The organism is Micromonospora sp. BQ32, from assembly GCF_059358895.1.
In genome coordinates this window covers 57546-113772 of the sequence record NZ_JCADBI010000016.1, presented here as the reverse complement: position 1 = coordinate 113772, position 56227 = coordinate 57546, and the positions used below count along the sequence as shown (strand labels likewise).

Sequence of the window (56227 nt, the reverse complement as noted above, 5' to 3'; positions counted from 1 at the left end):
TGACCTACGCCGGTCAGGTCGTCCGCTGCCCCTGATGACCCCCTCGGGCGCGTACGCGTCGAGGAACGGCGGTCGGCGACGCCGACCGCCGGAGAACCCCGATGAAAGGAACCAACCGCAATGACCCGTGACGAGATCACCACCGGCCTCGCCGAGATCCTCGAAGAGGTTGCCGGGGTGAACCCGGACGACGTGGCCGAGGGGAAGTCCTTCACCGACGACCTCGATGTCGACTCGCTCTCCATGGTGGAGGTCGTGGTCGCGGCCGAGGAGAAGTTCGGCGTCAAGATCCCGGACAACGAGGTGCAGAACCTCAAGACCGTCGGCGACGCTGTCAGCTACATCGCGGCGCAGTCCTGATCATGAGTCGTCCAGACGTCGTCGTCACCGGGCTCGGCGCGACGACCCCGCTTGGCGGGGACGTCGCGTCGACCTGGGACGCAATGCTCGCCGGCCGCTCCGGGGTGAGTGCCCTCACCCAGGAGTGGGCCGAGCAACTGCCGGTCCGGATCGCCGCCCAGTTGGCCGTGGAGCCGTCCGAGGTGCTGGACCGGGTCCGCCTGCGCCGCCTGGACCGTTCCGAGGCGATCGCGATCATCGCGGCGCAGCAGGCCTGGGCGGACGCCGGCCTCGCCGGCTCCGACCTCGACGGGGAGCGGTTGGCGGTGAGCGTCGGCTCCGGTATCGGCGGCGCCACCACCCTGCTCGCCCAGGACGACATCCTGGAAGCCTCCGGGCCACGTCGGGTCTCCCCGCACACCATCCCGATGCTGATGCCGAACGGTCCGGCCGCCTGGGTCGGGCTGGAGCTGGGCGCGAAGGCCGGCGTGCACTCGGTGGCCAGCGCCTGCGCCACCGGCGCCGAGGCGATCGCCCTCGGTCTGGACATCATCCGCTCCGGCCGGGCCGACGTGGTGGTGGCCGGCGGCACCGAGGCGGTCATCCACCCGCTGCCGATCGCCGGCTTCAGCTCGATGCGGGCCATGTCGACCCGCAACGACGACCCGGAGCGGGCCTCCCGCCCGTGGGACCGGGGCCGGGACGGCTTCGTCCTCGGCGAGGGTGCCGGCATCGTGGTGCTGGAGCGGGCCGAGCACGCCGCGGCCCGGGGCGCCCGGGTGTACGCGCGTCTCGCCGGCGCCGGCATCACCTCCGACGCGTACGACATCGTGCAGCCGCACGCCGAGGGCGAGGGCGCCATCCGGGCCATCGCCAAGGCGATCGCGGACGCGGACGTGGCGAAGCGGGACATCGTGCACGTCAACGCGCACGCCACCTCGACCCCGGTCGGGGACATGCTGGAGATCGGCGGGCTGCACAAGGCGCTCGGCGACCACCCGGTGCTGTCCGCGACGAAGTCGATGACCGGTCACCTGCTCGGTGCGGCCGGCGCGCTGGAGTCGATCGCCACCATCCTGGCGATCCGCGACAGTGTCGTCCCTCCGACGATCAACCTCGACGACCCGGAGCCAGGTCTCACCCTGGATGTCGCCACGCACAAGGCCCGCCACATGGAGATCCCGGCCGCGTTGAACAACGCGTTCGGCTTCGGCGGCCACAACGTGGCGCTCGTCTTCGCCCGTCCCTGAGATCCTCCGAAAGGGCCCCTCCTCTCAACGAGGAGGGGCCCTTTCGTCGTTCAGCCCCGGTTGCGGGGGTGCTGTTTCGCGGTGCGCTCGTTGCCGTGGCGGTAGTTGCCGGTCCAGCGGGCCGTCGTGCGTGAACGATCCCGATTGACGTCGGTAGACCGCCCCGCTTAGATGGGCCGACTGAAGATCGACTGACGGGGATCACCACCATGGACACTCGTACCCGCGCCGCCCTGTCGGCGGCGCTCACCCTCGGTCTGCTGGCGGGCTGCGGCGACGACGCCGGCGCTCCCGCCGGGCCCGCGGCCGGTGGCCCGGCCCCGCAGGCCACGGGCGAGCCCTGGCACGACGAACTGGCTCCGGCGTCGCCTGGCGGCACCACCGGCGGCACCGGTTCCCCCTGCCCGCTTCCGGTGACGTTTCCGCTGGCCGACGGGTGGACGGCGAAGGCGATCGAGCCGCCCAAGGGCGAGTTGGCCGAGCTGGTCGGCGAGGCGCTCACCAAGCGCGGCGGCAGCACCGTGCGTTGCGAGGTGGACGGCCGGCCGGCCGGCGGCGGATTCCTGCGGATCTGGGCGGCGGACTCGCCGACGGTCACGCCGCGCGCCGCGCTGGAGAGCTTCGCCACCGGGGCCGACGAGACGGTCGCCGGTCAACAGTTCCGCGACCTGCGCGCCGGCGGTTTCGACGCCACCGAGATGACCTGGCTCGCCACCAGTCCGCTGACCGAGGAGGAGTCGCGCAACTGGGCGCTGGCCGTCCAGTCGGCGGGGCAGACGCTGGTCTTCGAGGTCAGCGAGGGGCTGATCACCGAACGGACCGACGTGCTTCCGGCGTACCGGCTCGCGGTGCGAGGGCTCGCCAAGGGCGAGTGAGGTGGGCGCTGATCCGTCCGGGCCGGCCGGTCAGGTGCGACAGGTCGTGGCGGGCAGTCCGGGGACGGTCACCGGGGACCGGCCGCCCGGCCGGGCCTTGCCGGCGAGCACCGCGGCCAGGGCGGTCATCGACGCCCGGCTGGAGGAGTACGTCGCCAGCAGCGTCGGTGACTTCGCGTCGGCCAGCACGTACGGGGTGTCCATGGCGACCGTGATCGCCGCGTCGGGGCTCAGGTCCTTGGCGCCGTCGCCGTAGCCCACCAGGTGCACGATCGTGCCGCCGCTGGGCTTGACCTGCACCCCGGCGGCGGTCAACGCGGCGGTGAGCGTGGCCCGGGTGCCGTCCCGACCGCCGGACGAGGTGACGGTGACCGGCCCGCGTACCGCTTTGCCGCAGGCGCCGCGCAGCACGGTGACGGCGGCGGCGGCCAGCGCGTCGGCCGCCGCCCGGTGCGCCGGGGAGTTGAGCGTGGACATCTGCGCCGCCGGCAACTCCGCGAGCTGGAACTTCATGGTCAGCACCCGGGTGACCGCCTCGACCAGCCGGGTCCGGGGCAGCGATCCGCCGCGCAGCGCGGCGAGCAGCCCGTCGTACGCCTGACCGACGTTCGGGGTCATCAGGATGAGGTCGTTACCGGCGTTGAGCGCACGGACCGCCGCCTCGCCGGGAGCCCAGCGCATCGCGGGCGGCATGTTCATCCCGTCGGTGATCACCACCCCCTTGAAGCCGAGTTGGCCGCGCAGCACGTCGGTGAGCAGCTTGTGCGAGAACGTCGCCGGGGTCCCCGGGTCGATCGCGCGCGCGTCCAGGTGACCGGACATCACCGCCATCGCGCCCGCATCCATCCCGGCGGTGAACGGCGGCCACGCGCCGCTCTGCAACGCCGCGGCGGACTGGGTGAGCACCGGCAGGTCCTGGTGCGAGTCGTCGGCGCTGTGGCCGTGCCCGGGGAAGTGCTTCAGGGTGGCCGCGACCCCGGCCGCCTGGAGGCCACGGACCGCGCCGCCCACCTGCGTGGCGGCCCGCTTCGGGTCGGTGCCGTACGACCGGGAGCCGATCACGGTGCTGCGGGTGGCCAGCACGTCGGCCACCGGGGCGAAGTCGATGTTGATGCCCAACGCGGCCAACTCGGTGCCGGCGGCCCGCCAGGCGGCCTCGGTGAGCTTCGGGTCACCGGCCGCGCCGGCCGCGAGGGCGCTGGGCAGCACGGTGACCCCGTCGGTCACGCGGGTGACGACGCCGTACTCCTGGTCGGTGCCGATGAGCAGCGGCGCGGGACCGGCGGCGAGCCGACCGGCGGCGGTACGCAGCCCGGTGGTGAGCTCGTGCACCTGCTTGGGGTTGTCGACGTTCGTGGTCTCCTGGTTGCCCTTGGTCGGGTCGTCGGCGCTGAAGCCGACCAGGATCAGGCCACCCAGCCGGTACTTGGCGATCATCTCGGCGGGGGTGTCCACCCCGGCGAGGGCCTGGTTACCGGCCGCCGAGCCGGCGGAGACCTTCGTCGCCGAGTCGCCGTAGGCGTACGGCATCAGCACCTGGCCGACCAGGTCCTCGTCGGACAGCGTCGCGACCAGCGCGGCAGCGCGGCTGGCGGGGTCGCTGGCCGGCGGCGCGGCCGGGACGCTCGGGCCGGCGGACGTGCCGACCGGGCTGGGCGTCGGCGTGGGGCTCTCCGGGTCACCTGAGCAGCCGGAGACGAGCAGGGCGGTCAGGGCGGCGACAGCGACACTGGCGCGCCACGGGCGATTCGACACGCCGTCCATCCCACCAGCTTCTCCCTTATCGGGGCAACTTGGCCTTACCGGTCGTCACCGGCTCGACCGTGTACGGCCAGCGGCCCGTCGGCCGGGTCAGCCGACCCGAGTGAGCAAGGTCACCGGGGCGCCGTCGCCGGCGTAGCGGTAGGGCTCCAGGTCAGCGTCCCAGGCCGTGCCGAGCGCCTTGTCGAGGGCGTGCGCCAGCGCCTCCGGGGCCCGGGAGGCCGCCATCAGCGCCCGTAGTCGGTCCTCGCCGAGCTGGATGTCGCCGGCCACGCCGACCGTCGCCCGGAACAGGCCACGGGCCGGCACGTACATGAAGCGCTCACCATCGGCACCGGCGCTCGGCTCCTCGGTGACCTCGAAACGGATCATGGGCCACTGCCGTAGGGCAGCAGCCAGCTCGGCGCCCGTCCCCGGACGACCGGTCCACCCGCACTCGGCCCGGCGTGCGCCGGGGTCGACGGGCTGAGCCGTCCACTGCAGGTTGACCGGCGCGGCTAGGACGCGCGCGATCGCCCACTCGACGTGCGAGCACACGGCGAGCGGGGTCGAGTGGACGTATACGACGCCACGCGTTGGCACGGTGACCTCCCGGAGAGCGAGGTGCGTCTTCCCCTACGACCTCGTCCACCCAGGTGGCTGCTGCAACACATGATGACTCGTGTGACGCGTGGTGCGCCAGGGAATCGGAAAAAACGCCGGGTGGAATAGCCGGACGGGTGGTCGCCGTTGCCTCTCAGGACACCGCGACGACCAGCATGATGTCGTGGTCCTGTACAGTTCCACCGGCGGCTTATGCCGCGTTACACCTTCGCGGGCCGAGTCACGTACGACCCGCACACAGCCCCCGGACGTCCAGTCCTCCCGTACGTCTTGCAAGGAGTACCTCCGTGGCGAGCAACACCTCTAAGACCGCGCGCGCGTCCGTCCGGGCCGGCCAGGCTGGCCAGGGTGGCGCCCTCAGCGTGCTGGGCGAGTTCAAGTACCTCATCCCGCTCAACGGCGGCAAGCACGCCTACGTGCGGAACCTGACCAACGGCAAGACCGCGCACCTGCGCACGGACTCCGACGCCTTCGTCGAGGAGATCCGCGTGCTGGCCGCCGCCGGCCACGCCGCCAAGATCCGGGCGGAGATCAACAACCTGGCTGCCACCCACCCGGGTGACGGCTGGGAGGCCACCGAGAAGCGCCTGGTCGCGGCCGGCGTCTTCGAGGGCTGAGCCCTCCCCCACCGCACCAACCGAAACCGCCCGCCGGGATTTCCCGGCGGGCGGTTTCGTGCGTCCACCGCCGGGTCAGCCGGGATCGATCAGGGCGACCTCGCCGGTGGCCAGGTCGTAGAGGCCGCCGACCACGGCCACCCGGCCGGCGGCCACCGGCTCGGCCAGCAGGTCGTCCTGGCGCAGGGTGCGCACCGTCCGTCGGACGTGCCGGCGGATCGCCAGCGGCTGCACCGCCGGGTCGTCGATCCCCGCCTCGGTCACCGCCGGGGCGATCTCGTCCACCAGGTGCGCCAGGGACCCCCCGGGACGCTGCCCGGTGCGCAGCGCCGCCACCGTGGCCTCCACCGCGCCGCACCGCTCGTGGCCGAGGACCATCACCAGCGGTACGCCGAGCTGGCCGACCACGTACTCGATCGAGCCGCAGACCGCGCGATCGAGCACGTGCCCCCCGGTACGGATCACGCAGATCGCGCCGAAGGTCTGATCGAAGATCGCCTCCAGCGGCACCCGGGAGTCGATGCAGCCCAGCACCACGGCGTACGGCTGCTGGTCGCCGGAGGCCGCGGCCGCGGCGGCGGTGACGTCGTGTCCGTGCACCGGCTGGCCGCTGACGAACCGCCGATTACCGGCGAGCAGGTCGGCCAGCGCGGCGCGGGGCGTGCCGCCGGCCTGCCGCCCCTGCCCCGACGTCGCGCCCATGGGCGCTCCCGACGACCCCATGCCGTTCAGCTTGGTCCGCCGCTGGCCGGCACGGGCGAGGTCGGGAATGTTCGCCACGGCGCGATTGGCGTGGTGTCATGGCGGGTAGCCGGTGTTACCGCCGGGTATCCCGGTGCTGGTGGTACTGGGCGGCCCTGGGGAGGTGGCGATGCCGGAGCGGTTCGAGGTCGGCCTGTCGGACGGTGTACGGCTCAACGTCGAGGCGACGGGCCCGACGGACGCCCAGGTCACCGCCATCCTGCTGCACGGCTGGACGCTGGACGGGCGCGCCTGGCACCGGCAGGTCGACGCGCTCACCGCGGCGCCGTTCGGCGGTGCGGTGCGGGTGGTCGCCTACGACGCGCGGGGGCACGGCCGGTCGAGCTGCATGGCGCTGCCGACGGCCACCCTGGCCCAGTTGGGTGACGACATGGCCGCGGTGATCGACGCCGTGGCGCCGACCGGCCCGGTGGTGCTGGTCGGGCACTCGATGGGCGGCATGACGATCATGGAGTACGCCCACCGTCACCCCGCCCACTTCGCCGCCCGTACCGCCGGCCTGGTCTTCGTCTCGACCACCGCCGAGGGGCACACACACACCGTCTACGGGCTCTCGCCGCGGATCGCCCGGCTGATCCGGCTGGCCGAGACGACCGGCGCAGGCGTGCTGGCCCGGTGTGGCTCGTGGCGGGCGCCCCGGGCACTGCTGAACGCGCTGCAACCGAGCATCCGGTGGATGCTCTTCGGTGACCGCTGCGAGCCGGCCGACATCCGCCTGGTCACCTCGGCGGTGGCTCGCGCCTCGCTACGCTCGATCGGCGGGTTCCGCGCCTCCATCGGCACCCAGCACCGACTGGACACCCTCGCCACGTTGGCCCACCTGCCGGCCGCCGCCCTGGTCGGCGACCGGGACCGGCTGACCCCACCGCCGTGCGCCGAGTCGATCGCGGCGGCTCTGCCGGCCACCGAGCTGACCGTGTGCCCGGGTGCCGGGCACATGCTGATGATGGAACGCCCGGACGAGGTCAACGCCGCGCTCACCGGCGTGCTGCGCCGGGTGCTCGCCGAATCGCCGCCGGCTCACCGTGGCACGGCCCCCGCCGAGGCGGGTGCCTGAGCACGTTCGCGCACCTCGGGCGCGGCGGGTCGGGCCCAGGGCCGTACTCTTCTCGGTTGGCCCGCGCGGTTCCCGCCGCCTGCCGGCGACCCCTGAAGGAGCGTGCGTTGACCGACCAGACCGGCCTGGAGCAGGAGATCGCCGTCGAGCAACGACACCTCGACCGGGTGTACGCCCGACTGGCGGAGCTGCGGCAGTCAGCCGTCCGTGCCGAGCGTGACGGCTACCGGATGGCGCGGGTGGGCACGCACGGCGCCCTGGTCGAGCGTGACGCGATGGTCTTCCACGCGGCGCAGCGGCGGCACACCCTGGACGCCGAGCACGAGGGGCTGGTCTTCGGCCGGCTGGACCTGCGCGACCGTCAGGTGCTGCACGTCGGGCGGCTCGGGATCCGCGACGAGAACGCCGTCACGCTGGTCGTCGACTGGCGCGCGCCGGCCGCCGCCGCCTTCTACCAGGCCACTCCGGCGCAGCCGCTGGACGTGGTGCGACGCCGCACGATCCAGTCCCGCGCCGAGCGGGTCACCCGGATCGAGGACGACCTGCTGGACCCGACCGCCGCCCCGGAGGGGATGACGGTCGTCGGTGACGGCGCTTTGCTGGCCACCCTGTCCAAGGCCACCGGCCGGGGCATGCGCGACATCGTGGCCACCATCCAGCGGGAGCAGGACGAGGCGATCCGATCGCCCGGCTCCGGGGTGACGATCGTCGCGGGCGGCCCCGGCACCGGCAAGACCGCTGTCGCCCTGCACCGGGCCGCGTTCCTGCTGTATTCCGACCGCAGCCGCTACGCCGGCGGCGGCATCCTGGTGGTCGGCCCGTCGTCGGTCTTCGTCGAGTACATCGGCTCCGTGCTGCCGTCGCTCGGTGAGGACACCGCGACCCTGCACTCGCTGGGCACCCTCTTCCCGGGGATGACCGCCACCCGTCCCGACCCGCCCGAGGTGGCGGCGGTGAAGGGCTCGCTGCGGATGCGCCGGGTGTTGGAGCGGGCGGCCCGCGACGCGGTGCCGGGTGGCCCGGGTGAGCTGCGGCTGCTCTACCGGGGCACGCTGCTGCGGTTGGACCGGGCCGCGCTGGACCGGATCCGGGACCGCGCGCTGCAACGCGGCGCGCGGCGCAACGAGGTGCGCCGGGCCGGTTTCGACGGGGTGTTCGCCGCGCTCTGGGCGCAGGCCCGTGAGCTGAGCAGCGGTCGGCTGCCGGAGCAGCCGGCTTTCGAGGCGGAGATCGCCGAGCGGTCGGAGTTCCGCGAGTTCCTCAAGGCGTGGTGGCCTCGGCTGCACCCCCGGCACGTGCTCGGCTGGCTGGCGCAGCCGGACCGGCTGCGCCGCTACGCCGGGGGAATCCTCTCCTCGGCGGAGATCCGGCTGCTCAACGCCGCGTACCGGAACCTGGACTCGGCCGGGCTGACCATCGCCGACGTGGCGTTGCTGGACGAGTTGGACGCGCTGCTCGGTAAGCCCGCGCAGCCGGCCCGGGCGCGACGCGACCCGTTCCAGCTCGCCGGTGGTGTCCGTGAGTTGAGCACCCTCGGCGAGCGGCAGCGTGCCGCCCGCGCGGCGGCCCGGGAGCGTCCGGAGGACTACCGGGAGTACGCGCACGTGGTGGTGGACGAGGCGCAGGACGTCTCGCCGATGCAGTGGCGGATGATCGGTCGACGCGGCCGACTGGCCTCCTGGACCGTGGTGGGCGACCCCGCGCAGACCGCGTGGACGGGTGACCCGGAGGAGCTGACCCGAGCCCGCGACCAGGCGTTGGGTCGGCGCAAGCGACACGATTTCACGCTCACCACGAACTACCGCAACTCGGCGGAGATCTTCGCGGTGGCGGCGGCGGAGATCCGTCGGCTCTACCCCGACCTGCCGCTGCCGACCGCCGTCCGCTCCACCGGGGTCGAGCCGGTCGAGCTGGTGGTGCCCCCGACGGGGCTGGAGACCGCGACCGTGGAGGCCGCCACCGGCCTGCTGGCCGAGGTGGAGGGCACGGTCGGGGTGATCACGCCGGTTCCCCGCCGGGACGAGGTCGCCGGTTGGCTCGGCGCGCTGGGCGGCGCGAGGTTGCAGGTGGTGACCAGCCTGGAGGCCAAGGGCATGGAGTACGACGGGGTGGTGCTGGTCGCCCCGAGCGAGATCCGGGCGGACCCGGGTGCCGGGGTACGCACCCTGTACGTGGCGCTCTCCCGGGCCACCCAGCGGCTCACCACCATCGACCCGACCGGCTGACCTGCGTGGGACTGCCGCCGGCGACAGGCACTGCCCGTACACTTGCACACATAGCGATGTGAGCATACATTTGACCGGGTCCCGACCAGCGGCGGAAGGTGATTCTCGTGGGCGCAGGTCATGACCACCACCATGGGTCCGTCGCCAATGCCGCACACCAGCACCGGGGTCGACTCTGGGCGGCATTCGGGCTGCTCGCCACCCTGATGGTGGTCGAGGCGGTGGCCGCCCTGCACACCGGCTCGCTCGCCCTGCTCTCCGACGCCGGGCACATGTTCACCGACGTACTCGGCATCGGCATGGCGCTCGCCGCGATCACCGCGACCCGGCGGGCCACCGGCGACCCACAGCGCACCTTCGGGCTCTACCGACTCGAGGTACTCGCCGCACTGGCCAACGCCGTCCTGCTCTCCGGCGTCGCGATCTACGTGGTGATCGAGGCGATCCGCCGTTTCGGCGACCCGCACCAGGTCATCGCCGGCCCGATGCTCGCGGTGGCCGTGCTCGGTCTGCTCGCGAACATCGTCGCCTTCGCCCTGCTGCGCGCCGGGGCCCGGGAGAGCATCAACCTCCAGGGCGCCTACCTGGAGGTGCTCGGCGACCTGCTCGGCTCGCTCGGCGTCATCGGGGCGGCGCTGCTCATCACCGTCACCGACTGGTGGTGGGCCGACCCCCTGGTCGCGGTCGCCATCGGCGTGTTCATCCTGCCGCGCACCTGGCGGCTGGCCCGCGCCGCCATCCGCATCCTGGTGCAGGCCGCCCCGGAGCACCTCCAGGTGACCGCCGTGCACGACCGACTGGCCGCGGTCCCCGGTGTCGTCGAGGTGCACGACCTGCACGTCTGGACGCTCACCTCGGGCATGGAGGTGGCCTCCGCACACCTGACCATGGCACCCGGTGCGGAGGTCGGCGCGGTGCTCACCGCGGCGCGTACGGCCCTGCATGACGATTTCCGCATCGAGCACGCGACGTTGCAGATCGAGCCCGGCGCCACCTCCGGAGCGTGTGGCTCCATCGAGTGGTGACGGGGCCTTTCGGGGCCTTCCTCCACTTTCGCCGCAAATTTCCGTGGTGACGCACGCACCGTCCGTCACATTGGCTGCAGCCGCCCCACCGGCACCGGTAGGCTCGGTCCCGGCCTCCACCAGGCGGCGCCCTCCCGGCGCCGGTGGCGGTCGCCGCCTAATCGCCCACCTGGGCGAACCGGGGAACCATGTTCCTGGGGTGCATCCGCGTCAGCGGTAGGGATCTTCCGTCCCGAACCCGTCAGCTAACCCGGTCGGCGGCTGACGGAAGGACATGCGCAGTGGCACCAGCACGACCACCCGCCGCCCGACTGGCGGCCCTGATCGTCGCGATGTTCGCCCTCGGCGTCGCGCTCCCGGCCGGCACCGCCTCGGCCGCTCCCCCGACCGGCCAGCGAGCCGCCGCACCCAACTCCGACGAGGAGGGCGGCACCCCGGCGTTGCGCGCCCAACTCGAGGCGGCCAGCAAGGGCTACCTGGACGCGAAGCGCGCCCTGGACAGCTCCGTACGACGGCAGCAGCAGCTCGCCGGCCAGCTGAAGACCATCGAGGTCGAGATCGACCAGCGCAGCGGCAAGGTCGGCGAGATCGCCGAGGTGGCGTACCGCACCGGCCGGCTCGGTGCGATGTCGGCGCTGCTCAACAGCAACACTCCCGAAGGCTTCATGGACCGGGCGGCCGCGCTGGACGCGGTGGCCGCCAACGAGGACCGGGTGCTGCGTGACCTGTTGGCCAGCAAGGACCAGGCCAACCGCACCCGGGTTGCCCTGGACGGCGAGATCAACGAGCAGCGCAAGCAGGTCGCGGTAATGGCCAAGCGCAAGGAACAGGCCGAACGGGCCCTGACCGTGGCCACCACCCCCAAGCCGCAGACCACCGCCGACGCCGGTTCCAACCGGGGCACCTCCACCGCCAACGCGAAGGCCGCGCCGCGTAACTCCGACGGCTCCTGGCCCTCCGAGTCGTGCAGCGTCAACGACCCCACGCCGGCCAACGGCTGCATCACCCCCCGCACCCTGCACGCGCTCAACCAGGCCAAGGCCGCGGGCTTCACCCGGTACGTCTCGTGCCACCGCCCCAGCGGCTCCGGTGAGCACCCGAAGGGCCGGGCCTGCGACTTCGCGGCGCAGAAGAACGGCTTCGGCGGCAACGCCACCGGTGGCGACAAGACCTACGGCAACAACCTGGCCGCGTACTTCATCCGCAACGCGGACCGGCTCGCCGTGCTCTACGTGATCTGGTACAGGCAGATCTGGCTGCCCAGCAGCGGGTGGAAGTCGTACAGCGGGGCGAACGGCACCCCGTCCACCGACCACACCAACCACGTACACCTGTCGGTCTACTGACCCACGCGTTGTGATGCCTGTGAGTCATCGTGATGACTCACAGGCATCACGTGCGTCCGGGGCCGGGCTACGTCGCCGGGCGTACCCCTGATGTCGTCGCTCGTCGGACGACCCGGCCGGGGTCGGCGGGCAGCATCGCGGTATGCCTCGGATCCGACCCACCACCCGCAAGGCGCTACTCACCCTGCACCTCGTCACCTCGCTTGGCTGGCTGGGCACCGACCTGGTGCTGCTCACTCTCGGCATCGCCGTGCAGCGGGGCGCCGACCCGGCGGTGGTCTATCCGGTGACCGCCCTGGTCGGCACGGTGCTGTTCGCGCCGCTGAGCGTCCTGGTCTGGCTGATCGGAGTCGCCAGCTCGCTGCTCACCCCGTGGGGCCTGCTGCGCCACCGCTGGGTGCTGGTCAAGCTCGTGCTCACCACGGTGATGGTCGGGCTGGTGCTGTTCCTGCTCACCCCGAACCTGCGCCACGCCGGAGCGGTGGGCCCTGCCCTGCCCGCAGGTGATCGCGCCGACCTGGTCATCGCGCCGGCGGTGTCCACCAGCCTAATGATCATCGCGACGGTGCTGTCCACCTACAAACCATGGGGCCGGCGGCCCGCCGCCGGAACCACCCGCACGAACCGGGATCGCGCTGCCACCACGGTCTAGCTGCCTGCGCCGCCTGTGCGCATGGGCTCCGCACCCAGGACGGGCCGTTGCGTCAGGTGCAGCGGCCTGTCCTGCCCCCGCGATCTTGCACTTGCTGTCCCGACGAATGTGGGCATCCCACTGATATCGGCAACCGGAATCGCAAGATCGGCGCAGCGGACGGGCGGGAGTATCGCTGGTAGGCGTTATACCAAGGAGTCATATTCATACCTCTGAGGTATATCGCTTGCCGGAGTGGCACCGCCCCGACAGGCGTTGCCACGGCGACCTCTGCCTGCGGCAGCGGGGCGGGGCGGGGCGGGGCGGGTCAGGTGAGCGGGGGGTTGCCGGTGCGGTCGAGGACCGCGCCCAGCCGGGTGGCGAGGGCGAGGTGAGCGGCTCGGGCCTGGCGGAACGCGTAGCGGAACAGCGGCGTCGGCGCGGTCAGGGTGATCTCGACCTCGATGCGGACCAGGCCGTCCGGCTCGGCGCGCAGCCGGGTGTGGTTGCGCACCGTGGTGGCCGGCCACTGGCGGGCCACCATGACGATCTCGTCGGCCTCGCTGACCAGCACGTCCGCGTGGTAGGTGGTCCGAAAGCGCAGCGGGCCGGCCGCCAACCGGTCATTGATCGTGTAGCTGGCCTGGGCGCCGGGCCGGGGCGGCACCCGGCGGACCCGGACGATCAGCGGATGCAGCTCACCCTGCCGGGTCAGGTCGCTGAGCAGCGCGGCCGCCTCCGCGGGTGAGCACCGGGCCTGGACGGTGTAGCTGAAGGTATCGCTGCTGAGCACACCGTCTCCCGCCGTCGTTGGTCGCCCGATCGTCCCGTACCGATGTCGGGCTGGCAACGCCCGACGGCCCTCAGCGCCGCGCCGGACCGAGCGGATGGCAGGGCTTGACACCGCCTGCCCCATTAGGGTCGCTTAGTACGAATTACGAGGATGCCGGAGGGCGGCCAGCATGAACGGCGACGACCGATGAGTGGGCACGTGATGGTCTTCGCGCCCACTCCACAGCTGACGGTGACCGTGGACCAGCCCAACGACCACCCCGAGCTGCACCTGCACCCCGGCGGGCAGGGCGTCTGGCAGGCCCGGATGGTGATCTCCCTCGGGGTCGACGTGGTGCTCTGCGCCGCCCTCGGTGGTGAGATCGGTCAGGTGCTGGAGCCGCTGCTGGTCAGCGAGGGCGTGGACCTCAAGGTGGTGGTCCGGGACTCCGGCAGCGGCGGGTACGTGCACGATCGCCGGGAGGGCTCCCGGCAGGAGATCGCCGACGTGCCCGGGCAGCCGCTGAGCCGGCATGAGATCGACGAGCTGTACAACCTCGCCCTCGGCGAGGGCCTGCGGGCCTCGGTGAGCATCCTCAGTGGGCCCAACGAGCCGTGGCTCGTGCCCGCCGACCTGTACCGGCGCTTCGCCGCCGACCTCGGGGCCAACGGCGGCCGGGTGGTGGTCGACCTTTCCGGTGACCATCTCGGTTCGGTGTTGGAGAGCGGGGTGTTCTTCCTCAAGGTGAGTCACGAGGAGTTGATCCGCGACGGCCGCGCCCGCAGCGACGACACCGAGGAGCTGACCCGGGCCATGTACGAGCTGCACGCGGGCGGCGCCGAGACGGTGGTGGTGAGCCGCGCCGACCAGCCGGCGTTGGCGCTCATCGACGGGGAGTTGTTCCAGGTCGAAATGCCCCGACTGGAGGCCGCCGACCCCCGCGGCGCGGGCGACTCGATGACCGCCGGAGTGGCGGCCGTCGTGGCCAGGGGCGGGGACATCCGGACCGCCATCCGCACCGGGGCCGCCGCCGGCGCGCTGAACGTGACCCGGCACGGCCTGGGCACCGGCCGGCTGGATTCGATCACCGGCCTGGTGGACCGGGTCCGGCTGGTGCCGGCGGACAGCCGGCAGCAGGAGCGGACCACCCCGGACGAGTTGGCCGGCCGGGTGGTCGAGCGATGACCCTGCGGGTGTTGATCACCAACGACGACGGGATCGCGGCGCCGGGTATCCAGGCGCTGGCCTGGGCGGCCAGGCAGCGGGGCCTGGACGTGGTGGTCGCCGCGCCGATGGAGGAGGCGAGCGGCACCAGCGCCGCGATGAGCGCCATGGAATGCGACGGGCGGGTCGTCGTGAACGACCACCCACTGCCGGACCTGGAAGGTGTGCCGGCGTACGGGGTCGGCGGGTCCCCCGGCTTCATCACGCTGATCGCCCTGCACGGGGCGTTCGGCCCACCGCCGTCGGTGGTGCTCTCCGGCGTCAACCGGGGCGCCAACGCCGGCCGGGCGGTGCTGCACTCCGGGACCGTGGGCGCCGCGTTCACCGCCGCCACGAACGGCTGCCGGGCGATGGCGGTCTCCCTCGACGTGCTCTCGGCCGGCGAGGCGACGGCCGCCAGCGGCGGTGCCGCGGTGGACGCCGCCGCCCGGGTGCGCGACGCCGAGCGGCACTGGGGCACCGCCGCGCGGGTCGCCCTGGACCTGCTCCCCCGGCTGACCTCCGCGCCGATGGAGAGTGTGCTCAACGTGAACGCCCCGGACCTGCCGCACGGCCAGTTGCGCGGGGTGCGACGAGGCACGCTGGCCAGCTTCGGTCAGGTGCAGATGACGGTGGCCGAATCCGGCCATGGGTTCGTCCGTACCTCGCTGGAGGAGCCGGGGCAGGCCGCACAGCCCGGCACGGACGTGGCGCTGCTGGCCGCCGGGTACGCGTCGGTGACGGCCATCCGGGCGGTCACCGAGGCGACCGACATCGACCTGACCGGCCTGGACGAGCAGCCCTGACGGGTACGCCTGGCGCGCTCAGGCGCCGGGCAGCACCTCGGGGGTGGCCGCGCCGGCGAAGTAGGGCTCCGGAGCGCCGAAGAGGCCGAGCAGGCCGGTCACCCAGAGCTGCCGGTGCACAAACCGACTCGGCTCGGTGACCACCAGCTTCACGTCGCTGACCTCGGCCGTCTGGAAGCCGGCGACCATGGCGCTGATGCCGACCGAGTCGATGAAGGTGACCAGCCTCATGTTGAGTTCGATGCGCAGCGGGCGGCCCTTGGCCAGCACCTCCGCGATCGCTTCGCGCACCTCGTACGCTGTGTCAACGTCGATCTCGCCCCGTGGGGCGATCTCCACGACACCACCGGACAGAACCGACTTCACGATCGACAGGCTCACGCGAGCACCTCCACCCGCCCGTCCCCCGGGCGCCTCATCAGTACGCGGGCCGCGACCGAGAGTATTCCTCCGACGGCCTCGGTCGCCACCCCTCGGGATGAGCAATTCGCGGATCCGGACCCACAAAGCCGCCCATATCCGCACTTTTCAGCATCTGATTGTTCAAGACTTTTTGTTATCTGAGCATCGGCGATCGGTCGTGACCGACGCGCCGCCGAACCAGGGTAGCGGTCCGGAGACGACGCACCCGACAACCGGCCCATGACGTACGCCTGCCCCGTGTGCCGTCGGCGTGTCGTGCACAGCCGGCCGGCGCGGTCCGCGCCCACGGTTGCCGACGCGCCCTAGCATCAGCCAGGACACCCGCCGTGACGGAGAGGATCTTCGATGATCAAGCGACTTGCCGGGTTGGCCGGCGTCGGCGTTCTGCTTGCCCTCGTCTTGGCCTGCGGTTTCGGTGGCGGAGGCGACGATGACGACGATGACGACGACTTCGCTCGAGGCGTCGCCGTGTCAGCGGTGCGCTGAGTCCACCGACGCGCCGACTCATGGCGCGCCGAACTACCGGTGCTCCGCGGAGGTCGGGGTTTGCGTCCGGCTGACGCGGGGCACTGCGGGGTAGGCGACACCGTGACGCGCTGGAAAGACGCCGAAGTCCGAAGTGGCCGGCGGCTTCGGCACCTGAGGAGGTAACCACGATGTTCGGAACCAACCTGCTGGACCGCCGCAACAAGCCGGAGCGGATCGCGGACCAAGCCTGGGAGCACCTGCTCTCGGCCGTCAGCTCCGCCGGAGACAGTGTGCGCGACACCGCCCGCTCGGCCCGCCGCAACAGCAGCGACCTCGCCGACGGGGCGGGTGACCTGGTGGGATCCGCCGCCGAGGAGGCGCGCCGCCGCGCCTCACTGGCCTTCGACGCGCTCGCCGGCCGCCAGCCGGCACTGCCCTGGACGCTCCTGATCGGCGCCGCGCTCGTCGGCGCGGCGGTCGGCTGGGCCGTCGGCTCCGCAGCGCGGGCCGCCGGCAGCCGGGACGATCGTGCCGTCGAGGACGTGGAGTTCGTCGACGTGGACCGCCCCAACTCCCCCGCCGTCTGAACGAGAGCACCACCGCGGGCCCCGCTCGACCCAGGTCGAGCGGGGCTCACCGTCATACCCAGGGGCCGGTCCGCCGGGTGCCGGACCCCTCAGGCGGCCCGGCGGACCGGTGTCTGGGTGGTGACCCGGGACTTCGTCCGGATCACCTGCTCGGCGGCTCGCGCAGGTGTTGGCGTCAATGCCTGGGTGGGCTACCAGTGGGATGTTCGGACGTTGTCGGTCGATGGGCAGGCCGCAGTGGCCGAAGTGGACGCCGGCGCTGGTGGAGGACGCCGGCCTGACTCTCGGCAGCTGCGGTTCCGCTCGGGGTGGAACCCCGGGGGACGGGGTCGATCACCCGGTGACGCCGTGGCTCGGGGGACGAGCACGACGACGGGGACGAACGGAGCTGCCCTGGCTCCGCCACCCGACGCGACGGCTCCCGCAATCGAGGAACGCGATTACCGTAACCGAAACCCGCTCGCTTTGGAAGCGCTCCCATCATCGATGTTCGTCCGCGCTTCCCACCCGTGCCGCCCAAGGTCCGGCCACGCCGTCACCCGGTCCGGGCGAGGCCGGCTCACCCGGGGCGGCGGCAGGATCGCAGCACGGCGGACCTCCGGTCGCAGCCACCACCCGGTCCGCCATCGGAACAGCGGAGGAGGGACAGATGGCCATCGCGGAGATCAACCGCACCGACCAGGACATCCAGTCCGCCGTGCTCGACGAGCTGACCTGGGAACCGCGGGTGCAGCCGCACGAGGTCGGCGTGACCGTCGCCGAGGGCGTCGTCACCCTGACCGGCCGGGTGGACAGCTACGCCAAGAAGTGGGCCGCCGAACGGGCCGCCCACCGGGTCACCTCGGTCCGGGCGGTCGCCAACGACGTGGCCGTACAGCTCACCAACAATACCGAGCGCACCGACACCGACCTGGCCGCCGCGGCCAGCCACGGGCTGGAGTGGGACGCGTTCGTGCCCATCGAGAAGCTCCAGGTCACCGTCTCAGCCGGCTGGGTGACGCTGCACGGCGACGTCGAGTGGGAGTACCAGCGCCGAGCCGCCGAACGCGCGGTCGCCCGGCTGACCGGCGTACGCGGGGTGAGCAACGGCATCACCGTCCGACCGGCCACCGCGCCGGACGGCCGCAACGTGGCCGACCGGATCGTCGACGCCCTCGCCCGGGCCGGAGCGACCGAGGCCGAACGGATCAGCGTCCGGGTGCACGGCGACACCGCGATCCTCGCCGGACTGGTGCACTCGATGCCCGAACGGGCCGAGGTCGAGCAGGTGGCCTGGTCCGCGCCGGGCATCCGGGAGGTGCAGAACCACATCGCGGTCGCACCGGTGCTGCACTGAGCGGGCGCGGGCGAGCGCTGAGCTGGCGCTGAACGAGCGCGGAACCACCCGGGGTGGGTGAGCCGGCCTCACCCACCCCGGGAGCAGGCTGGTGGCATGAGTGATCCGAACGGGCTGATCCAACCGGGGCGCACCGCGCCCGGTTTCACCCTGCCGGCCACCCCGGACGGGGCTCTGCTGGGGCCTGAGCAGTTCCGTGGCCGGCCGGTCGTGCTCGCCTTCTACCCCGCCGACTGGAGCCCGGTCTGCGGTGACCAGATGTCGCTCTACCAGTCGGCGGCACCCGTCTTCGCCCAGTACCAGGCGGTGGTGCTCGGCATTTCGGTGGACAGCATCTGGTCACACCGGGCGTTCGCGGAGAGCCGGGGCATCAAGTTCCCCCTGCTGGCCGACTTCGAGCCCAAGGGCGAGGTGGCCCGTAGCTACGGGGCGTACATGTCGAACGGTGAGGCGGCCCGCGCGCTCGTGGTGCTGGACCCGGCGGGGAAGGTGAGCTGGAGCTACCTGTCGCCGCCCGACGTCAACCCCGGCGCCGACGGCATCTTCGACGCGCTGGACCAGCTCACCGCCGATCGGAAGGTGATGGCCCGATGAGCACGCCACTACAGGTCACCGCCCGACTTCGAGACCCGGTGACCACCGAGGACCACATCCGGGGGCCGGCCGACGCGGCGGTGACCATCGTCGAGTACGGCGACTTCCAGTGCCAGTTCTGCGGTGCCGCGTACCCGAACCTGCACGAGTTGCTGCGGCAGCGGGCCGACACCGTACGGCTCGTCTACCGCTACTTCCCGATCGCCAACGTGCACCCGTACGCCGAACGCGCCGCCGAGACGGCCGAGGCCGCCGGGGTCCGGGGCCGGTTCTGGGAGATGCACGACTGGCTCTACGAGCATCAGGACCAGCTCGACCCGGTGCACCTGTCGCTCGGCGTCGAGCAGGTCGGGTTGCCACCGGACGAGTTGAACGCCGAGGTGGAGAACCGTGCGCACGCGGACCGGGTGCGCCGGGACTTTGTGGGGGGCATCCGCAGCGGGGTGAACGGCACCCCCACCCTGTTCGTCAACGGCGTTCGGCACGACGGCGGGTACGACCTGCCCGACCTGCTGACAGCCGCGGACGCCGCCGCCAACCCCTGACTGCGATCCGCTCAGATGAGCCGCAACTCGCGCGCCCGCCGGACCGCCTCGCGCCGGCGGGTCGCGTCGAGTTTGCGGTAGATGTTGCGGACATGGGTCTTCACCGTGTTGACCGAGAGGGACAACTCGCTGGCGATCTCCACGTTGGACAGGATGCTCTGCAGGTAGCGCAGGATGGTCAGCTCCCGCTCGGTGAGCGGCTCGTCGAGCACGCCCCTCGGCCCGGCGGCCGGCCCGGCGGCGCTCTGCCCCGCTCCCCGCACCAGATCACTGACCAGCGCGAAGTGCGCGGTGCCCGCGTCCAGGTGCGCGGCCAGCAGGTCCCGCACGGGTGGTTCGGCCCGGGTGAAGACCCGGCGGTGGCCATGCGGGCCGGCCAGGTCCAGCGTCTGCTCCAGGATCCGACCCGCCCGCCGCCCGTCCCCGGCGCGCTCGGCCAGCACCGCGTCCAGCAGCCCCGCGTCCAGACGTACCGGTAGCGGCCAGGCCGTGGCCGCCGGCGCCTGCCAGTCCGGCAGGGTTCGCTCGGCGGCGGCGGCGTCGCCGGCCAGCAACTGCACCTTCGCCAACGTCACCGCGAGCACCGGGTCGGCCCCCTCGTCGGCGGTGCCGACCAGCAGCTCCCGGGCGGAGTCCAGGTCGCCCCGCACGGCCCGCAGTTCGGCTTCGGCGGCCCGCAGCAGACCGGTCACCTCGGCGGCGGACGGCCGGCCGGCCAGCGCCTCCCGGGCCCGGACGAGCAGCCGCTGGCCGGCTGCCGGGTCGCCGGAGTCGCGGCGCAGTTGCGCCCGGCACAGCGCCGCCACCGCCGCCGCCACCGGTTCGCCGGCAGCAGCGGCCAGCCAGTCGTCGCCCACCTCGGGGTTACCGGCCCAGCCGCCCGTCACGTCGAGCGCCGGCAGGGCGAGCCCGAGGTTCGCCCTGGCTTCCTCGGGCTGGTCGCGCAGCAGTGCCACCACGGCGAGAGCCAAGTACGCGTAGCCGCAGTCGAGCCGACAGGACCAGCCCCGACTGGGCGGCATGCCGAGCGCGTCCCGGGCCGCCTGCTCGGCCGACCGCAGCTCGCCACGCACCGCGAGCAGCAGCGCGGCCCGGCTGGCCCCGACCAGCTCGGTACGCGGCCGGCCGGCCTCCCGAGCCGCCGCCCTCGCGCGGACGAACCGAGCGGTGGGCAGCGCCCCGTCGGCCAACTCGACCAGCCCCAGCGCGGTGCCGGTGAACGCCCGCAGGTCCAGGTCGTCGGACGCGCCGCCGCCACCGACCGTCGGGGCGGAACCGGCCATCCCGGCCGGCACCCGGGTCGGCGTGGCGTCCGCCGGGCGGGTACGCAGCAGTCGAGCGGCGGCGGCCCGGACCTCGGCGCGGTCGTCGGCAAGCCGGGCGACGGTCAGCTCCAGCGCGGTGACCAACCGCAGGAACCGGTCCCGGCGCGGCACCGGCAGGCCCGTGGCGTGCCCGGCGGCGGCGCGCAGGTGACCGGCGGCGGCCGGCAGATCGCCGGCGTACGCGCGCTCGGCGGCGCAGGCCAACGCCACCTCCGGGTCGGCGCGGATCACCTCCGTCGGCGGTGGCGCGGGCGCCGGCGCGGGCACCGGATTGCGGTCGTAGCGGGTCAGCTCCGGCCAGTGCGCGACGAACACGTCGCCGGCCAGGTCCCAGCGGCCGGCGGCCAGGGCGTGCCGCAGGGCGTCCGCGGGCCGGCCGTCGCCCGCGTACCAGTCGGCGGCCCGGACGTGCAGCTCACGCAGCTCGTCGGCGGGCAACCGGGCCAGGTCGGCGCGGAGCAGGTCGGCGAGGAGTGGCTCGGACCGGTACCAGGGTGGCCGGGTGTCCTCCCGGTGCAGCAGACCACCGGTGCCGGCCAGGTCGGCCAGCGCCTGCCCGGCGTCCGCGCGGCCGGTCAGCGCCTCGGCCAGGTCGGCGCAGACGGTGTCGACGAGGGCGGTACGACGCAGCAGGCCCGCCTGGTCCGGGTCGAGCGTCGCCAGCACCTCTTCGTGCAGGTACCCGGCGATCTCCGGTTGGTCTCCGCCGAACTGCCCCACCCAGCGCTCCGGGTCGGGCTGTCCGCGTACCGCCAGGGCGGCGATGCGCAGCGCGGCCGGCCAGCCGCCGGTGCGCTCCCGCAGGCGGTGCACGGCGGTCGCCGGCAGCGCGGCGGCGTGGGCGGTGAGCAGATCGGCCACCTCGTCGTCGGTGAATGCCAGCTCGTCCGGGCCGATCTCGGTCAGCTCGCCGGCGAGGCGCAGCCGGTGCAGTGGCAGGTGCAGTCCGGCCCGCGCGCCGATCACCAGACGCAGCCGCCGCCCGGCATGCCGCAGCAGGAACTCCAGGCCGGTCAACGCCGCCGGGTCGGCGACCCGGTGCAGGTCGTCCAGAACCAGCAGCACCGGCCGGTCGGCGGCGGCGAGCGTGGCGGCCAGCGCCTCCAACTGGTCGGGGCGCGGCGGCCGGTCGGGCACCCGGCCGCCCTCCGCCCCGGTCGCCGACCGCAGCGCCGCGGCGAGGTACGCCCAGAGCCGGTCGGAATCGTCGCCGGCCTCCACCGACATCCACGCCGAGACCGGGTCGTCAGCCGACGAAACTGACAGGTCGCCGGAGTCGGGCACGATCGCGCCGGGCCCGACATCGGGCGGAGCACCGCCCAACCGCACCCAGGAGGCGAGCAGGGTGGTCTTGCCCCAGCCGGCGGGGGCGGCCACCAGGGTGACCGGTCCCGCGCTGCCCTCGTCCAACCGGCGCAGCAGCCGGGGCCGGGCCACCACCGGCTCCGGTGGTACGGCCGGCGTCAGCCGGGACGCCAACAGTGGCGGCCCCGGTGCCGGCTCGACCCGTACGTGATCCTGTTCCGGCACCCAGCCCCCACCCCCACCACGCGTTCCGCCCCCGGTCGGCGAGCGGTTACCCGGCGCGGGCCGGTTCACCCCTTCCGGGCGAGCGCGCTTCACCCGGGCCCGACCGACGATCGGGGGACGTGGACCGGGAGGACGGGTGGTACCGATGGGACGGCTGGCGCGGGCGGGACCTGCCCTCGGCGGCGCGGCGCTGGCCGGGGCGGCACGGTTGCTGCGCGTACCCCATCGGGGTGGCCGGCCCGGCGCGGACGGTGACGCCGCCGCGCCGGCCCGGTGGGAGGTGGTGACCGTCGACCGGCCGCCGGAGCAGGTGCTTCCGGACGGCCGCTGGCCGGAGCCGCTGCGCCGTCTGGACGGGGCGGTCGAGGTGCGGGTGCGGCCGGCGCCCGGAGACCGGGGCACCGAGCTGGCCGCCCGGCCGCTGGCCGGCGTCACCCCACCCACCGGGCTGGCCGCGCACCTGGTCGGCGACGACCCGGGTCTGCTGGTCCGCCGGACCCTGCGCCAGATCAAGCAACGGGTGGAGGCCGGTGAGGTGCTCCGCGCGGACCGCTCCGCGCTGGACCGTCCCGAGGTCCACGGGTGAGGGCGCTGTGCTGGGTGGCCGCCGGCGAGCTGGCGGTACGCGAGGTGCCCGACCCGGAGCTGCGCAACGAGCGTGACGTCATTGTCCGGGTGCGGCGCAGCGCCACCTGCGGAGGTGACCTGCCGCTGCTGGCCGGCCGGCACCCGCTGCTGCGGGCCGGCGACGTGCTCGGCGCGGAGTTCCTGGGCGAGGTGGTCGACGTCGGGCCCGCGGTCCGCCGGCACCGCACCGGCGATCGGGTGGTCGTCGGCGCGAGCGTGGCCTGCGGCGGCTGCTGGTACTGCCGCCAGGGTTTGCACTCCTGCTGCGACAACGCCCATGCCGACCTGGCCAGCGCCGACCCCGACGGGGCCTGCTCGGACGCCGGCTGCTTCGGCCGGCCCCGGGCGGCGGGCGGCTTCGCGGGCGGCCACGCCGAGTACGTGCGGGTGCCGTACGCCGACGTGAGCGCGTTCCGGGTGCCGGACGCCGTCGACGACGACCGGGCGGTGTTCGCCGCGGACACGGCGCCGACCGGGTGGCTCGCCACCGAGCTGGGTGGGGTGCGTCCCGGCGACGTGGTGGCGATCTGGGGCGCCGGGGCGGTGGGTCAGTTGACCGCCCGGGCGGCGGTGCTGCGCGGCGCCGCCCGGGTGCTGGTCGTGGACCGGCACGAGGAGCGGTTGCGGATGGCCGAGCGGCACTCCGACGCCGAGCCGCTGGACTACCGCCGCACCGATGTCGCCGCCGAACTGCGCGACCGGAGCGGTGGGCGCGGGCCGGACGTGTGCGTGGTGGCGGTCGGCACGCCGCCGGCCCGGTCGAGGGTCGACCGGTTCGGTGGCCAGCATGCCGACCGACCGGACGCGCTGCGGGAGGCCGTGCACGCGTGTCGCAAGGGCGGCGTGGTGGTGGTGCTCGGCGGGGCGGGCGGATTTGTCGACGCGTTCCCGCTGGGTGCGCTGACCGAGCGGCGGCTCACGCTGCGCGGCGCCGGTCGACCGGATCTGCGGGACGTGCCGATGCTGCTGGACCGGATGGCCCGTGACCAGCTGCGGACCGAACACCTGGCCACCCACCGGCTGCCGTTGGCGCAGGGCCCCGAGGGGTACGCGCTGTTCCGGGACCGGGCCGACGGCTGCGTACGCGCCGTGTTCACGCCCTGACTCCCCTTTCGTGATCACCTCATCGTCGGCGGTAGATGGCAGACTCCGGGGATGGCCGTGGAGCGAACGTACGACGTGGTGTTGTTCGGAGCGACCGGGTTCACCGGCGGCCTGACCGCCGAGTACCTGGCCCGACACGCGCCGGCCGAGCTGCGCTGGGCGCTGGCCGGGCGCAACCCGCAGCGCCTCGCCGCCGTACGGGACCGGCTCGTCGCGATCGACCCGAGTCTGGCCGAGCTGCCGCTGCTCACCGCCGACGTGACCGACGCCGACTCCCTGCGGGCGGTGGCGGAGAGCGCCCGGGTGGTGGCCAGCACGGTCGGCCCGTACATCCACCACGGGGAGCCGCTGGTCGCCGCGTGCGCCCGGGCCGGCACCGACTACCTGGACATCACCGGCGAGCCGGAGTTCGTCGACCTGATGTACGTGCGTCACCACGCCGCGGCGGCCCGAACCGGGGCGCGGCTGGTGCACGCCTGCGGCTTCGACTCGGTCCCGCACGACCTGGGCGTCTGGTTCACCGTCAAGCAGCTGCCCGCCGACGTCCCGATCACCGTGGACGGGTACGTCCGCGCCAGCGGCCGGTTCTCCGCCGGCACCTACCATTCGGCGCTCACCGCGTTCTCCCGTACCGGGCAGGCCAGCCAGGCCGCCCGGGACCGTCGGGCGGTCGAGCCGCGCCCCACCGACCGCCGGGTCCGGGCGGTGCCCGGCCGGCTCGCCCGCTCGGCGGAGCTGGGCATCTGGACCGTGCCGCTGCCGACCATCGACCCGCAGGTGGTCCGCCGCTCGGCCGCGGCCCGCCCGGAGTACGGCCCGGACTTCCGCTACCGGCACTTCGCGGCGGTGAAGCGGCTGCCCACCGTGCTGGCCGGCGCGGCCGGGCTCGGCGCGCTGATCGGCCTGGTGAAGTTGCCGCCCAGTCGACGCTGGCTGCTCGGCCGGCTCTCGTCCGGGCAGGGGCCCACCGCACAGCAGCGGGCGTCGTCCTGGTTCCGGGTCCGGTTCGTCGGCACCGGCGGCGGGCAGCGGGTGGTCACCGAGGTGGCCGGCGGTGACCCCGGCTACGACGAGACGGCGAAGATGCTCGCCGAGTCGGCGTTGTGCCTGGCGCTCGACGAGCTGCCGCCGACCGCCGGCCAGCTCACCCCGGTCGCCGCGATGGGGGACGTGCTGCTCGACCGGCTCGTCCGGGCCGGCCTCACCTTCCGGGTGCTCAAGCAGGAGACGCTGGAGCCTTCGGCTTGACCCTCGACCGGGTCGAGGGGGCACGATGCCCAGCGTGAGCGACCTGCACAGCATCGGCGAGCTGGCCCGGGCCAGCGGCCTGACCGTCAGCGCCCTGCGCTTCTACGACTCGGCGGGGGTGCTGGAGCCGACCCTGGTCGACCCGGTGACCGGCTACCGCTGGTATGCCGGCGAGCAGATCGCCCCGGCCCGGCTGGTGGCCGGGCTGCGCCGGATCGGCATGCCGGTGCCGGAGATCGCCGCCGCGGTACGCGCCGAGCCGGCCGTGGTGCACCAACTGCTCGACGCGCACCTGCGCCGGCTCGCCGACGGGCTCAGCGACGCCCGCCGCGAGGTCGACCGGCTCCGGGCCCTGGTCGACCCGACCCCGCCGACCGCCACCACGCTCCTGCTCTCCCCGGCCGCCCTGGCCGCCGCGCTCGACGCGGTGCGCTTCGCCGTCGGCGTCGACCCGCAGCTGCCGATGCTCGCCGGCGTGCTGTTCGACGTGGAGTCCGACGGGGTCCGGCTCGTCGCCACCGACCGGTACCGGCTCGCGCTGGCTCGGGCGGGGGCCGACGTCGACGGTCCGCCGGTGCGGGTGTTCCTGCCGGTGGCTCTCGTCGATGAGCTCCGGCCGCTGCTCGACACCGCCGACACCTGGCCGGTACGGCTGACCGTGGCGGGCGCGGACCTGCGGGTGCGGGTGTCCGACCGCACGCTGACCGGCGCCGCCCTGCCGTACGACTTCCCGGACTACCACCGGCTGCTGCGCAAGTCCGTCGGCGAGCGGGCGACCGCGCGACGGATCCCGGTGGACGTGGCCACTTTGCGCGCCGCGCTGGCCGACCCGGCGGCCCCCACGGTCGCCTGCCACCACGACGGCACGACCCGGGAGGTGACCGTGCTCGGCGTCGACGACCAGGGCGGGCTGCGGTTGCTCCCCGCCGCTGACCTGGGCACCGACGCGCTGCGGGTCGGGGTGGACGGTGGTTACCTGCTGGACGCGCTGAACGCGGCCGGCGCGCCGCAACTGGTGCTGGAGCTGGATGGGCCGATCGCCCCGCTGGCCGTACGCCGACCGGACGACGCGGACACCTACTCGGTGCTCATGCCGATCCGGCTCTGAGTCGGCCGCCAGCACTCCCCGTCCGGGGAGGAAAAGCCCGCGACGGTAGCATCTGGTGGTTCACCTGTGAACCCCGGACGGAGGCGTACGGAGCAGCATGCTCGACATGGAGTTGATCCGGAAGGATCGCGAGGCGGTGGCGACCGCGCTGGCGAAGCGTCTGGATCCCGCCGAGGTCACCCGGGCCCTGGACGAGATCCAGCGGCTCGACCAGGAACGCCGCGCCCTGATCACGGAGATCGACGCCGAGCGGCAGCGCCGCAAGGCCGAGGCCCGGGCGTACGCGCAGGCGAAGCGGGCCGGCGAGGAGCCGCAGGCCGCCGCTCCCGAGGCGGAGCGTAAGCAGCTCGCCGAGCTGGAGTCCCAGCTGGACGAGGTGCAGGCCCGGCTGCGCGACGCGATGAGTGAGCTGCCCAACCTGCCCAGCGACGACGTCGTGGCCGGCGGCAAGGAAGCCAACCGGGTGGTGAAGACCTTCGGCGAGCCGCCGGTGATCGAGAAGGTCCGCGACCACGTGGAGCTGAGCCGCGCGCTGGGCCTGGTCGACTACGAGCGCGGCGTGAAGCTCGGCGGGTCCGGTTTCTGGATCTACACGGGGGTCGGCGCCCGGCTGGAGTGGGCGCTGCTCAACTACTTCGTCGACCAGCACATCAAGGCCGGCTACGAGTTCCTGCTCCCGCCGCACCTGCTGCTGGATTCGGCCGGCTTCGCCGCCGGGCAGTTCCCCAAGTTCTACGACGACGTCTACCACCTGGACTCGGCGTCCGCCCCACGTGGCCAGTTCCTGCTGCCCACGTCGGAGACGGCGATCCTTGGCGCGTACCAGGACGAGATCCTGGAGACCCCGAAGCTGCCGCTGAAGGCGTTCGCGTACACCCCGTGCTACCGGCGGGAGTCGGCCGGCTCGCACTCGGACGAGCGCGGCACGGTGCGCGGGCACCAGTTCAACAAGGTGGAGATCTTCCAGTTCACCCTGCCGGAGCAGGCCGACGCGGCGCTGGAGGAGATGCTCGCCCACGCCGAGAGCCTGGTCGAGGGGCTGGGTCTGCACTACCAGCGCACGCTGCTCTCGGCCGGTGACGCCAGCGCCTCGATGAAGAAGACCCTCGACATCGAGGTGTGGATGCCGAGCACCGGCAAGTACAAGGAGGTGTCGTCGGTCTCCTGGGCCGGCGACTACCAGGCTCGTCGGGCGGCCATCCGTTACCGCGAGCCGGGCGGCAAGCAGACGCGCTTCGTGCACACCCTCAACGGTTCGGCGCTGGCCACCAGCCGGCTCTTCCCGGCCATCCTGGAGCAGTACCAGCAGGCCGACGGCAGCGTCCTGGTCCCCAAGGTCCTCCAGGACCGCCTCGGCACCGACCGCCTAACCCCCCGCTAGTTCGCCTCCTCCCACTCGCCTCCCTCCCACCTTCCCGCGTTGATCATGAAGTTATTGCCCCTCGCCTCGGCGTGTCATGGCAATAACTTCATGATCAACGGGGCCGGGTGGGGGGTGGGGGCGGGAGCGCTTGGTTAGGGCTGCGGTCAGGAGGAGGGCGGCCAGGGCGGCTACCAGGAGAGCCGGGCCGATGGTGTCCAGGGCGTTGGCCACTGTGTGTTGTAGCTGGGACGCCGCTCGGATGACCGGGTCTCCGAGGGCGTCGCGGCGGCCGGCGGCTAGCCGTAGCTCGTACCAGCCGTACCAGGCGACGTAGCCGCCGGCGAGCAGCAGCACCAGGCCACTGAGGCGGGGCACCAGCGCCCCGGCGACGCGCAACCGGGCCACCAGGCCGTCGCGCAGCAGCGCCACCCCGAGCGCGGCGACCGCGACCACCAGACCCATCCCGAGGGCGTACGCGCCGAACAACGCCAACCCCTGACCGGTCGAGCCGGCCTGGAGGCTGGTCACCACGATGGCCAGGAACGGCGCGATGGCGCAGCCGAGCGACGCCAGCGCGTACGCCGCGCCGAACAGCGCCATCGACGGCCAGGACCGGGTCAACCGGGGCGCCCGGGCGGACCAGCCGGGGGCGGGCAGCCGCCGACCGGCGAGCAACCAGCAGCCGGCCACCACCAGCAGCACGCCGAGCGCCACGGTCAGCCACGGCAGCCGGGGCCGCAGCCAGCCGGCCAGCGGCGCGAGCGCCAGGCCGAACGCGCCGAACACCAGCACGTACCCCACTGTCAGCCCGGCCGCCGCGGTGAGCGCGCGGCCGACCGCGCCGCGGGTGTCCGACGTCCCGGCGACCAACAGCGAGAGGTACGCGGGCAGCAACGCGAAGCCGCACGGGTTGACCGCGCCGAGCATGCCGGCGGTCAGCGCGAGCAGCAGTGCGCCGGTCACGCCCCGGCCAGTGCGGCGACCTTGGCGGTGAGCGCCTCACCGTCCAGGAAGCCCTGGTGGACGATCGTGCCGTTCCGGTCGATGATCACGAAGATGCTCTGTTCGGTCACCTTGAACCGCTTCCAGAGCGCGCCCTTGGTGTCCTCGATCTGCGGGGTCCCGCCGAGGTCGAACTCGGTGACGAACTCCTTCATGGCCTTCCGCTCGCCCAGCCCGGCGACGCCGACGATCGGCACGGTGTCGCGGTACCGGGGTTCGATCTCGGCCACCGTCCAGGCCTGGCTGGCGCAGGTGGCGCACCACGGCGCCCAGAACCACAGCACCACCGGTTTGCCGGCGAGCTGCGCCGCGTCGAACGCGGCCCCGCCGAGGGTGGTCCCGGTGAAGCGCAGCACGTCCGGGACCTGCACCGGGGCGGCGGGTGGTCCGCCGGTCGCCGCGACGGTCGGGGTGGGCGGGGCGCCGGTCGAGGCCGGGGCCGATCCGGCGACGGCGGGCCCGCCCGGCGCGGTGCCGGTACAGGCGGCAACGCCGAGCAGGGCCACCACGAGCACCCCGGCGGTGGCGGCTCGGCGTAGCTGCCCGGGCCCTGTCCACGCCATGCCGATCCGCATCCGCTTCTCCGTTCCGGTCCGGAAGGGACCCTTGCTGGGCCTGACGCTTCGCTATTCGGCCTTGGCGAGTCGGAGAGCCAGCTCGGGGCAGACCTTGACCGCCTTCAGCGCGCCCTCGCGCAACCAGGTCGGCACGGGGGTGGCCGGGAAGGCGGGATATCCGTTCGCGTCGAGCCGGATGAAGTCCGGTACGACGTGCGCGCAGAGGCCGTGCCCGTCGCAACGCGACCAGTCCAGGGTGAGCTTCTGCGGGTTCGCGTCGGGTGCGCCCGGCAGCCCCATCACGCCCTTGACCCGTCGGCCACAGCCGTCGCCGGTGCTGTGCAGCCGCAGGTCCTCGGCGAAGACCTCGATCGCGGAGAGCGCGAACCGGGCGGTGCCGTCCGGGTGGCTGCACGCGCCCCGGCCCTTCACCTCGCCGGCGGCGGCGCGCACCACGTCCGCCGGTTGGCTGCCAGCGACGGCCAGGTCCACCGCGCGGGCCAGGTCCGGCAGACCCATCTTGCACGGCCCGCACTGGCCGGCGGACTCGCCGGCCAGGTAGCGCACCACCTGGGCGGCCTCACCGAGCGGGCAGGTGTCGACACCGATCGGGACGATGATGCCCGCGCCGAGGGTGCCGCCGACCGCGGCCAGGCCCTTGCGGGAGACCTCGGCCCTCTCCGCCGCCTCCGGGGTGATCCACTTGCCGTGGTAGCCGCCCATCAGGATGCCCTGGACGTCCGGCACCTCGCACAGGTCGAGGACGTCGCGCAGCGGCATACCGGCGGTGCACTCCACCACGGCCGGTCGGCCCGCCGCACCGGTCACGGTGAGCAGCACGGTGCCGGGCTCGTCGTCGGTGCCGAGCGCCGCGTACTCGTACGGGCCCAGTCGGGCGCCGACGGCGAGCTGGGCGAACGTCTCGGCGTTGGAGAGCAGGGTGGGCAGGCCGCTGACCCCGGAGTCGCTGGAGCGCTTCTTGGTGCCCGGCGGGATGTGCGGCAGCCCGTTGATCCCGTTGACCAGCGCGCCGCCCTCGCCAGAGATGAACCGGTGCGGCACGGTGACGATGGTCGTCTGCACCGGCATCCGGCGCTCGTCGAGGGCCTCCATCAGCGAGTCCCGGCCGACCCCGTCGTCCGCCACGCCGATGACGATCTCGTCGGCGTCCAGGGCGTACGCGGCCAGCGCCGCGCCGTCCAGGATCAGGTGCGGGGCGCGGGTCAGCAGCACCTTGTCCTTCCAGCTGGCCGGCTCCCCCTCGGTGGCGTTGACCACCACCACGGCGGCGAGGTCCTGCCGTTCGCAGGACTCCAGCACCGCGCGCAGTTTGCGGGCGAACGGGAACCCCGCCCCGCCCTTGCCCTTGAGCTGCATGCCCTCGGCGAGCTGGAGCAGCTGCGCCGGCTCCATCGGGCCGATCGGTCCGTGCACCTCCTCGTGCGCGAGCAGGTCGAGCCGGCCGTACTCGGCGAAGCCGGCGGTGAGCCGGGGTTCGCCCACACAGGCGACCGGTGGCACGGCGGTCCGCATCACTTGGCCTCACCCCGCAGCCCGGCCCAGTACGCCCCGTCCACCGCGTCGGCGCTGGCCTTGCGGCGCTTGGACTTGCCCTCGCCGGCTGCCCGTCGAGCACGGCGGGACGCCAGGTCGACCAGGGTCGGGGTGTCGTCGACGGGCGGCGGCACCTCGTCCGGCACGTACCGGGCCGGCGGACGCCAGTAGTCCGGCTCCTCGGGCAGGTCGTCCTCGGCGCTGTGCCGGCCACTGCCGCTGCGCGGCGCGGACGAGATCGGGCTGCTGGAGATCGGGCCGGCCGAGATCGGCTCGACGGAGATCGGGCCGGCGGAGATCGGCTCGTCGGCCTGCCACCGGCGCGGGCTGTCCCACGGCTCCTCGGGCTCGATGGCCGGCTGCGGCGGCGCCGAGTAGCGGCTGCCGTCGTCCTCGCTGCGGGACCGGCGACGGGACCGCTCGGAGGTGGCCTCGTCGGCGTGTCGCCGGCCGGTCGGCACGGCCTCGTCGCGGGTACGCGAGCCACGCCGCCGGGTCACCGGCTCCAACTCCTCCTCGTCGCGTCGGAACGTGCCGGTGTCCTCCACGCTGCGGCGGGCCGATCGGCTGGTCGTGGTCTCCTCGGTCCGCCGGCTGCGCGAGGAGCGTTCGGTGTCGCGGCGGGCCGCCGGCTCTTCCTCCCGGCGACGTCGGCTGGGCCGGGTCGGCTCGACGAGGGAACCGGGCTCGGGCACCACGGGGACGGTGAACCGTTCCGGGTCACGTCGCGCGGCCGGTGCGGCCCAGGTGGCGGTGGTGGTCTCCGCCCAGGCGGGACGCTTGTCCGCGGCCTTGCTGCGCCGACCCAACCCGGCCAGCAGCGATCGGGCGGTTTTCGCCTCCTCGGCCCGGCCTGCCATCACCGCGTTGCGGACCGCGGCCTGGTGCTGCTCGCGGCTGCGCCGACCGATGGTGACCGAGAACCGGACCAGCAGGGCAAGCACCACCAGCAAGATGCAGCCGAGGTAGCTGAACATCACCCAGGGCGCTGCGGCCCGACCGGCGTTGAGGCCGTGAAAGACAGCGAACGGCCAGGCCAGGTACGCGGTGGAGTGCAGCGTGCGCCACAGCCACTTCGGACCGACGCCGGCGAAGCGGGCCCGGATGATGCCGGTCCAGATCACGCTGACCATCAGCAGCGCGGCCACCGTGCCGAGCCCGACGTAGAGCCCCCGGCCGCCGACGAACGGCACCAGCGCGTCGGTCGCGGCCGCCCGCCCGGTGGCGATCTTGGTGAGGACGTGGAAGCCGAGCCCGGCCACGCCCAGCACGCCGGTGGCCCGGTGCGCCGACTGCATCAGCACCCGGTGCGAGATGCGCAGCACCAGTCGGTCGGTGGCGAGCAGACCGAGCATCACGGTGAGGCTCAACGCCACCAGGGAGACCACCCCGGCGAAGAACTCGGTGAAGAAGAAGCCGTACGCGTACGCCGTCTGGCCCGCGCCGGTCAGCATGATCGCCGCCCAGAGCGCGGCGAGCACCGACGCGATCAGCAGGGCGCCCGCCGACCGCGACGGGGTGCGCACCCCCCGACTGCTGGCGCTGGTCCGGACGGTCGCCGCCTTCTTGTCCTGCTGTGCCCGGGCCATCTGCTCCTCGATCGTCTCGCGGCGGCGTACCACCGGCCGACCCCTGCTCCCCCATCCAGTACGGACCGGCGGGGCGCGCGGATCACCCGCCGCCGGAAATTTCTGGGCCGAAATCGAACCGAGGGGCGCGGCCGTGCGTTGCACCCCCTCCCACCCACCGATCTGGACAGTGACGAACGTCCATGCATTGACAGTGCCTGCAACACGCTTGTAACCTTTCAGCAAATTTCAGCCGAATTTGCAAGATTCCGACAACCCAGCACTCCCCCCACCGCACCACCACCCCCGCTCCCGTCAGGAGTCCCCATGCACCGACGTCGACGCGGCTCGGCGCTCCTCGCCCTCGGCCTGATCGCCAGCCTGCTCGTCCCCGCCACCGTGACGGCACCCCCGGCCGTCGCCGCCCCGTCCGGCGGCAAGAAGGTCATCGTCCAGCTCTTCGAGTGGAACTGGCCCTCGGTGGCCAGCGAGTGCCAGAGCACCCTCGGCCCGAAGGGTTACGGCTACGTGCAGGTCTCACCCCCGCAGGAGCACGTGCGGGGTAACCAGTGGTGGCTGGCGTACCAGCCGGTCAGCTATCGGATCGAGTCCCGCAAGGGCACCCGGGCCCAGTTCCAGTCGATGGTGAACACCTGCCACGCGGCCGGGGTCAAGGTGATCGTCGACGCGGTGATCAACCACATGTCCGGTCAGGACAACGGCGGCACCGGCTGGGCCGGCTCGGCCTACTCGCACTACGACTACCCCGGCATCTACCAGACCCAGGACTTCCACCACTGCGGGCGCAACGGCGGCGACGACATCGCCAACTACAACGACCGGTACGAGGTGCAGAACTGCGAGCTGGTCAACCTCTCCGACCTGAAGACCGAGTCCGACTACGTGCGTACGAAGATCGCCGCGTACCTCAACGACCTGCTCTCGCTCGGCGTCGACGGCTTCCGGCTGGATGCCAGCAAGCACATGCCGGCCGCCGACATCGCCGCCATCCGGGGCAAGCTGTCCCGCTCCGCGTACCTCGTGCAGGAGGTCATCCACGGCGCCGGCGAGCCGGTCCAGCCGACCGAGTACACCGGCAACGGTGACGTGCACGAGTTCCGCTACGGCAAGGACCTGGCCCGGGTGTTCCGCTCCGAGCGGTTGGCGTACCTGCGCAACTTCGGCGAGGGCTGGGGGCACCTGCCCACCGGCCCGGCCTCGGTCTTCGTCGACAACCACGACACCCAGCGCGACTCCGGTGGGGTGCTGACCTACCGCGACCGGGGCATCTACGCGCTGGCGAACGCCTTCATGCTGGCCTGGCCGTACGGCTCCCCGACCGTCATGTCCAGCTACACCATCAGCAGCCGGGACGCCGGCCCACCGTCGGACGGCGCCAACAAGACGCTCAACACCACCTGCTACTCCGGCTGGGAGTGCGAACACCGCTGGCCGGTGATCGCCAACATGGTCGGCTTCCGCAACGCCACCGAGGGCGCCGGTGTGGCCAACTGGTACGACAACGGCAACAACCACATCGCGTTCAGCCGCAGCGGCAAGGGCTTCATCACCGTCAACGACGAGGATGCCGCGGTGAACGGCCGCTCCTACTACACGGGGCTACCCGCCGGCCGATACTGCGACGTCATCCACGGCACGTACGCGGGCGGCACGTGCAGCGGACCGGTGATCACGGTGGACGGTAGCGGCTGGTTCGCGGCCAACGTGCCGGCGCACGACGCGGTGGCCATCCACATCGGCGCACGAATCTGATTCGACCGGGGCCTCCGGACGGCGGGTCTCGCCGAACCGGGGGCCCCGAGGCATCCGCCACCATAGAGTGGTTTCGTGCCGTTTGACCGAAAGACTCCGTACCGTCGTCGCGGCGTCTGGGTGGCCGCCGCCATCGGCGTACCCGCGCTGCTGGTGACCGCGCTGCTGGTCGGCCAGGCCCTCACCCCGAGCTCGACGGCCCCCGACGACCGCAACGTGGTGGTGGCCGACCCCACCCCGAGCAGTGTGGAGCAGAGCCCGGAGGAGTCGATCCCCCCGGCCGCGCCCGCCCCGGACGGGCTGCCGGTGGTCGACTACGACCCCGCACCCGGAGGGTTCCCCGCCGATCCGGCCACCATGGACGTCACACCGCTGACCGACGGCGTGCACCCGACCAGGCGGATCGCCGCGTACGACGCGCCCGGCGGTCGGCCGCGCGCCTTCCTCGAACCGAGCATCCGCGGTGTCGAGCTGACCATGCCGATCGCCCAGCGGCGTGCCGGCTGGACCGCCGTCCTGCTGCCCTCGGCCAACCGCCGGCTCGCCTGGCTGCCGCCCGGCGGGTTCGAGACGGTGCCGCTGCGCGACCAGATCGTGGTGGAACGCAAGGTCCACCGGCTGACCTGGTACCGGGCCGGCAAGGCGGTGCGCTCCTGGGAGGTCAGCCTCGGCCAGCCGGGCCAGGAGACCCCACTCGGGCGGACCTTCATCCTGGGCCGCACCCCACCGCCGGAGGAGGTCTACGGCGGGGTGGACATCTACGCCCTCGGTTCGGTCCCCGACGACCCGGAGTCGGTGCCCTCCGGGCTGCGCGGCGCGCACATCGGGGTGCACAGCTGGCACCACGACGACGAGCTGGGCGAGAACACCACCAACGGCTGTATCCGGCTGACCCGCAGCGGTCAGCGGGAACTACTCGCCGAGGTCCGTCCCGGCAGCAGCGTCGTCGTGGTCGACCAACTGGCCGCCCCACCGCCGACCGCCTGAGCGTCGTCCGGCACGGTCACTCGCCGGGCAGCCAGCCGTTCTGCTCGGCGACCCGGATCGCGTCGGCCCGGTTCCGGGCACCGGTCTTGCCGATCGCCGCCGACAGGTGGTTCCGCACCGCGCGTACCCCGATGCCCGAAGCGGTCGTCACCCCCGTCGGTGACATTTGTCAGGTGCGGCCGGATTCTGGGCGAGCACAGCGGGTAACCGCCGGGCCGAATGCCGCGACACCGGGAGGACGCGATGGGTGCCACGCCGCAGGGTCAGGTCGACACGGTCGTGCTGATCCACGGGCTCTGGATGACGCCGCGCAGCTGGGAGGGGTGGGCCCAGCGGTACACCGAGCGCGGCATGCACGTCATCGCCCCCGCCTGGCCCGGCATGGACCGGTCCGTGGAGCAGTTGCGCGACGACCCCGGCCCGATCGCCGAGCAGAGCATCGCCACGATCGTGGCGCACTACGACCGGATCATCCGGGCGCTGCCCCGACCACCGATCATCATGGGGCACTCGTTCGGCGGTCTGTTCACCCAGATCCTCGTCGACCGGGGCCTCGGGGCGGCCGCGGTGGGAGTGCACCCCGCGCAGGTGAAGGGCGTGCTCAAGGTGCCGCTGAGCCAGCTGCGTTCGGGTTTTCCGATCCTGCGCAGCCCCGCCAACCGCAACAAGGCCGTCCCGTTCACGGAGGACGACTTCGCCTACACCTTCGGCAACACGATGAGCCGCGAGGACTCCGACCGGGCCTGGCGGCGGTACGCCGTCCCCGGCGCCGGACGGGTCTACTTCGAGGGTGCGTTCGCCAACCTCGACCCGCGCTCGCCGGCCCGGGTCGACGTCGGGCGTAACGACCGGGCACCGCTGCTGCTGATGGCCGGCGAGGTCGACCACGTGGTGCCGGCGTCGGTGGTCCGCGCCAACGCCGGGCTCTACCAGAAGTCCCGGGCCCTCACCGCGTACCAGCAGTTCCCCGGCCGATCACACTTCACCGTCGGGCAGGACGGCTGGGAGCAGATCGCCGACTACGCGCTGGACTGGGCGCTGCGCGCGGCGGCCCTGCCCCGGGAGGCGACCATCGCCAGCGAAACCCCCCGCCGCTGACGCTTGGATCACACGGGCAGCGACGGCGAGTTGCGCGGGTTGCCCGGGTGCAGTGCGGAGCGGCCAGGTCGATCGAAGGCGGTATACCTCAGAGGTATACCGCTCACCGGGACATCCGCGGGCACGGGCTGAGCTTGCGACGCGCCCGCCACCGCCGAGCGACACGAGGTCACCGTTCTCCTCGCATGGCACCGGCCTGGCGGGGTATCTCGGTGGGATGAGGGCCAGTTTCCGGCTTGGCCGGGTCGCGGGAGTACCGGTCGGCGTCAACTGGAGCGTGCTGGTCATCTTCGCGCTGATCGCGTGGGGGTTGGCCGCGAACCAGTTCCCCCGCTCGTACCCCGACCACTCGCCCGTCGCGTACGCGCTCGCCGGGCTGGCCGCGGCGGTGGTGTTCTTCGTCGGCCTGCTCGCCCACGAGGTGTCGCACGCGGTGGTGGCCAAGCGCAACGGGCTGACGGTCGACGGCATCACGCTGTGGCTGTTCGGCGGCGTCGCCGAGTTGCGGGGCGAGCCGCGTGACCCGGGCGCGGAGTTGCGGATCGCGGGCGTCGGCCCGCTGGTCAGCCTGCTGATCGGGGCGTTCTTCGGTGCCATCGCGGCGCTGCTCGCGCTGGCCGGGCAGGGCGGGCTGCTGTTCGGGGCGGTGGCCTGGCTGGCGGGCATCAACGTGCTGCTGGCCATCTTCAACGTGCTGCCGGCCGCGCCCCTGGACGGTGGTCGGTTGCTGCGCGCCGCGGTCTGGAAGGCCACCGGTGACCGGACCCGGGCGTCAGTGGTCGCCGCCCGGGCCGGCTGGGTGCTGGGGGTGCTGCTGATCGGCCTGGGGCTGTGGCAGTTCCTGTCCGGGGTCGGTTTCGGTGGGCTCTGGTTGGCGCTGATCGGCTGGTTCCTGATCGGCGCGGCCGGGATGGAGGAGCGGCAGGCCCGCACCGGCAACGCGCTGCGCGGGATACGGGTGGGCGATGTGATGACCCCGCAGCCGCAGACCGCCTCGGCCGAGATGACGGTCGCCGACTTCGTCGACCACTACCTGTTCGCGTACCGGCATTCGGCGCTGCCGCTTACCGAGGACGGGCGGCCGACCGGCCTGGTCACGGTGGACCGGGTGCGGGGCGTACCGCCGGAGCGGCGGGCGTCGACCACGCTGGCCGAGGTGGCCTGCCGAGCCGACCAACTGGTGCTGGCCCAGCCCGACGAACAGCTCAACGACCTGCTCCCCCGGCTCAGCGAGTGCGCCGACGGCCGGGCCCTGGTGGTGACCGACGACGGCCAGCTGACCGGCATCGTCTCCCCCAGCGACATCAGCCGCGCCGTCCAACGCAGCACCCTCCGCACCCCCACCCCCTCCCGTTGATCATGAAGTTATTGCGCCGACACGCCGCGCCGAGTGGCAATAACTTCATGATCGACCGAGGCGGGGCGGGGGGCGACGGAGGGGGCGCGGGGTTAGGAGTGGGGGCAGGTGTTGCGGTACTCCTGGATGGTGGTGGAGGGCGGCGGTGGGGGGCAGAGGAACTGGTCGTAGCGGGTGTCGTCGTCCACGAAGCGCTTCAGCCAGGAGATGCTGTACTTGGCGACCGTCACGTTCGTCGAGGTGGGCGCCGAGTGGCTGGCGTTGTTGAGTTCCAGGTACGCCTTGTCCAGCGTGGACGGCAGGCTGGTGTAGAAGGGCTCCGAGTGCGACGAGACCGGCGCGACCGAGTCGTTCTCCGCGCCGACCACCAGCGTCGGCACCCGTACGCCGGACCAGTTCTTGACGGTGTGCCAGCCGGTCAGCGGGATCGCGGCCTGCAACTGCGGTCGTGAGTTCGCCGCCGAGAGGCTGCCGCCGCCTCCCATCGAGTGCCCCATCACGGCGAGCCGGTTGCGGTCGATCCGGGTACGAACGCTGCTGGTGTTGGTGAGGTAGTCCAGGGCTGCCAGCAGTTGCGTGCCCCGGCTGGCCGGCTGGTCGTAGCGGGACAACGTGTCGATCGTGATCACCACGAAGCCCTGCGAGGCGAGGCGCGGCCCCAGCCAGGCCACGCTGGACTGGGTGGCGGTGTAGCCGGGTGAGATCCCCACCGCGCCGAAGGTGCCCTCGGCGGTGCTGGTCGGATAGTAGATCGTTCCGCCCCGGAAGCCGCTGACGCTGGACGCGGCGACGGTGCTCTGGGCGATGGCGAACGCGCCCCTACTGGCCTCGATGCTGGCCACGGTGGGGGCCGGGCCGCGCTCGTACGGGCTGGCGGCGGCGTGGGCGGCCGGCGCGGCGCCCAGTCCGGCGCCGAGCACGGCCAGGGCGAGCGCCCAGCGCAGACCGCGACGGGGGCGGCGGGTGACGGGGTCGGGGGTGATGGCGGGTACGGGCTGCATGTCTCGCTCCGAGGGGTGGAGCCGACGGTCCCGGGACGGGGACCGGCCGATGCTGCTCATCGACATGCATCAGTGTCTGTTCGAGGTCTCGCACCTCACCAATCCCAGCCGCCCCATGCCACCGCGCTATGGCAGGGGCCGGGTCAGCGGGGGAAGTAGCGGTCCAGGACGTCGGTGCGGAACGTGCCCTTCGGGTCCAGGTCGGTCAGGAGCGCGGCGAAGTCGGCGTACCTCGGGTAGCGGGCGGACAGCGCGGCCGGGTCGGTGACGAAGACCTTGCCCCAGTGTGGGCGGGGCGCGAAGGGCGCCAGGCGCTCCTCCACCGCGGCCACCACCGGCAGCACCGCCGCGGTGTCGTCGATCCAGGTGAAGTGCAGCACGAAGCTGTCGCGCCGGTAGTTCGGGCTGAGCCACAGCTCGTCGGCCGCCACGGTTCGCAGCTCGGACACCAGCAGCACCGGGGCGATCAGGTCCGCCACGTCGTCCAGCGCGGCGAGCACGTCAGCCGCCGCCGTACGCGCCACGTGGTACTCGGACTGCAGTTCGTCGCCGCTGCTCGGGGTGAAGCCGAGCTTGAAGTGCGGCAGCCGCTCGTGCCACGGGCCCGGCTCGCCGAGCTGCGGGGTGCAGTTCTCCGCCGGCATCCCGAGCACCGGGTGCCGGGGCTGGTCGGCGGCGGTGGTGCCCAGCCAGTCCGCCGGAGGCGGCGGCTGGTCCGCCAGCTGTTTGCGCCACACCTCGCGCAACCGCGGCGTCCGAAAGTCGGTGAAGACACTCACGCTGTACGCCGAGCCGAGCGCCTCGTCCAGCGCCGCCCGGTCGAGGTCGAGGCGTACGTACTGACGCAACGCGAAGGTCGGCACGACGTCCAGGGTGACCCGGGTGACCAGGCCCAGCGCACCGAGGCCGACCACCATGCCGGCGAACGTGTCGGTGTCGCGGTCGACCCGGAGCAGTTCGCCGTCGGCGGTGACCAACTCCAGGCCGGCGACGGCGCTGGCCAGGTTGCCGTGGGTCTGGCCGGAGCCGTGGGTGGCGGTGGCCACCGCGCCGGCCACCGAGATGTGCGGCAGCGAGGCGAGGTTGGCCAGCGCGTACCCCTGGGTGTGCAGGTGTCGGGCGACGTCGCCGTAGCGCAGCGCGCCGCTCACGGTGACCTGCCCCCGCTCGTGGTCCACCTCGACGACCGGGGGCAGCCCGGCGAGGCTGACCAGGTCGCCGTCGGTGTCGCCGAGACGGTTGAAGGAGTGCCCACTGCCCACCGCCCGGATCCGGCTGCCGCCGGCGACGAGCCGGCGCAGCTCGTCGACGGAGGTGGGGCGGTGGAACGCCTTCGCGGCGTACCGCACGTTGCCGGCCCAGTTGCGGCGCGCAACGTCGGTCATCGACGCGGCCTGCGGTCCCTGCGCGGTCATGTGGCGGTCTCCCGATCGGTGCTCTGGTGGTCGGCCAACGCGGCGACGAGGGCGCTCAGAACGGTATCCGTCTGGAGCGTGTGGTAGCCACGCTGGGCGAGCGGCAGACCGGCCGCGCTGGCGCGTCCGATCTCCCCCCGGGCCGCCTGCCGGGCCGACGCGTCCCCGGACATCAGGGCATCCTGGCCGCGTCGGATCAACCGGTCGACCCGGTCCATCTGGTAGCCCCGCAGGCCGACCGGGAGGTCCGGGTCGGCGAAGGCGGCGCGACGCAGCGCGAGCAGGTCGACGAAACGACCTCCGGCGTAGCGGGTGAGCGCGGCGGACACCTGCTCGGGCTGCTCGCGAACCTGGTCGAGGACGAGCAGTTCGACGGCGGGCCGGCCGTCGAGCGGGTGGCGGGCGGTCACCGGCTCAATCGTCACACCCGGCGCGGGAACCAGCAGCAGTCGCGGCGGCTCCGGGCGACCGTCGCGCCGGGGCGGCTCGTCGAGGACCAGCGCGTCGACCTCGGCCCACCGGACATCCCGGCGCAGACCGGGCCGTCGGATGCTGAGCCCTGCCGAGTGGATCCCGAATCGAAACGGCCGCATCGCGCTGACCAGCGCCACCGCGCCGAGCGCGATCGCTCCCACCGCGATGACCGTCCGTAGCAGGGCGCCATCGCTGGGATAGACCAACAGGAGCACCCCACCGAGTACGCAGACCAGGGCGAGCACCCGGGCGCCCCGACTCCGGCGCAGTTCCACGCTCGGACCCCCGTTCATGACCGTGGCGTCGGTCCCCGCATCTTCCACCAAACCGGGCACCGAGGACACCGGTCGATCGGGCACGGTTGTTCTCGTCATCGTCGGGGAACCCTACGCCCATGAGCAGCTACCGTGATCCGGCCGCACGAGGCGACGTCTTCCCCTCCGAGGAGGAGCTGGACCCCACCGGCACCGGCATCGAGCAGGCCAGCGCGCCGCCCGCCGGCGGGCTTCCGAGCCACCCGTCGCCCACACCCGGTCCTCGACCCACACCGGCACCCCCGCCCGCCCCGACGCCGGTGCCGGCGCCCGGCCCGCCACCGCGTGCCCCGGGCGCACAGTCGATCGTGACCCGCCACCTGGACGGCTCGGTGGAGGTGGTCACCGACCTCGACGGTGACGGCGTCGCCGACGTCGTGCAGATCGACGTGGACGGCGACGGCATCCCGGACATCACCTATGTGGACAGTGACCGCGACGGGCAGCTGGACACCGTGCTGGGCGACCCGAACGCGGTCGGGACCGGCGCGCACCGGGCCTGACCGGCGGCGTCCCACGGCCACCCGGGCGACTCAGAGCTTCGCCAGCACCTCGCTGGCGACCAGCTCCAGGTGCTCCAGGTCGCTGAGGTCCAGCACCTGGAGGTAGATCCGCTCGCTGCCGATCTCCGCGTACCGCCCGATGGTGTCCAGCACCTCTGCGGGCGTCCCGGCGAGACCGTTGGCGCGCAGCTCGTCCGGTTCGCGGCCGATGGCGGCGGCCCGGCGGGCCACCTCGGCGTCGTCGCGCCCGCAGCAGAGCACCAGGGCGTTGGACCAGACCATCTCGGCCGGGTCCCGACCGATCTCCACGCAGGCCGCGCGGACCCGATCGAACTGCGCGGCAGTCTCCGGCACCGAGGCAAACGGCAGGTTGAACTCGTCGGCGTAGCGGGCGGCCAGCCGAGGGGTGCGCTTCGGGCCCGTCCCGCCGAGCAGGATCGGTGGGCGCGGCTGCTGCACGGGCTTGGGCAGGGCGGGCGAGTCACGGACCGGGTAGTACCGGCCGGCATGGTCGAACCGCTCCCCCAGCGGCGTGGACCAGAGCCCGGTGATGACGGCGAGCTGCTCCTCCAGCCGGTCGAACCGCTCCGCCAGCGGCGGGAACGGAATGCCGTACGCGCTGTGCTCCTCGGCGTACCAGCCGGTGCCGATGCCCAGCTCCACCCTGCCGCCGCTCATCTGGTCGACCTGCGCCACGGTGATCGCCAGCGGGCCGGGCAGCCGGAAGGTGGCGGCGGTCATCAACGTGCCGAGCCGGATGCGGCTGGTGTCCCGGGCCAGCCCGGCGAGCGTGGTCCACGCGTCGGTGGGGCCGGGCTCGCCGCTCACGTCACCCATCATCAGGTAGTGGTCGGACCGGAAGAACGCGCCGTAGCCGGCGTCCTCGGCGCAGCGGGCGACGGCGAGCAACTGGTCGTAGCTGGCGCCCTGCTGGGGCTCGGTGAAGATCCGAAGTTCCATGATCCGAGCATAGGGAGCCGGTCGGCGGTGCCGCGTCGGGACACAGAGCCCGGTCATATGCTTTGACAGTCATATGAGCGGCGAGGCATATTAGGCTGGTGTCCACCGACGCCTTCACCGTCCTCGCCGAGCCCACCCGGCGCCGGATCCTCGATCAGCTCCGCGACGCCGAACGCAGCGTCGGCGAGCTTGTCGACGGGCTCGGGGTCAGCCAGCCGGCGGTCTCCAAACACCTGCGGGTGCTTCGCGATGCCGGCTTCGTCACCTGCCGCACGGCTGCTCGACAGCGGATCTACCGCCTCGACCCGGGCCCGCTGCGCGACGTCGACGGCTGGCTGGACCCGTACCGCCGGCTCTGGGCCCGGCACCTGGACGCCCTGGAACGGCACCTCGACAGTCAGGAGCAGTGAAATGGACCGCGACGCGTTCCGCCCGAGCGCACCCGCCGAGGTGCGCGCCGAGCCCGCCGACGACGGCGAGACCCTGGTCTTCGTCCGCGACCTGCGGCATCCGCCAGCCGCCGTCTGGGCGGCACTGACCGACCCGGCCCAGCTCGCGCAGTGGGCGCCGTTCCTCGCCGACCGCGATCTCGGCGACGCCGGCACCGCCGTGCTGACCCTCGTCGACGGCGAGACCACCCAGGAGCACCCGGCGACGGTACGCCGGGCCGAGCCGCCGCACCTGTTGGAGTACACCTGGGGCGACGACCTGCTGCGCTGGGAGCTGAGCCCGCTGGGCAGCGGCACCCGGCTCACCCTGCGGCACACCGTCGCCGATCGGGGCATCCTGCCGATGGTCGCGGCTGGATGGCACCTCTGCCTCGACGTGGCCGACCGGCTACTCGACGGCGACCCGGTCGGCCCGATCCGCGGCGCAGAGGCCAAGGACTTCGGCTGGCCCGAGCTGCGCGACGCGTACGCCGAACGGCTCGGTGAGGGCTGACCCGGTACAGCCCCGGCGGCCCCGGTGTCCCGGAGCCGCCGGAGCCCGGTCAGACGTACGGCCGCTTGGCGTACGCCTCGCGGAGCGCGGCCAACCCGACCGCCTTCGGCGTCAGGGTGCCCCAACCGGAGTTGAAGTAGTTGGTCCGCGCGATCCGTGGCCCACCCTCGGCGTTGAGCTGGGCGATCGCCGCCGGCACGGTGGCGATCCAGGCCGCCTGGTCCGGGATCTCGGCCGACCTGACCCCCCATTCGGCGATGATTACGGGACGGGACAGCGCCACCGGGCCGAGATCCGCCACGGCCCAGTCTTTGGTACGACGAAACCGGGCCAGCGCGGTGTGGCTGGCGTTGGTGCCGTACGCGTTCCACTGGAGATAGTCGAGGCGGGACATCAGCGACTCCGGGTGGGTGCGCTGGAAGCAGGCCCGGTCGAAGCCGCCCAGCCCCACCGAGAAGGTCGTCCCGGCCGGCAGCGTCCGGGCCTTGAACCACGTCAGGATGTAGTTCATGGCCTGCACCGCCCGAGCGTCCGACTCGGCCCAGTTGTACGCCTTGCCGTCCTCCGTGGTGCCGAACTCGTGATCGGTGTCGAGCTCCGAGGCGAGCTGGATGTTCACCCCGAAACCGAGCGTCCGGTACTGCGACAGGGCGCGGGCCAGCAACCCGTCGCACTGCCCCTTGATCACCTGGCCGTAGCCGTACGCCTTCGGCCAGGTCGCGCCGGGTCGCTGCTGGATGGTCATCGTCGGTGCCGGCACGGTGTAGCTGGTGCCGTCCACCGCGAAGCTCTGCGTTCCGCTGTTCGGAGCGCCGTAGTGCTTCAGCTCCAGGACCATGTTCATCCGCACACCGGCCTTGCCCAGGTTGACCAGCCAGGGCCGGTTGTAGCCGGGGAAGATGTAGCCGTCGGCGAGGCTGCGGTACTGGGTGAGGGACCGGAAGTTGCCGCCGGCCATGTCGGCGGTCGGGTCGGCCCCACCGGAGAGGTAGTAGCCGCCGAGCACAGGCTGGCCCAGGCTGTAGTCGGCGGCGACCGTCGCGGTGTTGCCGGCGGCGTCGCGGATCTGGACGGTGACCCGGGGCATCACGCCACCGACCGATACACGGCCACGGAGCCGTTGTCGGAAACCCGGGTCCAGGTACGCCCGGAGTTATCGGTGACGGTCACGGTGAGCGGGTCGATGACCGCCGTGACCTTGACCGGCGCGCTGCTGTTGCCCTGCGCGTCGGTGACCACGATGGTGACGGTCAGCGGTTTGGTGTCGGCGTCTGAGTAGGTGACGGTCAGCAGCATCTGGTCACCCGGCGCGAAGACGGTTGCGTTCAAGGCTGCGGTTGCAGTGGGAGCGGCCATGTCGGGCCCTTTCTGGCTCGGTCGCCAGGGCTCCGGCGCGCGGTTCAGCGACGTCGGACCCCGGCGGGGTCCACAGTGCGAAAGGCCGGCGGGGCACGGGGACGGCAGGCACGACCGGCGGACGGCGTTGCCCGACTGCCGGTGGTGCTGACGTCCTTGTCCCGATGGGCGGAGGCACCGCTGCGGGCGCCCGCAGGGGTGTCGGTGACAGCCACGGCCTGTCGTACGCGCGATCGGCACGGCAGCTGTGCCGTGACCGCCGCGGCTTCGAGGCCGGGCTGGGTGAGGGCGGCACCGGTGCGGACGATGTTGTCCCCACCGGGCCGGAGGATTGGGATGTGGCCCGCCACCCGTCTACCTCCACCTGCCCCAAGCGTGCTCTACCAGGGGCTTTACCGTCTTGTCCGGTTTGCGACAAGGGCCCGGAAGGGCCCGGCGCGACGGCTACTCAGGCGACGTGCCGCGTACCGCCCAGGCCCGCGCGGTGAGCCGGATCGACCCGTCCGGCTCGAGCGGCAGCCGGGTGGCCAGCAACTCTCGCAACGCGGCCCGGTGGGATTCGGCCAACGTCGCGACGCACCACGGCGTTGCCGATGCTGGCGTTCAGTCGAGGTGGTCGGCGGGGGCGGTCTGGAGCAGCCAGGCCAGCGGCATCCGCGCCCGCGTCTCGTAGCTGCCGTCCTCACTCAGCCGGTGCAGGGTGACCGTCTGCGCGCCGTCCCGATCGACCACCCAGTACTGCGGGATCCCCGCCGACGCGTACTCGCGGACCTTGGTCACCGAGTCCATCGCCTCCGAGCCCGGCAAGACGATCTCCACGACGAGTGCGACGTCGGCGACCGTGGCCCACACGCTGCGGGACGGCGGCTTACGCCAGACACTCACATCGGGGATGCGGCCACCGTCACCGTCTGGTCCGGAGATGCGCACACCGACTGCCTGAAGCACCTGCTCGGCGGGCCACCCGGCCACGATCAGCCAGGCGAAGAGGCGACTGGCGATCATGGCATGTTCCGAATCGGGCGGCGGCATGACCGACAGGACCCCCTCGGGGCTGGTCTCGTAGCGGTGACCGTTCGGATCGGCGGCGTTCATCGCCGCCACGTCGTCGAGCGTCACAACGGCGGGCATGTGCATGCCGACAGCCTCAGCGCTCATGGGTCTCATCCTAGGTGACCAGCGGCACCGACCACCGCACCCGTTGGCTCAGCGACGCCGCCGGCGTCGGTGTGGGCACGATCTACCGCCACTTCCCGACCCGTGCCGATCTCATCGTCGCCGTCTACCGGCACCAGGCCGAGGCATGCGCGGCGGCTGGCCCGGCGCTGCTGGCCGACAGCAGCACACCGCACACCGCCCTGGCCCAGTGGATCAACCTCTTCGTCGACTTCCTGGTCACCAGGCACGGCCTCGCCGAGGCGCTCCAGTCCGACAACGCCGCCTTCGAGACCCTGCACGCCTACTTCCTGGACCGCCTGGTGCCGGTGTGCGCCCAACTGCTGGACGCCGCTGCCGCAGTCGGCGAGATCCGTGGTCGCGGCGGCAGCAGCTCGACCTCCGGTTGCCCCCGCAGATCACGGCACTGCGGGCGGCGGTGGCGGACCTCGGCCGGTGGATCGGTGCCGATCAGCGGTGGGACAGCCGATTTCGTCGAGCGGCACTCGTGCGGCGCACTGTGGACGCCGCGCTGGACGCCGCCCCGGGCTCGCTGTACGCGTTGGCCCGGCACCTCGCCACCGATCTCGCCGAAGCGGATGAGCGACTGCCCGCCCCCGCTCGCACCGCCGCGACGAAGCTCGACGCCGCCCTGTCAACGAACCGTTGACAGGGCACAGCAGCATTGCCTGCGTTCCGCTCAAGCTTGACGATGTGAGTCACCTCGACTCAACTCGGAGCGCTCATGCGTCGCAACGCGGGCCTGTTCGTGGCGATCTCCCTGCTGTCCGGCTTCGGCTCATCGCCGCCGCGGCGATCTGCCTGACAGCCGTGACCGCCACGTTGTACCGCCGGTCGACGCGGTACGGCGCAACGCCGCCCGCGCCGCGCTACCGACGAGGCCCGGCGAGCCGCTGACCGGGGGTCACCCCCGTACCAGGCGGGCCGTTCGGCGTACGCGGTCGACCGGTCAGCCAGGTCGCGCGCATGGTTGACTATCGAACCATGCCGCTCAGTCCGGACGAGGTCGAGCTGTTCGAGCACTCCAGGGCTCGCCTGGAGGCGATCGCCTATCGCCTGCTGGGCTCGGCCAGCGACGCGGAGGACGCCGTCCAGGACACCTTCCTGCGCTGGCAGGGCGCCGACCGGGAGCATGTCGAGACGCCCGAGGCGTGGCTGACGAAGGTTCTCACCAACGTGTGCCTCAACCAGTTGACCTCGGCACGGGTCAGGCGGGAGACCTATGTGGGCACCTGGCTGCCCGAACCGGTTCTCGCCGGGGACCGGATGCTCGGCCCGCTCGACACCGCCGAGCAGCGCGACTCGGTCTCGATGGCGGTGCTCACCCTGCTGGAGCGGTTGTCGCCCAACGAGCGCGCGGTGTACGTGCTGCGGGAGGCCTTCGACTACTCGCACGGTGAGATCGCCGACATCCTCGGCATCACCGAGTCGAACTGCCAGCAGATCTACCGGCGCGCCAAGCAGCACGTCACCGCCGAACGGTCCCGCGCGGAGGTCGACCAGGCCACCGCGCGGAGGATCGTCGCGGAGTTCCTCACGGCGGCCAACAACGGCGAGATCCAGCGGCTGGTGGAGTTGCTGACCGACACCGCGACGAGCACCGCCGACGGCGGCGGCAAGATCCCGGCCCGGGCCGCGCCGATCGTCGGCGCGCTGGCGGTGGCGAAGTTCCTGCGTGGCCTGTTCAAGCCGGCCGACGTCAAACGGGACCTGGTCGGTGGCCGGCCCGCCATGCACGTCACCACCGCCAACGGCGCTCCGGCGGTGGTGGTCGTGATCGACGACCGGGTCATCGGCGTGATGTCCCTGGAGGTGACGCCCGAGGGTGTCACGGCCATCCACAACCAGGTCAACCCCGACAAGCTCGTCCGCGCCACCCGGCAGTGGTCGGCCTCGGAACACGAGGAGCCCGCCCTCCACGTCTGGTGATCCAGCTCATAGCCGTCTCCTGTCAGGAATCGCGTCGCTGTCCGGTTCAGGAAGCGACCACCACCGAGACAGGAGTGCCACCATGAAGCACCGCATCGTCGTCCTCGGAGCGGGGTACGCCGGAGCCATGGCCGCCGGGCGCCTCGCCAAGCGGTTGCACGCCGACGACACCGAGATCACCGTCGTCAACGCCGACCCGGATTTCGTCGAGCGGGTCCGCATGCACCAACTCGCCGTCGGGCAGGACCTCAAGCGCCGCCCGCTGAGCGAGGTCTATGCCGGCACCGGCGTCACGCTTCGGTTGGCGCGGGTCACCGCCGTCGACGCCGACCGCAGGACCGTCGCGCTCGCCGACGAACACGGCACCGACGAGATCGCGTACGACACGCTCGTCTACGCCCTCGGCAGCACCGCCGCCGACCATGGCGTCCCCGGGGTCGCCGAGCACGCGTACGACATCGCCGGCAGGCCCTCGGCGCTGCGGCTGCGCGACCGCCTCGCCCACCTCCCGGCCGGCGGGACCGTGCTCGTCGTCGGCGGGGGCCTCACCGGCCTCGAAGCGGTCACCGAGATCGCGGAGACCCGACCGGACCTCGACGTCGCGCTCGCCGCTCGCGGCGGCCTCGGTGACTGGCTCACCGGCAAGGCGCAGCAGCACCTGCGTGGCGTCTGCGACCGGCTCGGCATCACCGTTCACGAGCACGCCGACATCGCGCGGGTCGAGGCGGCCGGTGCGGTCACCCGCGACGGTCGGGAGATCCCGGCCCAGGTGACCGTGTGGACGACCGGCTTCGCCGTCCACCCCATCGCCGCCGCCACGACCCTGGCGGTCGCGGAGAACGGACAGATCATCGTCGACGCCACCATGCGGTCGGTTTCACACCCCGAGGTGTACGCGGTGGGCGACGCCGCGATCGCCGCAGGACCGGGCGGCAAGCCACTGCGGATGTCCTGCGCCTCGGGCATCCCGATGGCCTGGCAGGCCGCCGACGCCATCGCCGCGCGGCTGACCGGTCGGGCGAAGTTCCCCAAGGCCCCGCTGCGCTACTTCAACCAGTGCATCAGCCTCGGCCGCCGCGACGGCATCATCCAGTACGTGACCGCCGACGACCGGGCCAGGCCGGCCCTCCTCAGCGGAAAGCTGGCGGCCCGCTACAAGGAGTTCGTCTGCACGGGCGCGGCCTGGAGCATCGCGCATCCGATCCTGTACCCGGTCCGCCGCCACCGCGTCGTCCCGACTCGAACGGCGGTCCGCGTGGCTACCTCCTGACAGCCGGCTGAGGCACACTGCCCAGCTCCGGTGCTCTGGCAGGGAGCCAGACTAGGCGCGCGGCGTCAGTGTCCTCACGGGCTGACCGAGGGCGCGTTCCTCCGGAGATACCGCATCAACGACCGCCGTCCCAACTTCAACGCTGCGCTGGTGACCGCCTGGTCACGTTGATGGGAGAGCTCGGCGAACCGGGCTCGCACATCGGTAAGCGGTTGGTGTGGCGCCCAGATGGTCCGGAAGGCCCTGGCCTGGTCGGCCAGGGACTGGTTGGCCGCAGCGGAGGTGAACGCCACCTCGCTGCGGTGGGCGGCCCCGGAGCTGCTGGCCACCGAGGCAAGGCCGGCGGCCACCAGAGCCGCGAGGGCAGCTGCCGTGCCCAGCTCGGCGGAGGCCAGCCCGGCCGCCCCCGCAGCGCCTGCGAGGACCGCCGACGAGACAGTGGTCAAGGTGTTCCAGCGTTGCCAAAACGCGGCTTGCCTCCGCTGAAGTGAAGCCCAAGACTCGTGCCGCTGTTCGAGCAATTCGGCTTCAGCGATGAAGACGGCACGCTCCCGCTGCTCCCCATCCACGCATCACATTGTGTCAGCCTTCGATGTCGCCAGGACAGTGCCCCGCGCGACGTCGATCTCCGGACGAACGCGCCGGCCACCGACCGCACGATTCGGTGGCCGGCGCGGCGTTCACGCTGGCTGGGTCTGCGCGACCAGTTGGACCAGCACCAGTGCGGTCGTGTTGTCCGGTTCGACGTGGGCGGTGCGGATCAGGTACGTGCCGGCAGCCAGGTCGACCGTGAGGTGGGTGGTGTGCTCCAGCCCGTCGCCGGTATAGCCGGAGTCGAACAACTCGGCTGGCCCGCTGGTCGTCCACGTGCCCGCGTCTTCCCACTCGGCGATCTTGACCGCCCGGGGAACGAGGCGGACGACCTCTGCCTCGGAGGCGGCGTAGAGCCACCGCACGAAGGTCCGCCGGTCCGGGAGGTACGTGGTGGAAGCCGGTTCGTCGGCCAGCACGAGCGCCTGGTCGGCACCGACATCCAGCACCCCGACGTAACCGTCGACCCGGCAGGCCCGGTCGTAGTCACCCCAGGAGTCATCGTCGTCGTCCGACGCGCCCCTCCACTCGCCGAGCGCTGACGTCGGCACGACGATGAGCGGCCCGCCGCCCGAATCGACCCACGGCAGCTTGCTGACCGGCCTTCGCGTACGAGCGAGGACGCCGGCCAGGTCGGTCATGTCGGTCACGATCGCGTCGGCACCGGCGGCGGCCAGGCGTTCGGCCTTGCCGGGCCTGTTGGCGTACCCAACGCAGGCGACACCGGCTGCTCGGGCGGCTGCGATGTCGGTGATCGAGTCACCGACCAGAACAGCGGCCTCGGGCGCGACCTTCAGCGCCTCCAGGGCCCGCACGACCGGCACCGGGTTGGGCTTCAGCAGATCGGGATGCTCGCCTCGGCCGATGACAGCGGCGAAGTAGCGGGCCCGGTCGCGGCGCCCGAGGTAGGCGCCGATGGCGGCGGCCGAGTTGTTGCTGACGATGGCGAGGGTTCGCCCGGTCGCCAGGCACGCCCCGACCATGTCGAACGCTCCGATCGTCGTCTCCGCGGACGCCGCCGCCTCGACCTCCGCCGCCAGGGCCGCACCGACGACGCCGACCAGCTCGGGCGCGAACACCGCGGTCGCGCGGAACAGCTCCAGCGGGTCGTCCTCGTCGCGCAGCTCACCGGGCAGGACGACGCCCCGGCTGAGGATCAGCTGACGCAGGTCGGCGGCGATGCGCGACGCGGCCCTGCTGCCGAACAGGCGGCAGATCGGACCGTCGAAGTCGACGAGGACGGCTTCGGCCCGCTCGGCGATGTCAGCGAGCCGGTCGGCTGGTCGTTCTGCCTCGATCGTCACCACGCGCTCCCGCAGACCGTCTTCGCCGTCAAGGCTGTCGATCCTAGAGACCGGCGCGGGCCGAGCCGTCCTCGGACGGCTCGGCCCGCTTTCCCTGCGTCAGGGTGTCACCCTGGTGGCCGGGCTGTCGCCCGGCAGACCATCCGCGTCGCTCTCCGTTTCCACGGGCGGCAGCGGGGTGGTCCCGAGGACGCCGCCGTCCCTGGAGTACGCGGTGAGCGTGGCCGGCTGGTCCGGTGGTACCTGGGTGGTGCCGGCGTTCGACGCGTCGAGGGCGACCGTGGTCGGGGGTGCGCTGCCGACCGCGACCGTGACGCGGGTCGCGGCCGGCGGGGCGATCACCCGCACCTGGCCCGTTGCGGACCGGGCACCGTCCTCGGTCCGGACCCGCCAGCCAATCGGACGCATGTCGGCGCCCTCGGCCGGCAACAGCAGCCGTAGGTCGGTCGACCATCCGGTCCGGTCGTCACCGTGCATGGCGTACGCGATCACTCCGCCGCCGGCTGGCTGCACGGTGAGCAGCGCGGCGGCCTGGTCGTGCTCACGGCCCGACCACCGCACCCGTACGGTCGTAGACCTCGGGCGCGTCCCTGTCGCAGCACCCGCCCCCAGCGCCGATGGGTCTTCTCCAACGCCGACTGAGCCAGATCCTCGGCGGTCCCCCGGTCGCCGGTCAGCAGGTAGGCCGTTCGGAGCAGCGATGCCCATTGTCGTTGGACGAACAGCCGGAACTCTTCGTCGTCCTCGTGCCGACTCACTCCACCTCCAGGTCGCGTCCACCTCGCGTCTACGAGCGGACGCAGAGTGAGACGCCACCGGTCACGTCCGGGGTTGAGCGGAGGATCGCACTTGGGCAGCGCCGGGTTTGCGAGCGGCCACCCGGGCGGGGCGAAAATCTGGATATGCGGAAACCCGCTCCGCCTCGACCGGCGAGGTCGATGCGGAGCGGGACTTTCGGTCGCCTACCCGTTAGAACCCGTCCCATTGGCGGGCCGAGCATTTCCAGGTCTTTCCGCCATCCTGCGAGATGCAGACCACGAGGATCTTGCCGATGAACGGAAGGTTGAGGGTGAAGATGTGGCCCTTGGTCTTCGCGTACACAACGCCGGAGTTCTCGGCGATGTCGGCCAGCGCCCACCCGGGGTCCGGTCGGTCCAGTGTCGCCACCCGGCGCAGCGACTTGATGTCCTTGCCGTCGAGGAGCGTCTTGATCTCGTCCGCCGAGGGCTCGCCGTCGCCGATGAGCGTCTCCACGGTGTACGGGCCGTCGACGGCGACGCCATTGGCCTTCTCGAAGGCAGCCTTCGTCTCGCCGATCGTGGTGGCGCCGGCGAGGTCGAGGGTGAGGATCATTTCGCCCGTCCGGCGCGACAGCAGGCACTCCCAGACGGACTTACCCGAGGCGACGCACATGGTCAGGCACCACTCCCGGCCGTCGGGGGTGGAGGAGGCGAAGAGCAGGGAGGTCGCCGTCCCGCTGTCGCCCCTGCCGTCGTACGCCCCGTCGGCGAGGTCGGCCATGGTCGTGCCGAGGACGTCCCGACTGCCCGGAATCGTGCCGACGACCTTGACCCCGTCGACCTCCTTACCGGCGGCGAGCGCTTCGAGTTGGTCGCCGGTGAGGTTCCGGCCGCCGGTGTCGACGGCCAGCACCTTGTCCAGGTCGCCGACGGGCCGGCCGGTCAGGTCCTCGAACTGTTGAAGCATCGTGCCCGGGGCGCCGGGGTGGTCGGTGATCGTGGTCCGGGCCTCGCCCTCGGCGGCCTGCGACGGGGCGTACGAAGCGGTCAGCCCGACGATCAGGGCGGTCGTGACGATGGCGGTACGCCTGGTGATGTCCCGCAGAGTTGTCATCCTGTCCTCATCTCGTGATCGGTGTCGGCGGGGTGGGACGGGCTACCAGCGACACGTGACCACGTCGCCCACGTCGTTGGGGGCCCCCACGTCGCAGTGGTCGTCGATCCACTCACCGATCTCGCCGATCGTGTCCACGATCCAGGCGAAGAACGACTTGATCGCGCCCCAGAGGCTGAAGTAGACGACTGTCGTCTCAGGGGTGCCGCCGGCCTCGTCGATGACGTCCTTCGTCGACATGGCGGCATTCGGCTTCTCGATGATGTCCAACACCCGTACGCCGGTGTTGTCCTTGCCGGCCAGCAGCGCCTCGATCTGCTCCGGGGTCCGCTCCTTGCCGTCGTCGACCGCGACGATCGCGCGGTCGATCAGCACCTCTCGGCTGCCGCTGACGGCTTGGGCGATGCCGGCGATCTCGCCCACCGTCAGGTCGTTGCCGAGCGCGGGGCCGGTGAACCGCCGGACCGACACGGCACCGGACGGCTCGATCTGGATCTCGTTGGCCGTGATCATGTCGTCCGCTCCGAAGGGCTCCCAGGCGAACGTCCACTTCCCGCCGACGCAGCGGAACTGGCCGTACTCCCCGCCTTCGGGCGCGGTGTCGGTGCGGAGGATCTTGCCGCGCTCGTCGACGTGCTGGACCACGCAGTCGGCGCCCTTCTGCGGCGGCTTGTCGGTCTGGGCCACGGCGGCGGAGGACATGGCCAGCACCGTCCCGCTGACCACCCCGATCACCGCGAGGCGGTGTGCCAAACGACTCATCGAACGCTCCATTCCCGATGCGGAAGAGACTTGGTGTCCGAAGAGTGCCGGGCCGCGCTGAAGCGGCCCGGAAACGGCGCGGAAAGCGGGGTACGTCAGCGCTGCCGCGTGGCGTCGAGTTGTTCGAGGTCGGCGCGGATCGAGTCGGCGTCGGCATCACCGAGCGCGTCGAGGATGGTCAGGGCTCGCCGCCACGCGGCGCGGGTGGCGGCGAGGTCGCCGAGCGCCCGGTGGCTGCCGCCGAGGTTGACGTACGTGCTCGCCTCGGCGTACCGGTCGTTGACCTGCGTGAAGAGTTCGAGGGCGTGCTCGTAGCAGGCGATCGCCCGCCGGTCGTCCCCGAGCTGGTGATGGGCGTGGCCGAGGCTGTCCCAGGTGTCGGCCTGCCCCTGGACGTCGTCCACCTCCTGCAACATCCGCAGCGCCTCGCCGCACGACGCCAGGGCACGGTGGTAGTCGCCGAGCAACGCCTCCTGCCAACCGACCGCGTTGAGGGTGTACCCCTGCCCGGCCCGGTTTCCGGTCGCTCTGAACAGGGTCAGTGCCCGCCGGGAATGGCTCAGCGCCTGCTGGTGCTGCCCCTGCCGCTCCGCCAGTTGGCCGAGGTTCAGGCAGGTGTGTGCCCGCCCGGCGTCGTCGCCGACGTCGGTGAACAGGTCGAGCGCGCGCCGCAGGTGGTCGTCGGCCTCGTCGTACCGTCGAAGGCGGGAGCAGGCGAGACCGAGGCTGCGGTGCGCGTGGCCCTGCCCGGCTTGATCCCCGATGCGGGACGCGGCGGCCAGAGCGATCCGCTGCGTGCCGAGCCAGTCCTGCCAGTGCCCCTGCCGGTGCAGGAAGCCGGCCATGGTCCAGGCGAGCCGCCAGGCGTGTCCCTCGAACCCGGCCCGCGCCGCGAGCGGTACGGCGGCGAGCAGGACGGGGACCTCGGTGGTGAACCACGCCGCGGCGGCCGACCGGTTCTTGGGGCGTTCCGGCGTCACGCCCGCCCGGGGTGGCGGGAGGCTGATCGCGCTGAAGTGCGGGTGCAGTGCCAGGTCGGCGGCGTGCGCGGTGTGCAGGCAGTGGTCGAGCAGCCGGTGGACGGCGGCACGACGCTCGGCCGGCGGCTCGGCCTCGTCGGCGAGGCTGGCGGCGTACGCGCGCAGCAGGTCGTGGAACGCGTAGCGCCCGTAGGTGTGCTCGGTGAAGAGATTCGCCCGGGTCAACTCGGCAAGGAGGAGGCCGGTCGCTTGCCCGTCGGCACCGGCCAGGCTGGCCACGGCCGGGGCGGAGACGTCCGGGCCGGGATGCAGGCTCAGCAGCCGGAACAGCCGCGCCGCGGGTGGGCTGAGCGTCCGACACGACCAGGAGAAGACCGCCCGGACATCGGTGGCCTCGTCGCCGCCGTGGAAGGCGTCCAGGTCGCCCAGCTCACTGGCCACGGCGGCCAACGAGAAGTGCCGGTTGGTGGCGGCTCTGGCTGCCACGATGGCCAGGGCGATGGGCAGCCGCGCGCAACGGTCGGCGATGTCGTCCGCCGCCGCGGGCTCGGCGGCGACCTGGCGTTCCCCGAGTCGGCGGACCAGCATGTCGCGAGCTTCGCCCGGGCTCAGCAGGTCGAGGGGCACCGGTTGGGCGCTTTCGGTGACGACCAGCGGGATGAGCTGGTCGCGGCTGGTGACGATCGCGAGGCAGTCCGGCGAGCCGGGCAGCAGCGGCCGGACCTGATCGGCGTCGCGCGCGTTGTCGAGCACCACCAGCAGACGCTTGCCCGCCACCGTCGTGCGGTACAAGCTCACCATCGTGTCCGGGTCGGTGGGCATCCGTGCCGCCGGAACGCCGAGCGCCTCCAGGAATCCGTGCAGCGCTCGCGCCGGTTCGGTCGGTGCGGCCCCCGGGTCGAAGCCGCGGAGGTTGACGTAGAGCTGCCCGTCGGGAAAGCGTTCGGCCGCGCGGTGCGCCCAGTGCACGGCGAGCGCGGTCTTGCCGACGCCGGCGGTCCCGGAGACCACGACGGCGCCGCCCCGGTCGACCAGCGCGTCGAGGGCAGCGAGCTCCGCGTCGCGTCCGGTGAACGTGGGTACTCCGGGAGGCAGCTGCGCCGCCACCGGTGCCGCCGCGGCCGTGGCCCGGGCAGGCGCGGCGATCGCGGTGTCCTGGCGCAGGATGGCGCACTCCAGGTCCCGTAGCCGCGGACCCGGGTCGATGCCGAGGTTCTCTCGCAGGCTGTCGCGCAGCCGCCGGTACGTGGCGACCGCCTCACCCTGTCGACCGTCGCGGTACAGGGCGAGCATCAGCTGCGCGTGCAGGTGTTCGTCGAAGGGGTGCTGTCGGACGAGCCGTTCCAACCCGGGGACGAGCCCGGCGTGCTCACCGGCGGACAACCGGGCCTCGGCGAGCGATCGTTCGGCCTCCAACCGCAGGCGTGCCAGGTGTTCCGCCTGCTCCTCAAGCCAGGCAGACCCGGCCACGTCGGCCAGCGGTGGGCCCCGCCACAGCGCCACCGCGGCCGTCAGGTGCTGCACCTGCTCGTTGCGGTCCGTCGACCGCCGGGCCAGCTCGATGAGGCGCTCGGCGGCCTGGACATCGGTGGAGTCCGGCCCGGTGTTGAGCAGATAACCGGGCTGGCGCGCCACGATCGATCCGGGATCGCCGAGCACCCCGCGTAGGTAGGAGACGTGGCGTTGCAGCGTGTTCGCCGCGGTGGCCGGCAGCTGGTCGCCCCAGACCACGTCGATGAGCCGGTCGACGCTGACCACCCGGCCCACGTGCAGCGCCAACGTCGCCAGGACCGCCTTGCGGCGTACGCCGTTCACCGCCTGCGGACCGTCGGCGACGACCACCTCCACCGGTCCGAGCAGCCGGACGCGTACGCCCGTGCCAACCATCGAGATCACCGAATCAGGCTAAATCTCCAGCCCGGCAAGCTCGTTCTGTTCGTCGCGCACTGGACACGATCCAGCGGCCCGCC

Annotated in this window: 56 protein-coding genes, 1 pseudogene and 1 riboswitch (1 of these 58 running past the window's edge); of the genes and pseudogenes, 32 read left to right on the top strand and 25 right to left on the bottom strand. The window is 72.7% G+C overall.

What is annotated here, in order from left to right:
• The 4 genes from AC5L30_RS26260 to AC5L30_RS26245 all read left to right on the top strand — a co-directional run.
• Positions 1-35 carry the 3' portion of a beta-ketoacyl-ACP synthase III gene (locus tag AC5L30_RS26260; protein WP_494870301.1) on the top strand. It extends 910 nt beyond the left edge of the window, so 35 of the gene's 945 nt are visible here — the last part of the coding sequence; its start codon lies off the left edge, out of view; its stop codon occupies positions 33-35.
• A gap of 85 nt (positions 36-120) precedes the next feature.
• On the top strand, positions 121-360 hold the full coding sequence (locus tag AC5L30_RS26255; RefSeq protein ID WP_030330276.1) for an acyl carrier protein: 240 nt from the start codon (positions 121-123) through the stop codon (positions 358-360).
• A 2-nt stretch (positions 361-362) separates the two neighbouring features.
• Positions 363-1589 (top strand): beta-ketoacyl-ACP synthase II, encoded by a 1227-nt coding sequence (gene fabF, locus AC5L30_RS26250; protein WP_494870299.1) that lies wholly within the window; start codon positions 363-365, stop codon positions 1587-1589.
• Between the two features lie 209 nt (positions 1590-1798).
• Positions 1799-2464 carry a lipoprotein gene (locus AC5L30_RS26245; RefSeq protein ID WP_494870297.1) on the top strand — a complete coding sequence of 222 codons (666 nt, stop codon included), beginning with the start codon at positions 1799-1801 and terminating at the stop codon, positions 2462-2464.
• Between the two features lie 30 nt (positions 2465-2494).
• On the opposite strand, the gene AC5L30_RS26240 is transcribed toward AC5L30_RS26245, so the two are convergent.
• Complete coding sequence (locus AC5L30_RS26240) at positions 2495-4228, bottom strand: glycoside hydrolase family 3 protein (RefSeq protein ID WP_494870296.1); 1734 nt, start codon at positions 4226-4228, stop codon at positions 2495-2497.
• An 87-nt stretch (positions 4229-4315) separates the two neighbouring features.
• The gene (locus AC5L30_RS26235; protein WP_355422641.1) at positions 4316-4807 is read right to left on the bottom strand and encodes a DUF3145 domain-containing protein; all 492 of its coding nucleotides are present in this window, start codon (positions 4805-4807) and stop codon (positions 4316-4318) included.
• Between the two features lie 308 nt (positions 4808-5115).
• Here AC5L30_RS26235 and AC5L30_RS26230 point away from each other — a divergent pair, with 308 nt between their 5' ends.
• Positions 5116-5445, top strand: coding sequence for a hypothetical protein (locus AC5L30_RS26230; RefSeq protein WP_030330285.1), 330 nt, complete (start codon positions 5116-5118; stop codon positions 5443-5445).
• A 75-nt stretch (positions 5446-5520) separates the two neighbouring features.
• Here AC5L30_RS26230 and AC5L30_RS26225 read toward each other — a convergent pair whose 3' ends face one another.
• Positions 5521-6147: a carbonic anhydrase gene (locus AC5L30_RS26225; protein ID WP_494870363.1), complete on the bottom strand. Its 627-nt coding sequence runs from the start codon at positions 6145-6147 to the stop codon at positions 5521-5523.
• Between the two features lie 169 nt (positions 6148-6316).
• Between AC5L30_RS26225 and AC5L30_RS26220 the strand changes: the two genes are divergently transcribed.
• The 5 genes from AC5L30_RS26220 (at position 6317) to AC5L30_RS26200 (ending at position 12512) form a co-directional block, all read left to right on the top strand.
• Positions 6317-7264, top strand: a complete 948-nt coding sequence (locus AC5L30_RS26220; protein ID WP_494870293.1) for an alpha/beta fold hydrolase — start codon at positions 6317-6319, stop codon at positions 7262-7264.
• A gap of 107 nt (positions 7265-7371) precedes the next feature.
• Positions 7372-9489: a HelD family protein gene (locus AC5L30_RS26215; RefSeq protein ID WP_494870291.1), complete on the top strand. Its 2118-nt coding sequence runs from the start codon at positions 7372-7374 to the stop codon at positions 9487-9489.
• A gap of 107 nt (positions 9490-9596) precedes the next feature.
• On the top strand, positions 9597-10514 hold the full coding sequence (locus tag AC5L30_RS26210; RefSeq protein ID WP_494870289.1) for a cation diffusion facilitator family transporter: 918 nt from the start codon (positions 9597-9599) through the stop codon (positions 10512-10514).
• A gap of 144 nt (positions 10515-10658) precedes the next feature.
• Positions 10659-10790, top strand: a riboswitch (cyclic di-AMP (ydaO/yuaA leader).
• Between the two features lie 5 nt (positions 10791-10795).
• Positions 10796-11860, top strand: coding sequence for a coiled-coil domain-containing protein (locus AC5L30_RS26205; RefSeq protein ID WP_494870288.1), 1065 nt, complete (start codon positions 10796-10798; stop codon positions 11858-11860).
• A gap of 142 nt (positions 11861-12002) precedes the next feature.
• Positions 12003-12512, top strand: coding sequence for a hypothetical protein (locus tag AC5L30_RS26200; protein WP_494870286.1), 510 nt, complete (start codon positions 12003-12005; stop codon positions 12510-12512).
• A gap of 307 nt (positions 12513-12819) precedes the next feature.
• Here AC5L30_RS26200 and AC5L30_RS26195 read toward each other — a convergent pair whose 3' ends face one another.
• Positions 12820-13284 carry an SRPBCC family protein gene (locus tag AC5L30_RS26195; RefSeq protein WP_494870284.1) on the bottom strand — a complete coding sequence of 155 codons (465 nt, stop codon included), beginning with the start codon at positions 13282-13284 and terminating at the stop codon, positions 12820-12822.
• A gap of 186 nt (positions 13285-13470) precedes the next feature.
• On the opposite strand from AC5L30_RS26195, the gene AC5L30_RS26190 reads away from it, so the two are divergent.
• Together AC5L30_RS26190 and surE are read left to right on the top strand one after the other, a co-directional pair.
• Positions 13471-14448, top strand: coding sequence for a 1-phosphofructokinase family hexose kinase (locus tag AC5L30_RS26190; protein WP_181518436.1), 978 nt, complete (start codon positions 13471-13473; stop codon positions 14446-14448).
• Positions 14445-15272: a 5'/3'-nucleotidase SurE gene (gene surE / locus AC5L30_RS26185; protein ID WP_494870282.1), complete on the top strand. Its 828-nt coding sequence runs from the start codon at positions 14445-14447 to the stop codon at positions 15270-15272. The genes AC5L30_RS26190 and surE overlap by 4 nt, the downstream gene beginning before the upstream one ends.
• Before the next feature lie 18 nt (positions 15273-15290).
• On the opposite strand, the gene AC5L30_RS26180 is transcribed toward surE, so the two are convergent.
• Complete coding sequence (locus AC5L30_RS26180) at positions 15291-15653, bottom strand: STAS domain-containing protein (protein WP_030330302.1); 363 nt, start codon at positions 15651-15653, stop codon at positions 15291-15293.
• Between the two features lie 387 nt (positions 15654-16040).
• Here AC5L30_RS26180 and AC5L30_RS26175 point away from each other — a divergent pair, with 387 nt between their 5' ends.
• From AC5L30_RS26175 to AC5L30_RS26155, 5 genes are all read left to right on the top strand, one after another.
• Complete coding sequence (locus AC5L30_RS26175) at positions 16041-16181, top strand: hypothetical protein (RefSeq protein WP_167457621.1); 141 nt, start codon at positions 16041-16043, stop codon at positions 16179-16181.
• Between the two features lie 170 nt (positions 16182-16351).
• The gene (locus AC5L30_RS26170) at positions 16352-16750 is read left to right on the top strand and encodes a hypothetical protein (protein ID WP_494870280.1); all 399 of its coding nucleotides are present in this window, start codon (positions 16352-16354) and stop codon (positions 16748-16750) included.
• 649 nt (positions 16751-17399) lie between these two features.
• Positions 17400-18086: a BON domain-containing protein gene (locus AC5L30_RS26165; RefSeq protein ID WP_494870279.1), complete on the top strand. Its 687-nt coding sequence runs from the start codon at positions 17400-17402 to the stop codon at positions 18084-18086.
• 96 nt (positions 18087-18182) lie between these two features.
• Positions 18183-18680: a redoxin domain-containing protein gene (locus AC5L30_RS26160; RefSeq protein WP_494870278.1), complete on the top strand. Its 498-nt coding sequence runs from the start codon at positions 18183-18185 to the stop codon at positions 18678-18680.
• Positions 18677-19225: a DsbA family protein gene (locus AC5L30_RS26155; protein ID WP_494870276.1), complete on the top strand. Its 549-nt coding sequence runs from the start codon at positions 18677-18679 to the stop codon at positions 19223-19225. The genes AC5L30_RS26160 and AC5L30_RS26155 overlap by 4 nt, the downstream gene beginning before the upstream one ends.
• An 11-nt stretch (positions 19226-19236) precedes the next feature.
• Here AC5L30_RS26155 and AC5L30_RS26150 read toward each other — a convergent pair whose 3' ends face one another.
• On the bottom strand, positions 19237-22149 hold the full coding sequence (locus tag AC5L30_RS26150) for a winged helix-turn-helix domain-containing protein (protein WP_494870361.1): 2913 nt from the start codon (positions 22147-22149) through the stop codon (positions 19237-19239).
• Between the two features lie 76 nt (positions 22150-22225).
• Between AC5L30_RS26150 and AC5L30_RS26145 the strand changes: the two genes are divergently transcribed.
• The 5 genes from AC5L30_RS26145 to serS all read left to right on the top strand — a co-directional run bounded on the left by AC5L30_RS26145 (position 22226) and on the right by serS (position 27548).
• On the top strand, positions 22226-22666 hold the full coding sequence (locus tag AC5L30_RS26145) for a hypothetical protein (protein ID WP_494870275.1): 441 nt from the start codon (positions 22226-22228) through the stop codon (positions 22664-22666).
• Positions 22663-23811, top strand: a complete 1149-nt coding sequence (locus AC5L30_RS26140) for an alcohol dehydrogenase catalytic domain-containing protein (RefSeq protein WP_494870274.1) — start codon at positions 22663-22665, stop codon at positions 23809-23811. The genes AC5L30_RS26145 and AC5L30_RS26140 overlap by 4 nt, the downstream gene beginning before the upstream one ends.
• A 51-nt stretch (positions 23812-23862) precedes the next feature.
• The gene (locus AC5L30_RS26135; RefSeq protein WP_494870273.1) at positions 23863-25059 is read left to right on the top strand and encodes a saccharopine dehydrogenase family protein; all 1197 of its coding nucleotides are present in this window, start codon (positions 23863-23865) and stop codon (positions 25057-25059) included.
• Positions 25060-25084: 25 nt separating this feature from the next.
• On the top strand, positions 25085-26167 hold the full coding sequence (locus tag AC5L30_RS26130) for a DNA polymerase III subunit beta family protein (protein WP_494870272.1): 1083 nt from the start codon (positions 25085-25087) through the stop codon (positions 26165-26167).
• Between the two features lie 97 nt (positions 26168-26264).
• Positions 26265-27548, top strand: a complete 1284-nt coding sequence (serS, locus tag AC5L30_RS26125; protein WP_357181319.1) for a serine--tRNA ligase — start codon at positions 26265-26267, stop codon at positions 27546-27548.
• 51 nt (positions 27549-27599) lie between these two features.
• On the opposite strand, the gene AC5L30_RS26120 is transcribed toward serS, so the two are convergent.
• From AC5L30_RS26120 to AC5L30_RS26105, 4 genes are read right to left on the bottom strand one after another with little or no spacing between them, the layout of a single operon-like run.
• Positions 27600-28493: a cytochrome c biogenesis CcdA family protein gene (locus AC5L30_RS26120; protein ID WP_494870270.1), complete on the bottom strand. Its 894-nt coding sequence runs from the start codon at positions 28491-28493 to the stop codon at positions 27600-27602.
• Positions 28490-29107, bottom strand: a complete 618-nt coding sequence (locus tag AC5L30_RS26115) for a TlpA family protein disulfide reductase (RefSeq protein WP_494870269.1) — start codon at positions 29105-29107, stop codon at positions 28490-28492. The genes AC5L30_RS26120 and AC5L30_RS26115 overlap by 4 nt, the downstream gene beginning before the upstream one ends.
• Positions 29108-29158: 51 nt before the next feature.
• The gene (locus tag AC5L30_RS26110) at positions 29159-30622 is read right to left on the bottom strand and encodes an NADH-ubiquinone oxidoreductase-F iron-sulfur binding region domain-containing protein (protein WP_494870267.1); all 1464 of its coding nucleotides are present in this window, start codon (positions 30620-30622) and stop codon (positions 29159-29161) included.
• Complete coding sequence (locus AC5L30_RS26105; protein WP_494870266.1) at positions 30622-32265, bottom strand: ferric reductase-like transmembrane domain-containing protein; 1644 nt, start codon at positions 32263-32265, stop codon at positions 30622-30624. The genes AC5L30_RS26110 and AC5L30_RS26105 overlap by 1 nt, the downstream gene beginning before the upstream one ends.
• A 273-nt stretch (positions 32266-32538) precedes the next feature.
• Between AC5L30_RS26105 and AC5L30_RS26100 the strand changes: the two genes are divergently transcribed.
• Both AC5L30_RS26100 and AC5L30_RS26095 read left to right on the top strand, forming a co-directional pair.
• Positions 32539-33984, top strand: coding sequence for an alpha-amylase (locus tag AC5L30_RS26100; protein ID WP_494870264.1), 1446 nt, complete (start codon positions 32539-32541; stop codon positions 33982-33984).
• A 75-nt stretch (positions 33985-34059) separates the two neighbouring features.
• The gene (locus AC5L30_RS26095; RefSeq protein ID WP_494870262.1) at positions 34060-34971 is read left to right on the top strand and encodes a L,D-transpeptidase; all 912 of its coding nucleotides are present in this window, start codon (positions 34060-34062) and stop codon (positions 34969-34971) included.
• Between the two features lie 16 nt (positions 34972-34987).
• On the opposite strand, the gene AC5L30_RS26090 is transcribed toward AC5L30_RS26095, so the two are convergent.
• Complete coding sequence (locus AC5L30_RS26090) at positions 34988-35122, bottom strand: hypothetical protein (RefSeq protein WP_494870261.1); 135 nt, start codon at positions 35120-35122, stop codon at positions 34988-34990.
• A 92-nt stretch (positions 35123-35214) separates the two neighbouring features.
• Here AC5L30_RS26090 and AC5L30_RS26085 point away from each other — a divergent pair, with 92 nt between their 5' ends.
• Together AC5L30_RS26085 and AC5L30_RS26080 are read left to right on the top strand one after the other, a co-directional pair.
• Positions 35215-36069 (top strand): alpha/beta hydrolase, encoded by an 855-nt coding sequence (locus AC5L30_RS26085; protein ID WP_494870259.1) that lies wholly within the window; start codon positions 35215-35217, stop codon positions 36067-36069.
• A gap of 217 nt (positions 36070-36286) precedes the next feature.
• The gene (locus tag AC5L30_RS26080) at positions 36287-37426 is read left to right on the top strand and encodes a site-2 protease family protein (protein ID WP_494870257.1); all 1140 of its coding nucleotides are present in this window, start codon (positions 36287-36289) and stop codon (positions 37424-37426) included.
• 92 nt (positions 37427-37518) lie between these two features.
• Here the strand turns inward: AC5L30_RS26080 and bdeA are convergent, their stop codons facing one another.
• The 3 genes from bdeA to AC5L30_RS26065 all read right to left on the bottom strand — a co-directional run bounded on the left by bdeA (position 37519) and on the right by AC5L30_RS26065 (position 40591).
• Positions 37519-38427 (bottom strand): bis(hydroxyethyl) terephthalate hydrolase, encoded by a 909-nt coding sequence (gene bdeA / locus AC5L30_RS26075; RefSeq protein WP_494870255.1) that lies wholly within the window; start codon positions 38425-38427, stop codon positions 37519-37521.
• A 143-nt stretch (positions 38428-38570) separates the two neighbouring features.
• Entirely contained in the window at positions 38571-39842 is a 1272-nt protein-coding gene (locus AC5L30_RS26070) for an FAD-binding protein (protein WP_494870253.1), read from the bottom strand.
• Complete coding sequence (locus AC5L30_RS26065; protein WP_494870251.1) at positions 39839-40591, bottom strand: hypothetical protein; 753 nt, start codon at positions 40589-40591, stop codon at positions 39839-39841. Before AC5L30_RS26065 ends, AC5L30_RS26070 begins: the two co-directional genes overlap by 4 nt.
• Before the next feature lie 119 nt (positions 40592-40710).
• On the opposite strand from AC5L30_RS26065, the gene AC5L30_RS26060 reads away from it, so the two are divergent.
• A complete protein-coding gene (locus tag AC5L30_RS26060) occupies positions 40711-41133 on the top strand; it encodes a hypothetical protein (RefSeq protein ID WP_494870249.1) in 423 nt (140 codons plus the stop codon).
• A gap of 30 nt (positions 41134-41163) precedes the next feature.
• Here AC5L30_RS26060 and AC5L30_RS26055 read toward each other — a convergent pair whose 3' ends face one another.
• Positions 41164-42093, bottom strand: coding sequence for an LLM class F420-dependent oxidoreductase (locus tag AC5L30_RS26055; protein WP_494870248.1), 930 nt, complete (start codon positions 42091-42093; stop codon positions 41164-41166).
• 98 nt (positions 42094-42191) lie between these two features.
• On the opposite strand from AC5L30_RS26055, the gene AC5L30_RS26050 reads away from it, so the two are divergent.
• Positions 42192-42503, top strand: coding sequence for an ArsR/SmtB family transcription factor (locus tag AC5L30_RS26050; protein ID WP_112699184.1), 312 nt, complete (start codon positions 42192-42194; stop codon positions 42501-42503).
• A 1-nt stretch (position 42504) separates the two neighbouring features.
• A complete protein-coding gene (locus AC5L30_RS26045) occupies positions 42505-43035 on the top strand; it encodes an SRPBCC family protein (RefSeq protein ID WP_494870246.1) in 531 nt (176 codons plus the stop codon).
• A 49-nt stretch (positions 43036-43084) separates the two neighbouring features.
• On the opposite strand, the gene AC5L30_RS26040 is transcribed toward AC5L30_RS26045, so the two are convergent.
• The 4 genes from AC5L30_RS26040 to AC5L30_RS26025 form a co-directional block, all read right to left on the bottom strand.
• Positions 43085-44122 carry a hypothetical protein gene (locus tag AC5L30_RS26040; protein WP_494870244.1) on the bottom strand — a complete coding sequence of 346 codons (1038 nt, stop codon included), beginning with the start codon at positions 44120-44122 and terminating at the stop codon, positions 43085-43087.
• Positions 44122-44391, bottom strand: a complete 270-nt coding sequence (locus tag AC5L30_RS26035) for a hypothetical protein (protein ID WP_088988188.1) — start codon at positions 44389-44391, stop codon at positions 44122-44124. Before AC5L30_RS26035 ends, AC5L30_RS26040 begins: the two co-directional genes overlap by 1 nt.
• Positions 44392-44835: 444 nt before the next feature.
• A complete protein-coding gene (locus tag AC5L30_RS26030) occupies positions 44836-44958 on the bottom strand; it encodes a hypothetical protein (RefSeq protein WP_494870243.1) in 123 nt (40 codons plus the stop codon).
• A gap of 36 nt (positions 44959-44994) precedes the next feature.
• Positions 44995-45549 carry a Uma2 family endonuclease gene (locus AC5L30_RS26025; RefSeq protein ID WP_494870241.1) on the bottom strand — a complete coding sequence of 185 codons (555 nt, stop codon included), beginning with the start codon at positions 45547-45549 and terminating at the stop codon, positions 44995-44997.
• 14 nt (positions 45550-45563) lie between these two features.
• Between AC5L30_RS26025 and AC5L30_RS26020 the strand changes: the two are divergent.
• The 3 genes and pseudogenes from AC5L30_RS26020 to AC5L30_RS26010 all read left to right on the top strand — a co-directional run.
• Positions 45564-45986, top strand: a pseudogene (locus AC5L30_RS26020) (TetR/AcrR family transcriptional regulator); the annotation flags it as partial.
• A gap of 565 nt (positions 45987-46551) precedes the next feature.
• Positions 46552-47496, top strand: a complete 945-nt coding sequence (locus tag AC5L30_RS26015) for an RNA polymerase sigma-70 factor (RefSeq protein ID WP_494870360.1) — start codon at positions 46552-46554, stop codon at positions 47494-47496.
• 82 nt (positions 47497-47578) lie between these two features.
• Positions 47579-48766: an NAD(P)/FAD-dependent oxidoreductase gene (locus AC5L30_RS26010; protein WP_494870240.1), complete on the top strand. Its 1188-nt coding sequence runs from the start codon at positions 47579-47581 to the stop codon at positions 48764-48766.
• A 74-nt stretch (positions 48767-48840) separates the two neighbouring features.
• Here the strand turns inward: AC5L30_RS26010 and AC5L30_RS26005 are convergent, their stop codons facing one another.
• The 6 genes from AC5L30_RS26005 to AC5L30_RS25980 all read right to left on the bottom strand — a co-directional run bounded on the left by AC5L30_RS26005 (position 48841) and on the right by AC5L30_RS25980 (position 56144).
• The gene (locus AC5L30_RS26005; RefSeq protein WP_494870238.1) at positions 48841-49212 is read right to left on the bottom strand and encodes a hypothetical protein; all 372 of its coding nucleotides are present in this window, start codon (positions 49210-49212) and stop codon (positions 48841-48843) included.
• A 234-nt stretch (positions 49213-49446) separates the two neighbouring features.
• Complete coding sequence (locus AC5L30_RS26000; RefSeq protein WP_494870236.1) at positions 49447-50661, bottom strand: Imm21 family immunity protein; 1215 nt, start codon at positions 50659-50661, stop codon at positions 49447-49449.
• 99 nt (positions 50662-50760) lie between these two features.
• Positions 50761-51222, bottom strand: a complete 462-nt coding sequence (locus tag AC5L30_RS25995) for a hypothetical protein (RefSeq protein ID WP_494870234.1) — start codon at positions 51220-51222, stop codon at positions 50761-50763.
• 408 nt (positions 51223-51630) lie between these two features.
• The gene (locus AC5L30_RS25990; RefSeq protein ID WP_494870232.1) at positions 51631-52515 is read right to left on the bottom strand and encodes a hypothetical protein; all 885 of its coding nucleotides are present in this window, start codon (positions 52513-52515) and stop codon (positions 51631-51633) included.
• Between the two features lie 42 nt (positions 52516-52557).
• Positions 52558-53277 (bottom strand): hypothetical protein, encoded by a 720-nt coding sequence (locus AC5L30_RS25985; RefSeq protein ID WP_494870230.1) that lies wholly within the window; start codon positions 53275-53277, stop codon positions 52558-52560.
• Positions 53278-53372: 95 nt separating this feature from the next.
• Entirely contained in the window at positions 53373-56144 is a 2772-nt protein-coding gene (locus AC5L30_RS25980; RefSeq protein WP_494870358.1) for an AfsR/SARP family transcriptional regulator, read from the bottom strand.
• Positions 56145-56227: the final 83 nt, after the last annotated feature.

Coding starts and splice junctions, on each gene's coding strand:
- AC5L30_RS26170 (WP_494870280.1), top strand. CDS start 16,352: ATGTTCGGAACCAACCTGCTGGACCGCCGCAACAAGCCGGAGCGGATC.
- AC5L30_RS26200 (WP_494870286.1), top strand. CDS start 12,003: ATGCCTCGGATCCGACCCACCACCCGCAAGGCGCTACTCACCCTGCAC.
- surE (WP_494870282.1), top strand. CDS start 14,445: ATGACCCTGCGGGTGTTGATCACCAACGACGACGGGATCGCGGCGCCG.
- AC5L30_RS26025 (WP_494870241.1), bottom strand. CDS start 45,549: ATGAGCGCTGAGGCTGTCGGCATGCACATGCCCGCCGTTGTGACGCTC.
- AC5L30_RS26145 (WP_494870275.1), top strand. CDS start 22,226: ATGGGACGGCTGGCGCGGGCGGGACCTGCCCTCGGCGGCGCGGCGCTG.
- AC5L30_RS26045 (WP_494870246.1), top strand. CDS start 42,505: ATGGACCGCGACGCGTTCCGCCCGAGCGCACCCGCCGAGGTGCGCGCC.
- bdeA (WP_494870255.1), bottom strand. CDS start 38,427: ATGCAGCCCGTACCCGCCATCACCCCCGACCCCGTCACCCGCCGCCCC.
- AC5L30_RS26255 (WP_030330276.1), top strand. CDS start 121: ATGACCCGTGACGAGATCACCACCGGCCTCGCCGAGATCCTCGAAGAG.
- AC5L30_RS26165 (WP_494870279.1), top strand. CDS start 17,400: ATGGCCATCGCGGAGATCAACCGCACCGACCAGGACATCCAGTCCGCC.
- AC5L30_RS26110 (WP_494870267.1), bottom strand. CDS start 30,622: ATGCGGACCGCCGTGCCACCGGTCGCCTGTGTGGGCGAACCCCGGCTC.
- AC5L30_RS26010 (WP_494870240.1), top strand. CDS start 47,579: ATGAAGCACCGCATCGTCGTCCTCGGAGCGGGGTACGCCGGAGCCATG.
- AC5L30_RS26060 (WP_494870249.1), top strand. CDS start 40,711: ATGAGCAGCTACCGTGATCCGGCCGCACGAGGCGACGTCTTCCCCTCC.
- AC5L30_RS26240 (WP_494870296.1), bottom strand. CDS start 4,228: ATGGACGGCGTGTCGAATCGCCCGTGGCGCGCCAGTGTCGCTGTCGCC.
- AC5L30_RS26085 (WP_494870259.1), top strand. CDS start 35,215: ATGGGTGCCACGCCGCAGGGTCAGGTCGACACGGTCGTGCTGATCCAC.
- AC5L30_RS26225 (WP_494870363.1), bottom strand. CDS start 6,147: ATGGGCGCGACGTCGGGGCAGGGGCGGCAGGCCGGCGGCACGCCCCGC.
- AC5L30_RS26190 (WP_181518436.1), top strand. CDS start 13,471: ATGAGTGGGCACGTGATGGTCTTCGCGCCCACTCCACAGCTGACGGTG.
- AC5L30_RS26220 (WP_494870293.1), top strand. CDS start 6,317: ATGCCGGAGCGGTTCGAGGTCGGCCTGTCGGACGGTGTACGGCTCAAC.
- AC5L30_RS26015 (WP_494870360.1), top strand. CDS start 46,552: ATGCCGCTCAGTCCGGACGAGGTCGAGCTGTTCGAGCACTCCAGGGCT.
- AC5L30_RS26040 (WP_494870244.1), bottom strand. CDS start 44,122: ATGCCCCGGGTCACCGTCCAGATCCGCGACGCCGCCGGCAACACCGCG.
- fabF (WP_494870299.1), top strand. CDS start 363: ATGAGTCGTCCAGACGTCGTCGTCACCGGGCTCGGCGCGACGACCCCG.
- AC5L30_RS26175 (WP_167457621.1), top strand. CDS start 16,041: ATGATCAAGCGACTTGCCGGGTTGGCCGGCGTCGGCGTTCTGCTTGCC.
- AC5L30_RS26155 (WP_494870276.1), top strand. CDS start 18,677: ATGAGCACGCCACTACAGGTCACCGCCCGACTTCGAGACCCGGTGACC.
- AC5L30_RS26130 (WP_494870272.1), top strand. CDS start 25,085: ATGCCCAGCGTGAGCGACCTGCACAGCATCGGCGAGCTGGCCCGGGCC.
- AC5L30_RS26160 (WP_494870278.1), top strand. CDS start 18,183: ATGAGTGATCCGAACGGGCTGATCCAACCGGGGCGCACCGCGCCCGGT.
- AC5L30_RS25980 (WP_494870358.1), bottom strand. CDS start 56,144: ATGGTTGGCACGGGCGTACGCGTCCGGCTGCTCGGACCGGTGGAGGTG.
- AC5L30_RS26035 (WP_088988188.1), bottom strand. CDS start 44,391: ATGGCCGCTCCCACTGCAACCGCAGCCTTGAACGCAACCGTCTTCGCG.
- AC5L30_RS26055 (WP_494870248.1), bottom strand. CDS start 42,093: ATGGAACTTCGGATCTTCACCGAGCCCCAGCAGGGCGCCAGCTACGAC.
- AC5L30_RS26245 (WP_494870297.1), top strand. CDS start 1,799: ATGGACACTCGTACCCGCGCCGCCCTGTCGGCGGCGCTCACCCTCGGT.
- AC5L30_RS26135 (WP_494870273.1), top strand. CDS start 23,863: ATGGCCGTGGAGCGAACGTACGACGTGGTGTTGTTCGGAGCGACCGGG.
- AC5L30_RS26100 (WP_494870264.1), top strand. CDS start 32,539: ATGCACCGACGTCGACGCGGCTCGGCGCTCCTCGCCCTCGGCCTGATC.
- AC5L30_RS26070 (WP_494870253.1), bottom strand. CDS start 39,842: ATGACCGCGCAGGGACCGCAGGCCGCGTCGATGACCGACGTTGCGCGC.
- AC5L30_RS25985 (WP_494870230.1), bottom strand. CDS start 53,277: ATGAGTCGTTTGGCACACCGCCTCGCGGTGATCGGGGTGGTCAGCGGG.
- AC5L30_RS26080 (WP_494870257.1), top strand. CDS start 36,287: ATGAGGGCCAGTTTCCGGCTTGGCCGGGTCGCGGGAGTACCGGTCGGC.
- serS (WP_357181319.1), top strand. CDS start 26,265: ATGCTCGACATGGAGTTGATCCGGAAGGATCGCGAGGCGGTGGCGACC.
- AC5L30_RS26115 (WP_494870269.1), bottom strand. CDS start 29,107: ATGCGGATCGGCATGGCGTGGACAGGGCCCGGGCAGCTACGCCGAGCC.
- AC5L30_RS25990 (WP_494870232.1), bottom strand. CDS start 52,515: ATGACAACTCTGCGGGACATCACCAGGCGTACCGCCATCGTCACGACC.